At 72.0% G+C, this 57313-nt stretch carries 53 protein-coding genes and 3 pseudogenes (2 of these 56 cut by a window edge); 25 read left to right on the forward strand and 31 right to left on the reverse strand.

Going from position 1 to position 57313, the window contains the following annotated elements:
• On the reverse strand, positions 1 to 1449 hold the 5' portion of the coding sequence (locus LNK82_RS01440) for a cellulase family glycosylhydrolase (RefSeq protein ID WP_230565044.1). It extends 87 nt beyond the left edge of the window; 1449 of the gene's 1536 nt are visible here — the first part of the coding sequence; the start codon lies at positions 1447 to 1449; the stop codon falls past the left edge of the window.
• 160 nt (positions 1450 to 1609) lie between these two features.
• On the reverse strand, positions 1610 to 4078 hold the full coding sequence (locus LNK82_RS01445; RefSeq protein WP_230565045.1) for a glycoside hydrolase family 2 protein: 2469 nt from the start codon (positions 4076 to 4078) through the stop codon (positions 1610 to 1612).
• Positions 4079 to 4307: 229 nt separating this feature from the next.
• On the opposite strand from LNK82_RS01445, the gene LNK82_RS01450 reads away from it, so the two are divergent.
• Entirely contained in the window at positions 4308 to 5993 is a 1686-nt protein-coding gene (locus tag LNK82_RS01450) for an ABC transporter substrate-binding protein (protein WP_230565046.1), read from the forward strand.
• Between the two features lie 6 nt (positions 5994 to 5999).
• Here the strand turns inward: LNK82_RS01450 and LNK82_RS01455 are convergent, their stop codons facing one another.
• The 8 genes from LNK82_RS01455 to LNK82_RS01490 all read right to left on the reverse strand — a co-directional run bounded on the left by LNK82_RS01455 (position 6000) and on the right by LNK82_RS01490 (position 14273).
• Positions 6000 to 7259, reverse strand: a complete 1260-nt coding sequence (locus LNK82_RS01455) for an ROK family transcriptional regulator (protein WP_230565047.1) — start codon at positions 7257 to 7259, stop codon at positions 6000 to 6002.
• A gap of 36 nt (positions 7260 to 7295) precedes the next feature.
• Complete coding sequence (locus tag LNK82_RS01460) at positions 7296 to 8039, reverse strand: CHAT domain-containing protein (protein ID WP_230565136.1); 744 nt, start codon at positions 8037 to 8039, stop codon at positions 7296 to 7298.
• Positions 8040 to 8346: 307 nt separating this feature from the next.
• Entirely contained in the window at positions 8347 to 8712 is a 366-nt protein-coding gene (locus tag LNK82_RS01465; protein WP_230565048.1) for a GntR family transcriptional regulator, read from the reverse strand.
• On the reverse strand, positions 8709 to 9488 hold the full coding sequence (locus tag LNK82_RS01470) for a hypothetical protein (protein ID WP_230565049.1): 780 nt from the start codon (positions 9486 to 9488) through the stop codon (positions 8709 to 8711). The genes LNK82_RS01465 and LNK82_RS01470 overlap by 4 nt, the downstream gene beginning before the upstream one ends.
• Positions 9489 to 9647: 159 nt before the next feature.
• Entirely contained in the window at positions 9648 to 10637 is a 990-nt protein-coding gene (locus LNK82_RS01475; RefSeq protein ID WP_230565050.1) for an NAD(P)H-dependent flavin oxidoreductase, read from the reverse strand.
• 3 nt (positions 10638 to 10640) lie between these two features.
• A complete protein-coding gene (locus LNK82_RS01480; protein ID WP_230565051.1) occupies positions 10641 to 11783 on the reverse strand; it encodes an acyl-CoA dehydrogenase family protein in 1143 nt (380 codons plus the stop codon).
• Positions 11784 to 11803: 20 nt separating this feature from the next.
• Complete coding sequence (locus tag LNK82_RS01485) at positions 11804 to 12424, reverse strand: TetR/AcrR family transcriptional regulator (RefSeq protein WP_230565052.1); 621 nt, start codon at positions 12422 to 12424, stop codon at positions 11804 to 11806.
• A gap of 40 nt (positions 12425 to 12464) precedes the next feature.
• Positions 12465 to 14273, reverse strand: a complete 1809-nt coding sequence (locus LNK82_RS01490) for an AMP-dependent synthetase/ligase (RefSeq protein WP_230565053.1) — start codon at positions 14271 to 14273, stop codon at positions 12465 to 12467.
• 203 nt (positions 14274 to 14476) lie between these two features.
• Between LNK82_RS01490 and LNK82_RS01495 the strand changes: the two genes are divergently transcribed.
• Positions 14477 to 15685 (forward strand): acetyl-CoA C-acetyltransferase, encoded by a 1209-nt coding sequence (locus tag LNK82_RS01495; protein ID WP_230565054.1) that lies wholly within the window; start codon positions 14477 to 14479, stop codon positions 15683 to 15685.
• A 30-nt stretch (positions 15686 to 15715) separates the two neighbouring features.
• The gene (locus tag LNK82_RS01500) at positions 15716 to 17881 is read left to right on the forward strand and encodes a 3-hydroxyacyl-CoA dehydrogenase NAD-binding domain-containing protein (protein ID WP_230565055.1); all 2166 of its coding nucleotides are present in this window, start codon (positions 15716 to 15718) and stop codon (positions 17879 to 17881) included.
• Here the strand turns inward: LNK82_RS01500 and LNK82_RS01505 are convergent.
• A complete protein-coding gene (locus tag LNK82_RS01505; protein ID WP_230565056.1) occupies positions 17872 to 18531 on the reverse strand; it encodes a TetR/AcrR family transcriptional regulator in 660 nt (219 codons plus the stop codon). The two genes, LNK82_RS01500 and LNK82_RS01505, sit on opposite strands and share 10 nt — an antisense overlap.
• Before the next feature lie 149 nt (positions 18532 to 18680).
• Here LNK82_RS01505 and LNK82_RS01510 point away from each other — a divergent pair, with 149 nt between their 5' ends.
• The 4 genes from LNK82_RS01510 to LNK82_RS01525 are packed head-to-tail and all read left to right on the forward strand — an operon-like array spanning position 18681 to position 24029.
• Positions 18681 to 19910 carry an oxygenase MpaB family protein gene (locus LNK82_RS01510; protein WP_230565057.1) on the forward strand — a complete coding sequence of 410 codons (1230 nt, stop codon included), beginning with the start codon at positions 18681 to 18683 and terminating at the stop codon, positions 19908 to 19910.
• 60 nt (positions 19911 to 19970) lie between these two features.
• Entirely contained in the window at positions 19971 to 21194 is a 1224-nt protein-coding gene (locus tag LNK82_RS01515; protein WP_230565058.1) for an oxygenase MpaB family protein, read from the forward strand.
• A gap of 29 nt (positions 21195 to 21223) precedes the next feature.
• Positions 21224 to 23542: a molybdopterin cofactor-binding domain-containing protein gene (locus LNK82_RS01520; protein ID WP_230565059.1), complete on the forward strand. Its 2319-nt coding sequence runs from the start codon at positions 21224 to 21226 to the stop codon at positions 23540 to 23542.
• Between the two features lie 10 nt (positions 23543 to 23552).
• Positions 23553 to 24029: a (2Fe-2S)-binding protein gene (locus LNK82_RS01525; protein ID WP_230565060.1), complete on the forward strand. Its 477-nt coding sequence runs from the start codon at positions 23553 to 23555 to the stop codon at positions 24027 to 24029.
• Positions 24030 to 24056: 27 nt separating this feature from the next.
• Here LNK82_RS01525 and LNK82_RS01530 read toward each other — a convergent pair whose 3' ends face one another.
• Positions 24057 to 24581 (reverse strand): GNAT family N-acetyltransferase, encoded by a 525-nt coding sequence (locus LNK82_RS01530; protein WP_230565061.1) that lies wholly within the window; start codon positions 24579 to 24581, stop codon positions 24057 to 24059.
• Positions 24582 to 24602: 21 nt separating this feature from the next.
• On the opposite strand from LNK82_RS01530, the gene LNK82_RS01535 reads away from it, so the two are divergent.
• Positions 24603 to 25190 (forward strand): helix-turn-helix domain-containing protein, encoded by a 588-nt coding sequence (locus tag LNK82_RS01535; RefSeq protein WP_230565062.1) that lies wholly within the window; start codon positions 24603 to 24605, stop codon positions 25188 to 25190.
• A gap of 120 nt (positions 25191 to 25310) precedes the next feature.
• On the opposite strand, the gene LNK82_RS01540 is transcribed toward LNK82_RS01535, so the two are convergent.
• Together LNK82_RS01540 and LNK82_RS01545 are read right to left on the reverse strand one after the other, a co-directional pair.
• Positions 25311 to 25676, reverse strand: coding sequence for a hypothetical protein (locus tag LNK82_RS01540; protein ID WP_230565063.1), 366 nt, complete (start codon positions 25674 to 25676; stop codon positions 25311 to 25313).
• An 89-nt stretch (positions 25677 to 25765) separates the two neighbouring features.
• Complete coding sequence (locus LNK82_RS01545; protein WP_230565064.1) at positions 25766 to 28705, reverse strand: AfsR/SARP family transcriptional regulator; 2940 nt, start codon at positions 28703 to 28705, stop codon at positions 25766 to 25768.
• Positions 28706 to 28859: 154 nt separating this feature from the next.
• Between LNK82_RS01545 and LNK82_RS01550 the strand changes: the two genes are divergently transcribed.
• On the forward strand, positions 28860 to 29408 hold the full coding sequence (locus LNK82_RS01550) for a hypothetical protein (protein ID WP_230565065.1): 549 nt from the start codon (positions 28860 to 28862) through the stop codon (positions 29406 to 29408).
• Between the two features lie 244 nt (positions 29409 to 29652).
• On the opposite strand, the pseudogene LNK82_RS48190 reads toward LNK82_RS01550, so the two are convergent.
• Positions 29653 to 30203: pseudogene (locus tag LNK82_RS48190) on the reverse strand (superoxide dismutase); the annotation flags it as partial.
• A gap of 197 nt (positions 30204 to 30400) precedes the next feature.
• Here LNK82_RS48190 and LNK82_RS01565 point away from each other — a divergent pair.
• The 3 genes and pseudogenes from LNK82_RS01565 to LNK82_RS01575 all read left to right on the forward strand — a co-directional run bounded on the left by LNK82_RS01565 (position 30401) and on the right by LNK82_RS01575 (position 32106).
• Entirely contained in the window at positions 30401 to 31174 is a 774-nt protein-coding gene (locus LNK82_RS01565) for a (2Fe-2S)-binding protein (RefSeq protein WP_230565067.1), read from the forward strand.
• A gap of 442 nt (positions 31175 to 31616) precedes the next feature.
• Positions 31617 to 31910: pseudogene (locus tag LNK82_RS48195) on the forward strand (class I SAM-dependent methyltransferase); the annotation flags it as partial.
• Between the two features lie 28 nt (positions 31911 to 31938).
• Positions 31939 to 32106, forward strand: coding sequence for a hypothetical protein (locus LNK82_RS01575; RefSeq protein WP_230565069.1), 168 nt, complete (start codon positions 31939 to 31941; stop codon positions 32104 to 32106).
• Here LNK82_RS01575 and LNK82_RS01580 read toward each other — a convergent pair.
• Positions 32084 to 33295: a cytochrome P450 gene (locus LNK82_RS01580; protein WP_230565070.1), complete on the reverse strand. Its 1212-nt coding sequence runs from the start codon at positions 33293 to 33295 to the stop codon at positions 32084 to 32086. The two genes, LNK82_RS01575 and LNK82_RS01580, sit on opposite strands and share 23 nt — an antisense overlap.
• Before the next feature lie 175 nt (positions 33296 to 33470).
• Between LNK82_RS01580 and LNK82_RS01585 the strand changes: the two genes are divergently transcribed.
• A complete protein-coding gene (locus LNK82_RS01585) occupies positions 33471 to 34208 on the forward strand; it encodes a class I SAM-dependent methyltransferase (RefSeq protein WP_230565071.1) in 738 nt (245 codons plus the stop codon).
• A 68-nt stretch (positions 34209 to 34276) separates the two neighbouring features.
• Here LNK82_RS01585 and LNK82_RS01590 read toward each other — a convergent pair whose 3' ends face one another.
• From LNK82_RS01590 to LNK82_RS01600, 3 genes are all read right to left on the reverse strand, one after another.
• On the reverse strand, positions 34277 to 35476 hold the full coding sequence (locus LNK82_RS01590; RefSeq protein ID WP_230565072.1) for an ABC transporter substrate-binding protein: 1200 nt from the start codon (positions 35474 to 35476) through the stop codon (positions 34277 to 34279).
• A gap of 63 nt (positions 35477 to 35539) precedes the next feature.
• On the reverse strand, positions 35540 to 36586 hold the full coding sequence (locus LNK82_RS01595; RefSeq protein WP_230565073.1) for an ABC transporter ATP-binding protein: 1047 nt from the start codon (positions 36584 to 36586) through the stop codon (positions 35540 to 35542).
• Positions 36583 to 37695, reverse strand: coding sequence for a FecCD family ABC transporter permease (locus tag LNK82_RS01600; RefSeq protein WP_230565074.1), 1113 nt, complete (start codon positions 37693 to 37695; stop codon positions 36583 to 36585). The genes LNK82_RS01595 and LNK82_RS01600 overlap by 4 nt, the downstream gene beginning before the upstream one ends.
• A 184-nt stretch (positions 37696 to 37879) precedes the next feature.
• On the opposite strand from LNK82_RS01600, the gene LNK82_RS01605 reads away from it, so the two are divergent.
• On the forward strand, positions 37880 to 38632 hold the full coding sequence (locus tag LNK82_RS01605; RefSeq protein ID WP_230565075.1) for a class I SAM-dependent DNA methyltransferase: 753 nt from the start codon (positions 37880 to 37882) through the stop codon (positions 38630 to 38632).
• 13 nt (positions 38633 to 38645) lie between these two features.
• On the opposite strand, the gene LNK82_RS01610 is transcribed toward LNK82_RS01605, so the two are convergent.
• Positions 38646 to 39902 (reverse strand): MFS transporter, encoded by a 1257-nt coding sequence (locus LNK82_RS01610; RefSeq protein WP_230565076.1) that lies wholly within the window; start codon positions 39900 to 39902, stop codon positions 38646 to 38648.
• A gap of 223 nt (positions 39903 to 40125) precedes the next feature.
• Between LNK82_RS01610 and LNK82_RS01615 the strand changes: the two genes are divergently transcribed.
• Both LNK82_RS01615 and LNK82_RS01620 read left to right on the forward strand, forming a co-directional pair.
• A complete protein-coding gene (locus LNK82_RS01615) occupies positions 40126 to 41205 on the forward strand; it encodes a cysteine synthase family protein (RefSeq protein ID WP_230565077.1) in 1080 nt (359 codons plus the stop codon).
• The gene (locus LNK82_RS01620; protein ID WP_230565078.1) at positions 41202 to 42407 is read left to right on the forward strand and encodes an ATP-grasp domain-containing protein; all 1206 of its coding nucleotides are present in this window, start codon (positions 41202 to 41204) and stop codon (positions 42405 to 42407) included. Before LNK82_RS01615 ends, LNK82_RS01620 begins: the two co-directional genes overlap by 4 nt.
• Before the next feature lie 19 nt (positions 42408 to 42426).
• Here LNK82_RS01620 and LNK82_RS01625 read toward each other — a convergent pair whose 3' ends face one another.
• The 3 genes from LNK82_RS01625 to LNK82_RS01635 all read right to left on the reverse strand — a co-directional run bounded on the left by LNK82_RS01625 (position 42427) and on the right by LNK82_RS01635 (position 45092).
• Positions 42427 to 43200 (reverse strand): DJ-1/PfpI family protein, encoded by a 774-nt coding sequence (locus LNK82_RS01625; protein ID WP_230565079.1) that lies wholly within the window; start codon positions 43198 to 43200, stop codon positions 42427 to 42429.
• A complete protein-coding gene (locus LNK82_RS01630; protein WP_230565080.1) occupies positions 43197 to 44201 on the reverse strand; it encodes a GlxA family transcriptional regulator in 1005 nt (334 codons plus the stop codon). The genes LNK82_RS01625 and LNK82_RS01630 overlap by 4 nt, the downstream gene beginning before the upstream one ends.
• Before the next feature lie 165 nt (positions 44202 to 44366).
• Positions 44367 to 45092, reverse strand: a complete 726-nt coding sequence (locus LNK82_RS01635; protein WP_230565081.1) for a zf-HC2 domain-containing protein — start codon at positions 45090 to 45092, stop codon at positions 44367 to 44369.
• 60 nt (positions 45093 to 45152) lie between these two features.
• Here LNK82_RS01635 and sigC point away from each other — a divergent pair, with 60 nt between their 5' ends.
• Positions 45153 to 45707 (forward strand): RNA polymerase sigma factor SigC, encoded by a 555-nt coding sequence (sigC, locus tag LNK82_RS01640; RefSeq protein WP_372470389.1) that lies wholly within the window; start codon positions 45153 to 45155, stop codon positions 45705 to 45707.
• A gap of 36 nt (positions 45708 to 45743) precedes the next feature.
• Positions 45744 to 45995: a hypothetical protein gene (locus tag LNK82_RS01645; protein ID WP_230565083.1), complete on the forward strand. Its 252-nt coding sequence runs from the start codon at positions 45744 to 45746 to the stop codon at positions 45993 to 45995.
• Between the two features lie 27 nt (positions 45996 to 46022).
• Here LNK82_RS01645 and LNK82_RS01650 read toward each other — a convergent pair whose 3' ends face one another.
• From LNK82_RS01650 to LNK82_RS01660, 3 genes are all read right to left on the reverse strand, one after another.
• The gene (locus tag LNK82_RS01650) at positions 46023 to 46433 is read right to left on the reverse strand and encodes a PepSY domain-containing protein (RefSeq protein ID WP_372470381.1); all 411 of its coding nucleotides are present in this window, start codon (positions 46431 to 46433) and stop codon (positions 46023 to 46025) included.
• Positions 46430 to 46663: a hypothetical protein gene (locus LNK82_RS01655; RefSeq protein WP_230565139.1), complete on the reverse strand. Its 234-nt coding sequence runs from the start codon at positions 46661 to 46663 to the stop codon at positions 46430 to 46432. Before LNK82_RS01655 ends, LNK82_RS01650 begins: the two co-directional genes overlap by 4 nt.
• Before the next feature lie 130 nt (positions 46664 to 46793).
• The gene (locus tag LNK82_RS01660) at positions 46794 to 47129 is read right to left on the reverse strand and encodes a phosphotransferase-like protein (protein ID WP_230565085.1); all 336 of its coding nucleotides are present in this window, start codon (positions 47127 to 47129) and stop codon (positions 46794 to 46796) included.
• A gap of 157 nt (positions 47130 to 47286) precedes the next feature.
• Between LNK82_RS01660 and LNK82_RS01665 the strand changes: the two genes are divergently transcribed.
• Genes LNK82_RS01665 through LNK82_RS01675 form a run of 3 tightly spaced genes read left to right on the forward strand, consistent with a single transcriptional unit; the run spans position 47287 to position 49972 of the window.
• On the forward strand, positions 47287 to 47838 hold the full coding sequence (locus LNK82_RS01665; RefSeq protein ID WP_230565086.1) for an EF-hand domain-containing protein: 552 nt from the start codon (positions 47287 to 47289) through the stop codon (positions 47836 to 47838).
• Positions 47835 to 48416, forward strand: coding sequence for a DUF6875 domain-containing protein (locus tag LNK82_RS01670; RefSeq protein ID WP_230565087.1), 582 nt, complete (start codon positions 47835 to 47837; stop codon positions 48414 to 48416). The genes LNK82_RS01665 and LNK82_RS01670 overlap by 4 nt, the downstream gene beginning before the upstream one ends.
• A gap of 35 nt (positions 48417 to 48451) precedes the next feature.
• Positions 48452 to 49972, forward strand: a complete 1521-nt coding sequence (locus tag LNK82_RS01675; protein ID WP_230565088.1) for a pyridoxal phosphate-dependent decarboxylase family protein — start codon at positions 48452 to 48454, stop codon at positions 49970 to 49972.
• Here the strand turns inward: LNK82_RS01675 and LNK82_RS01680 are convergent.
• The 4 genes and pseudogenes from LNK82_RS01680 to LNK82_RS01695 all read right to left on the reverse strand — a co-directional run.
• Positions 49889 to 50752, reverse strand: coding sequence for an aldo/keto reductase (locus LNK82_RS01680; RefSeq protein WP_230565089.1), 864 nt, complete (start codon positions 50750 to 50752; stop codon positions 49889 to 49891). The genes LNK82_RS01675 and LNK82_RS01680 overlap by 84 nt on opposite strands.
• A 22-nt stretch (positions 50753 to 50774) precedes the next feature.
• Entirely contained in the window at positions 50775 to 51116 is a 342-nt protein-coding gene (locus LNK82_RS01685; protein WP_230565090.1) for a hypothetical protein, read from the reverse strand.
• Positions 51113 to 52555, reverse strand: coding sequence for a D-glycero-beta-D-manno-heptose 1-phosphate adenylyltransferase (rfaE2, locus tag LNK82_RS01690; RefSeq protein WP_230565137.1), 1443 nt, complete (start codon positions 52553 to 52555; stop codon positions 51113 to 51115). Before rfaE2 ends, LNK82_RS01685 begins: the two co-directional genes overlap by 4 nt.
• Positions 52547 to 53134 (reverse strand): annotated as a pseudogene (locus LNK82_RS01695) (D-sedoheptulose-7-phosphate isomerase); the annotation flags it as partial. The pseudogene LNK82_RS01695 and the gene rfaE2, both read right to left, overlap by 9 nt.
• A 76-nt stretch (positions 53135 to 53210) precedes the next feature.
• Between LNK82_RS01695 and LNK82_RS01700 the strand changes: the two are divergent.
• Positions 53211 to 53744, forward strand: a complete 534-nt coding sequence (locus LNK82_RS01700) for a D-glycero-alpha-D-manno-heptose-1,7-bisphosphate 7-phosphatase (protein WP_230565091.1) — start codon at positions 53211 to 53213, stop codon at positions 53742 to 53744.
• Positions 53745 to 53754: 10 nt separating this feature from the next.
• Here LNK82_RS01700 and LNK82_RS01705 read toward each other — a convergent pair whose 3' ends face one another.
• Positions 53755 to 54594 carry a phytanoyl-CoA dioxygenase family protein gene (locus LNK82_RS01705; protein WP_230565092.1) on the reverse strand — a complete coding sequence of 280 codons (840 nt, stop codon included), beginning with the start codon at positions 54592 to 54594 and terminating at the stop codon, positions 53755 to 53757.
• Positions 54595 to 54797: 203 nt separating this feature from the next.
• On the opposite strand from LNK82_RS01705, the gene LNK82_RS01710 reads away from it, so the two are divergent.
• The 3 genes in view from LNK82_RS01710 to LNK82_RS01720 are tightly spaced (at most 56 nt apart) and all read left to right on the forward strand, a layout consistent with a single transcriptional unit that may run on beyond the window.
• A complete protein-coding gene (locus LNK82_RS01710) occupies positions 54798 to 55832 on the forward strand; it encodes an ABC transporter ATP-binding protein (RefSeq protein WP_230565093.1) in 1035 nt (344 codons plus the stop codon).
• A gap of 56 nt (positions 55833 to 55888) precedes the next feature.
• Positions 55889 to 56638, forward strand: coding sequence for an ABC transporter permease (locus LNK82_RS01715; RefSeq protein ID WP_230565094.1), 750 nt, complete (start codon positions 55889 to 55891; stop codon positions 56636 to 56638).
• A 1-nt stretch (position 56639) separates the two neighbouring features.
• Positions 56640 to 57313 carry the 5' portion of an ABC transporter permease gene (locus LNK82_RS01720; RefSeq protein ID WP_230565095.1) on the forward strand. 166 nt of this gene lie beyond the right edge of the window, so the window shows 674 of its 840 coding nt (coding positions 1-674); it begins with the start codon at positions 56640 to 56642; its stop codon lies beyond the right edge, outside the window.

Genomic DNA, 57313 nt, shown 5'->3' on the forward strand with positions numbered 1-57313 from the left:
ACCCGTGCTGCAACCCCACGGGTTCCAGGTCCACGCGAGGTAGCTGATCCGGTGCGCGTCGGCCCAGTCGACCAGCCCCTGCATGTAGTCGAAGCCGCAGTTGTCCTGACCGAACTCGCCGAGCACGATCGGGACCTGCTGGGCGATCGGTGCGATCTGGCTGTCCCAGCAGGACACGGTGGCGCAGGCGTTGAAGCTGTAGGCGTGCCAGGACGCGGCGATGTTGTTCAACGGGTCGATCGGCTTGTGCGCCAACCACTCCCGCATGTCGTTGGCCCACTCCAGGCCGCCGAGCATCACGACGTTGGTCGCGCCCGTGGCCCGCACCGCGTCGACCAGGTCCTGCATGCCGGCGACCTCGTACGGAATACCGGTGCAGGTCCCGCCGTCCCGCCAGCACTGCCAGCCCAGGGTCTTGTTCCACTCGGCCGGCATGTCCGGGTACGGCTCGTTGAACAGGTCGAACACGACCGCGTCGTTGCCCTTGAACGCGTTCGCCACACCGGTCCAGAACTGCGGGGCGTACCGGGCGTCCGGCATCGGCTTCTGGCACACCGCGTGCTCGTCCTTGCAGTGCCAGTCCGGCCCGTTCGTGTAGGCGCCCCAGGTCCAGTGCAGGTCCAGGATCACGTTGATGCCGTTGCGCACCAGCAGGTCCACGTAGTCCTTCACGGCCTGCTGGTACGCGGGCCCGCCGGGCGAGCCGTGCACGCCCAGCCAGCACTCCTCGTTCAACGGGATCCGCACCGCGTGGATGTTCCAGGTCTTCATCGCGTCCACCGACGCCTGGTCCACCGGACCGCCGTCCCACATGCCCTTGCCCTGCACGCAGGCGAACTCACCACTGGAACGACTCACCCCCAGCAACCGGCGCGGCTTGCCGTCGGAGGTGACCAGCTTGTTGCCCGACACGCGCAGCTTCGGCGCCGGACCGCCGACCGGCGGAGTGGTGGTCGTGGTCGTGGTGGTCGTGGTGGTCGTGGTGGTCGTGGTCGTCGTCGTCGGGTCGACGCCGGTGCACGCGGCGCCGTTGACGGCGAAGTCCGTCGGCTTGGCGTTGCTCCCGCTGTAGGAGAAGTTCGCCCCGGCGCTGACGCTGCCCTTCGCGGGGATGGTCGCGTTCCAGCTCAGGTTGGTCACGGTGACCTGCTTGCCCGACTGCGACCATACGCCGTTCCAGCCGTGTTGCAGGCTCTGGTTGCCCGCGTAGCTGTAGGTCAGCGTCCAGCCGGTGACCGCCGACGAGCCGACGTTGGAAACCGTCACCTTGGCGCCGAACCCGCTACCCCAATCGTTGGTCGTGTAGTCGACCCGGCACGCGAACGCCGCCGCCGCGCTCGCGTCACTTGCCCACGACCCGCCCGCCGCCGCCACCAGGGCCGTGCCCGCGATGGAGACCACGGCTCCCAATGCCGCGATCACGGTGCGGCGTTTTCCGACTGTTCTCATCCTCAGCACTCCTTTGTGCGGGCGACTCTCGATCCGCCGCCACATCTGGCTCCACCCTGTCCTGGGAGCGTTCCCAGAGAAAAACTCGGATCACCCTGCCGGCTGCGCGATCACCAAGAGCTCGAACAGGTCGACAGAATCCGGAGATGTGAACCGATCGCTATATCGGCGATCGACTCCGCGAGCCGATAACACCCGACACGGACGCGTTGGCGCAGCGGAGCACCCGCGGGTGCAGCAAAGCGGTCGGGTCGTGCAGCCTCTCCGACGTGCGCACGATGAAGTGGTGCGCTTCGCCGGCGGTCAGCGAGACGAGCATGTCGTCCACGACCGCGTCGGCGGCCACCTTGTCGGCCAGCAGGGCGATGTCGCGGACGTACGACGTGGCTCGCACGTCGACGCGGTACCCACCGGCAACGAGTGTGACGGTAGCCGTGAACGGTGCCGGGTCGTAGCGGAGGTCGAGGTCTTCGCCGAACAGGTGGTGAGCGCGGACACCACCGGCGATCGCGACCAGCACTTCGCTCTTCGGGTCGGTGGGCGCGAGGAGGTCGTCGGGCAAGTCCAGCGACGCGGTCGACCGAGGCGCCACCCTCAGCCGCAGCTCGGCGGTGGCCGACACCGCGCCGGCAAAGTCCTGTCGGGTCACGCGCACCGCACCCGCCCAGGGCTCGTCGTGGTCGTTGATCGCGACCAGGGTGGGCCTTCCCTCGCGGGGCTGGACGGTCAGCAGGCGTGGTGCGAACGCGTGCCGTAGGGCGTAGTAGAGGGGTTTGGGGCGCTCGTCGCTGTCGATGGCGGCCCATGAGGTGACCGGCCAGCAGTCGTTGAGCTGCCAGACGAGGGCTCCCGCGGTCCGAGGCCACCAGGAGCGGTAGTGCTCGATGCCGAAGGCCACCGCGCGGGCCTGGTTCAGCTGGGTCGCCCAGTGCCACTGCTCGAAGTCGGCGGGAACCGGCAGGTGGGGCGCGAGGCCGCGCTCCAGTTTGCCGTTGCCGTCTTCGGCTTTCTGGTGGACCAGGAACGAGGGCGAGGTGGGTGTCAACGGGTCGTCGTGCACCCATCGGGTGAGGGTGGCCCAGGTGGGTGGTCCCTGGAAGCCGAACTCGGCGCAGAACCGCAGGACGTGGTCGCGGTAGTGCGTGTAATCCAGGGCGTTCCAGACGCCCCAGACGTGGCTGCTGCCGTGGTTGGGATCGTCGGGCGACACGCCGTCGGGGCCGTGCGGGCTGCCCGGCGCGTAGGGGCGGGTGGGGTCGAGTTCCGCGACGATGCCGGGCAACAGGTCGGTGTAGTAGCCGATGCCCCAGCTCCGCCCTTCGAGGCCGTCCTTCCACCCCCAGTCCGTGTAGGCGGGGAGGGTTTCGTTGTTGCCGTTCCACAGCACGAGTGACGGGCGGGAGACCAGGCGGGTGACGTTCTCCCGGGCCTCGGCCTCGACCTCCCCGCGCAGCGGCTCCTCCTCGGCGTAGAAGGCGCAGGCGAACGGGAAGTCCTGCCACACCATCACGCCGCGTTCGTCGCAGGCGTCGTAGAAATCGTCGGTCTCGTAGATGCCGCCGCCCCACACCCGCAGCATGTTCATGTTGGCGTCGACGGCCTGGTCGATCCGGCGGGCGAGCCGCTCGGGGGTGACCCGGGTGAGGAAGTGGTCGTCCGGGATCCAGTTGGCGCCCTTGGCGAAGACCCGCTTGCCGTTGATGACGAAGGTGAACGGGGTGCCGTGCTCGTCCGGTTCGGTGTGGACGGTGACGGTGCGGAACCCGATCCGGCGGCGCACGGAGTCCACCGGCCGCCCATCGGCCACCAGCTCGACGGTCAGGTCGTAGAGCGGGTGGTCACCGTGCCCGACCGGCCACCACAACCGCGCGTCCGGCACGAGCACGGTGACGTGCGCGTCGTCGCCGGTGACCACCACCCGTTCCGCGCGGTCGCCGACGGTGGCCACCACGGTGTAGTCGCGATCCGCGGCGCGGTCCAGCGCCAGGTGCACGTCGACGCGGCCGGTGCCGTCCGCGTCCACGGTGACGAGGGGGCGCACCGCGGTCAGTCGGGCGGTGTCCCAGCGTTCCAGCCGCACGGGTTTCCACAGGCCCGCGGTCTGCAGGTCGGGTCCCCAGTCCCAGCCGAAGGAGCACGCCATCTTGCGGATCGCGTTGTACGGGTGCGGGTAGGCCCGCTGGCGCCAACCGAGTTCGACCTCCGCCTGCTCGGCGTGGGCGAGCGCGGACCGCAGCGTCACCGTCAGGTCGTTGTCGCCGTCGCGCAGGGATCGCCCGACGTCGAAGCGGTAGCCGCGGTGCATGTTGGCGGTGTGGCCGAGCACGTCGCCGTTCAACTCGACGGTGGCGACGGTGTCGATGCCGTCGAAGACCAGGTCCACCCGCTCACCGGCACGCGGCGCCTCCGCCCGGAACGTCGTCGAGTACCGCCAGTCGACGCGGTGCATCCAGGTCAGCGCGGCCTCGTTGCCGTCCAGGTACGGGTCCGGGATGAGGTTCGCGGCCATCAGGTCGAGATGGGTGCTGCCCGGGACCCGGGCGGGCACGTCGTGGTCGACGAGAGCCCCCGGCACCGGGCCTCCCACCGCGCGCACGCACCAGCCGTCGTGCAGGTCCGAGCGCGTCATGGTGGCCCGCCTTCCGTTGGTCGACGTCGACACAGGAGGTCGGAGTGATAGTTACTCAGGCAGGCGAAGTAAGTCAACAGCGGCAGGCTCACCCCTGCGGACGCCTGTTGAGACGGTACGAGCGGATGCGTGCGTTTCGCCTATTGACGGCTTACTTAGGCAACTTAATATTGGCTGCCGCAGACTCGTGTCATGACATGACCGCGAGCAGCACGTCAAGGAGGACGTCGTGACGGTGCCGAGGAGTCCTCACGCGGGTGCGCGCGCCGCGATCGCCCTGCTCGCCGCCGCGGTGATGGCAGCGGCTTGCGGATCGTCGGACACGCCCGCCGGGTCGGACAGCTCCACCCTGGTGGCGTACACCGGTCAGTCAGGCGACTACCAGATCAACTTCAACCCGTACGCGCCGACCAACATCGGCGGGACCGGGACGATCTTCCAGACCCTGTTCTTCTACAACATCGTCGGCGACGCCGAACCGACGCCGAGGCTGGCTACCGACTTCACCTGGAACGCCGACGGCACGCAACTCTCCATCACCCTCCGGGACGGCGTGAACTGGTCCGACGGCACCGAGTTCACCGCCGCCGACGTCGTGTTCACGCTCGACATGATCAGCAGGAACAAGGGCATGAACAGCACCGGCTACGCCGGTCGCGCCGAGGCCGTCGACGACACGCACGTGGTCATCACCTTCGACCGGCCGTCGTTCGCGGACGGACCGTCGATCCTCGGCAAGACGTACGTGGTGCCCGCGCACAAGTGGAAGGACATCGCCGATCCGGCGGTCACCCCGATGGCGGACCCGATCGGCACCGGCCCGTACCTGCTGGAGGAGTTCAAGCCACAGGCGTACACGCTCAAGGCCAACCCCACCTACTGGGGAGGCGAGCCCGCCGTCAAGAAGATCCGCTACCTCGCCCTGTCCGGCAACCAGGCCGGCGCCGCCGCGCTCAAGGCCGGGCAGGTCGACTGGCAGACCGGACCCGTGCCCGACCTGAAGGACGTCGAGCGGAACTACCCCGGCTACCGCTCCGTCATCACCCCCGTGAACCAGATCGCGCTGGTCACGTGCGGCAACACCACCCTGGGCTGCCAGGGTCCCCAGACCGACCCGGCCGTGCGGCAGGCGATCTACCACGCCATCGACCGGACCCAGCTCAACGCGCTGGCGTTCGAGAACACCGGCAGCGACATCTCACCGAGCTTCCTGCTACCCGACCGGGACAGCGCCCTCATCTCCGACCGGCTGCACGACCGGACCGCCCCGATGCGACCCGACCAGGGCAAGGCCCAGCAGCTCCTGGAGAACGCGGGTTACGCCAAGGGCTCCGACGGCATCTACGCCAGGAACGGCGAGCCGGTGTCGCTGACGCTGAGCACCGTCGCCGGCTGGACCGACTACATCACGGCGGCCGACACCATGGGACAGCAACTGCGGCGAGCCGGCATCGAGGTCACCGTGCAGCAGGTGTCCTGGAACGAGTTCGTCGACGCACGGGACCGCGGCACCTACCAGTTGATCATCGACTCGCTCTACCAAGGCCCGGCACCGGACCCCTTCTACCTCTACAACTACTTCTACAGCACCGCGCAGACCGCCGCGGTCGGCGCCAAACCCGGCCCGAACGTCAGCCGGTTCTCCGACCCGCAGGTCGACCAGGCCCTCGACGCGCTCAAGCTCGTCAACCCCACCGACACCGCCGCGCGGCAGCCTCACCTGGAGACGATCCAGACCCGCATCGAGCAGGCGATGCCCTACATCCCGGTCCTCACCCAGGGCACGATCAGCATCTACCGCGACGCCAAGTTCACCGGCTGGCCCACGAACAGCGACCTGTACGCCTTCCCCGCGGTCTGGGCCCACCCCGACCACGCGGAGATCATCCTGCGTCTCAAGCCCACCGGCCGGTGAACCCGGTCAGGGCGACCCGGCCGCCCCGGCGGCTACCAGGCGGGCGTCCTCCTCGGAGCGGCCGATGCCGAGGGTCAGCTCGCTCTGCAGGACGAGGACCGCCCCGCCGATCGCCGCGGCGTCGGCCCCGTTGACCGACGGCACCACCCGAACCGGGTGCGCCCGCCGGGCGAACAACCGCCGGTCCAGCTCCTGCTGGATGACCGCCTGGTAGATCGATCCGGCCACCGCGAAGCTCTGCCCGGCCAGCACGATCGCGTCCAGGTCGAACAGGACCGCCACGGTGACCGCGGCGTGACCGAGGTAGCGCGCCGACCGCTCGACGAGTTCACGCGCCTCGGGATCGCCGGCGTTGGCCGCCGCCGCGATCCGCGCGAACTCGGTCAGAAAGTCGTCGGCCGCCGGGTCGAGCGCCAGCCGGCGGGCGAGCTCCGGTATCGCCAACGCCCGCCGGACCAGGGCCGACGGGCCGGCGTAGTTCTCCAGGCATCCCACGTTGCCGCACGGGCACTCCTCACCGTGGACGTCGATCGAGATGTGGCCGATCTCCGCGGTGTTCGACGAGCTGCCCCGGTACACCTCACCGGCGACCACCACCCCGCCGCCGATCCCGGTGGCCATGTAGATGCAGCCGTACGTGCTCCGCGGGTCCACCGCGCCCATCCAGTACTCGCCGATCGCGGCCGCCGCGGCGTCGTTGTCGAGCAGCACGGGCAGGCCGAGGCTCTCCGCGAGGCGCGATGCGACGGGGTAGTCGCACCACTCCTCGGTGGGCTGCGGCGTCAACAGCACACCCGCACCGCGGTCCTGCGGCCCGTAGCTGACCAGGCCCACTCCGAGCACCTTCGCGCGGTCGACGGCCGCCGTCGTCAGCAAGGCGTCCACCTGCGAGGCCACGATGGGCAGCGCCCGCTCCGGCGGCATCGACGCCACACCTTGGAACGAGGTGCGGGCCACCGGCCTGCCGGCCAGGTCGACGACCACGATGACGCACGTGTTGCGCTCCAGCTGGACCCCGACGCTGTAGCGGGCCGGCGGGTTGAGTTGGACCAGCGTGCGCGGCTTGCCGCCCGTCGGCGCACCACGACCGGCCTCGACGACCAGCCCGTCACCCAACAGCTCGCGCACGACCTCGGAGATCGTCGCGCCGGTGAGACCGGTCGCCGTCGCGAGCTCCACCCGGCTGATCGAGCGCGCCGCCCTGATCACGTCCAGGACCATGCCGCGCGTCTTCGACCGGCTTGCCCAGATCGGGCTTCTCGCCACGGTTCCCTCCTCCGTCGCAGCCTTCACCAGGCTACTTTACTGACCGCACTCGTCGACCACTCGCGGTAACCCCATGCCGACATCACCGCCACGATCAGCGCGTTCCACTAACCTAACCACGTTAAGAAAGGGCCGAGGTCCGAGCCGCTCAGGGGCCCACGTGGAGGTACGGGACCAGGCCGAAGGCATCGTGTCCCAACCGTGGTCACGGAGGTGCTCGACTGCTTCGTGCAACGCGGACGCCGTGTGGCCGTGGGTGTCGAGGCGCTGGTGGAGGCCGCGGGCGACCAGGGTGGCGGTGGAGTCGTAGATCGGCCACAGGGTGGCTACGACGTTGCGGTACCCGGCCAAGTGGAAGGCGGCGCCCAGGTGCAGGGACTCGTCGGGGAGGTCGCCGCCGGTCGCGGTGTCGCAGGCCGACAGGTAGGCCAGTTCGCCGCGGCGGCGCAGGCGTGACACGTCGGTGACCGTGAGGCGCTGGTCGTGCAGCAGGAGGCCCGAGGCCGGGGGCTGCCGGGTGTCCGCGGCGCCGTGGCAGGCGAGGTGCACGTGGCTGTGTCGTGGCAGGTCAGCGAGCACCCGACCGCGGGTCGCGTCGGTGGAGCGATGGACGGTGGACCGGCCGGGTGCCAGGTCGGCGAGGGCGGCGACCTCGGGGTCGACGTCCAGCGGGGCGCCGTTGGGCGCGTCGGAGCGTGGGCGTGTATGAGGACACCGTGCGGTCCGGGACGGACTCGGTCGTGCCCGGGAGGCCGGCGGCGTGCAGCGGCAGCGGGTCATGGCACCGGTCGGGCACCACCACGGGCGGGGCACCGGGCCGAGGTGGTCGAGCACGGGTCGGGCCACGACTCGCCAGAGCCAGGTGAGAACGTCGTTCAGGACGGTGTTGTGCTCGACGACGCCGAGGACGACCTCGGCCGGAACCGGAGACCGTGTTCGAGTGCCCGGCCACGTCGTCCCCGTCCGCCACCACGACCTCCGCCGCCTCACCGAAGGCGACCACGGTAGCCGCACCCGCGGTGCGACCACCTCCCGGCCGCGCACCACGGATCACCGCGGTTCGGTGGAGGAGGACCGAAGCGGTGGTTCACGGTGTCGCCGCACGGCCCAGTGCCGCCTCGACGATCCGGATCGCCTCGGTGGGATCGATGCCGGTGCTGGCGATGATCGCCGCGTAGTCGAGGGCGGCGCGGCGGGCCTGCTCGAGTGCTCGGTCGCCGGCGGCCGAGACGTACGAGCCGGCCCGCCCGCGCGTCTCGATCAACCCGGCCTCCTCCAGCTCCCGGTACGCCCGACCGACGGTGTTCACGGCGAGGCCGAGGTCGGCCGCGAGCCGGCGGATCGTCGGGAGTCTCGTGCCCACGGCGAGCGACCGGTCCTGGATCTGCCTCGCGAGCTGGGCTCGGAGCTGCTCGTACGGCGGCGTCGGCGAGGCCGCGTCGATGACGATCACCGGGTGGCCATGGCTCGCCGTGCCGCCGCCCCGACACCCGCGGACCGGACCTGGATCAGCGAGAACACGACAGCGCCCGCCACGAGGAGCGCCACCGAGACCACGTTCCACCAGCCGAGCGAGTCCCCGTACAGGAAGATGACCGGCAGCAACCACACCAGGCTGGGTGTGACGAGGGCGCGGGCGTCCTCGACCCGCATGACGACATCGGCCGTGAGCGACGCCTCGTCCTCCGCCACGGCCGGGCTCGCCAGCACCTGGCGCAGCTGCATGACGACGCCGATGCCGGCGCCCACGAGGCCGATCAGCACGATGACCGCCCCGGACCGCAAACCGGGGTCCGGAACCGGCAGCACGCTCACAGTGAGCAGCAAGGCGCCGGCGAAACTCGCGACCGTGAAGACGGCGTGCGGCCGGCCCAGCACCGCCCGCCACCCGAGCTGGACCGGGTGGGCCACCCGCCGGGGCAGTCGTGCGCCGGCCCGCCGGTCGACCCGCCGCACCCACCAGCCGAGCAGCCACTGCGCCACCAGCAACCCCACCACCAACGCCGTCAGCACCAGCAGCGGCAGCCGGGAGGACGTGACGTCGGCGGGCAGCGTCACCGCGTGCGTCAGTGCCGCACCGATCATGAACGCGGCCAGCAGGAGGCTGTTGACGACGTTGGCACGCCGTCGCACCGCCAACCGTGCCGCGAGCAGCGGGGTCGGCTCGGCGTCGACCAAGCCGTGCCGGGCCAGCCACCGCCCGGCCTCCGTGTGTTCTCCCTGGCGCATGCCGCCACCTCCGAATGTCACAAGCTTTGTCTCAACAAGATGAGTCACAGCATGCGACAATGTCAACCCCCGGTTCGAGCGGGAGGGCCGCGACCCGCACGACGTCGTCACCGCTCGGCCAGATGGCCGGATGTCCTGGGGACGGGGCGTTCCCGAGCCTCACGCCGAGGCCGGCTCCTCGTGCCGGAAACCGGCCAACCGCTCGGAGATCAGGGCTTCGGCCTCCGCCACCGTGCGCTCCACGACCTCGCGCACGGTCGGGATGTCGTCGATCAGGCCTTGGGCCAGGCCGGCGCTCCAGATGCCTGCCTCCAGGTCGCCGTCCTCGAAGACCTTGCGCCCCCGGGCGCCGGCGACCAGGTCCCGCACGTCCGGGAACCCTCCCCCGCCGTCGAGCACCTCCACGACCTTCCGGCTGACGCCGTTGCTCGCCACCCGCGCGGTGTTGCGCAAGGGCCGGAAGATCAGCTCGGTGTCGAGTTCGCTGTTGGCGACGATCTGCTCCTTGACACGCCGGTGCACCGGGGACTCCTCCGTGCACAGGAACCTCGTGCCCATCGAGATGCCTTCCGCGCCCAACGCGAGCGCCGCGACCAGCCCGCGCCCGTCGGTGAAACCGCCGGAGGCGATCACCGGGATCGACAACCTCCGGGTCACCGCGGGGATCAGGACCAGGCCCGGCACGTCGTCCTCGCCGGGGTGGCCGGCGCACTCGAACCCGTCGATGCTCACCGCGTCGACGCCGATCCCCTCGGCCTTGACGGCGTGCCGGACGCTGGTGCACTTGTGCAGCACTTTCACACCGTGGGCGTGGAAGTCCGGCAGGTGGTCGCTCGGGTTGGAGCCCGCCGTCTCCACGATCCCCACCCCGGACTCGACGATGGCCCGCCGGTACTCGTCGTACGGTGGCGGGGTGATCGACGGCAGGATGGTCAGGTTCACGCCGAACGGCTGGTCGGTCATCTCCCGGCACCGGGCTATCTCGGCCACCAGGGCCTCCGGTGTCGGCTGGGTGAGCGCCGTGAGGAAGCCCAGCGCGCCCGCCTCGGCCACGGCGGCGACCAACTCCGCCCGGCCGACCCACTGCATACCGCCCTGGACGACGGGGTGCCGCACCCCGAACGTCTCGCAGAACCGCGTCCTCAACATCGGCTACAGCCCGTAGGTCTTGCCGATGATGTCGCGCTGGATCTCGCTCGTGCCGCCGTACACAGTGGACACGACGGCCGCGCGCAGCAGCGCTTCCATGCCGTACTCGGTGGCGTAGCCGTAGCCGCCCATCATCTGCATGCCCTCCAGGGTCACGTGCTTGGCCAGTTCCGTGCACTTGAGCTTGGCCATCGACGCCTCGCGGGCGAACACCCGGCCGGGCTCGGCGTCGATCGCCGCCGCGGTGTCGTCCAGCAGCAGCCGGGCGCACTCCAGTTCGGTGGCCATGTCGGCGACGCGGTGCTTGAGCGCCTGGAACGACCCGATCGGCCGGCCGAACTGCTCACGCTGCCTGACGTACGCCAGCGTGTCGTCGAACGCGCGTCGGGCGATGCCCAGCATCAGCGCGGCGAGGATCATCCGTTCCAGGTTCAGCCCCGCCATCAGCTGGGTCCACGCCTGGCCGGGCACGCCGACGACCGCCGAGTCCGGCACGAAGCAGTCGGTGAAGTAGAGGTCGTTGACCTCCCGTCCGCCCATCGTGTCGATGCCCTTGATCGCCAGGCCGTCGGCGTCGGTGGGCACCATGAACTGGGTGAGCCCCTGGTGCTTGGACTCCTCCTGCGAAGTGCGGGCGATGAGCAGGACGTGGTCGGCGAAGTGCGCGTTGGAGCACCACGTCTTCTGCCCGTCGACCAGGTAGCCGCCGTCGACGCGGCGGGCGCGGCACGTCAGCGCGCCCACGTCGGAGCCCGCGCCCGGCTCGGACATCGAGATGGCCTCGACCCGGCCCTTGACCACGCCGTCGAGCACGACCCGCTTCTGCTCCTCGGTGCCGAACTCCGCGTACGCCGCCGCGGCGATGATCGTGGTGCCGAAACCGCTGATCGGCGCGAGGCCGTAGGAGGTCTCCTCCAGGAACAGGCACAGGTCCGCCATGCCCCGGCCCGCGCCGCCGTACTCATCGGGCACGGCGATCCCCAGCCACCCCAGCTCCGCCATCTTCTCGTAGAGCTTCTGGTTGTGCGGCTCCTCGCCGTGGGCGGTCAGCTTGTCGCGCTGCTCCTTGGTGCCGCACTCGCGGCGGCAGAAGTCGGCGATGGCCTCGACCAGGTCGCGGCGCTCGTCGGTCAGGACTCGGGGCATGACGTGCACTCCTCTTCGGGCTAGTCGTCCCGCACAGCGGGGAAGACCGTGTCCACCAGGTGGAGCACGGTGCGGGTCAGGATCACGTGCAGGTCGCCGCGGCTGAGCGTGCCGCGCACCAGCCACTCCCGGGACGCCGCCTTGAGCATCCCGCTGTGGGCGCGGATGATCGCCCGCAGCTTGTCGCGCCCTTCGGTGACGTCGGCCAGCAGCGCGGCTTCGAGCACGCGGTCGGTGGCGATCTCGTCGGCCTCCAGCATGATCTGCTCGATCTCCGGGTCGTTGCCCAGCGTTTCCAGGCCGATCGCGGACAGCCACATCTCCTTGTTGCGCTCGACCACTTCGAGCCACCGGTCGACGCAGATCGACAGCCGCTCCTCGGCCGTGGTGGGCGGCAACCGCTCCGAGACCGACGCGGGCACGACCATCATCTGCCGCACCACCTCCAGGTAGAGGTGCCGCTTGCTGGTGAAGTAGTGGTTGATCAACGCACGGGCCACGCCCGCCTCCGCCGCGATGTCCGAGGTGGACACCTGGGCGTAGCCGTTGGCCCCGAAGAGCGTGCGCGCCGCGCTGAGGATCTCGGCCCGCCGGGCGTCCGGCTCCATCCTGCGTCGCTGTGCCTGGCGCTGACCGCTCATGCCGTCGTCCCTCTCGTAGTGCCGCCGTTCGCTGCCGGACCTATGTGTACATCGACTCGATCGTCGTCGCGTGCACCTCGTCGATGACCTTGCGCCGCAGGCTCAGCTTGGGCGTCAGCTCGCCCGTGGCCGGGGTCCACGGACCGGCGATGACCTGGTACTTCTTCACCTGCTCGGCGCGGGACAGCACCGCGTTGGCCTCGGCGACCGCCTGGTTCAGCGACGCGAGCACCTCGGGGTGGCACGCCAGCCCGGCGAGGTCGGCGGCGATCCCGTTCGCCCGGGCCCACAGCGGTGCCGCCTCGTCGTCCAGCACCAGCAGCGCGGTGACGTACGGTCGCCGGTCGCCGATCACGACGGCCTGGGCGACCAGCGGGTGCGCCCGCAGCAGGGACTCGATCCTCGTCGGGGCGATGTTCTTGCCGCCGTCGGTGATGATGAGCTCCTTCTTGCGGTCGGTGATGGAGACGATGCCCCGCTCGTCGACCACGCCGACGTCACCGGTGGCGAACCAGCCGTCCGCGTCCGTCGCGGGGTCGATGCCGCCGTCGGCCCGCAGGTACCCGGCGCAGACCACGGGACCGCGCACGAACAGCTCCCCGTCGTCGGCGACCTTGACGTCGATGCCCGGCCCCGGACGTCCCACCGCACCCAGGGCGAACACGTCCGGCGTGCTGACCGTCGCCGCGCCGGTGGTCTCGCTCAGGCCCCACACCTCGTACACCGGCAGTCCGAGGCCGGCCAGGAACTCCAGGACCGCGGTGGGTATCGGCGCGGCGCCGCTGAACGCCCGGTGGCACTCGTCCAGCCCGACAGCGGCGCGGATCGGCCGCAGCACCTCCGCGTCCAGCCTGCCCAGCCGGGTCGCGAGCGCGTCCGGGACCTCCTTGCCCGCCGACCGCAGGTGGAACGCCTCCAGCGCGGCCGACCGCGCCCGCGCCAGCACCGCGGCCTGCTCCTCCGACAGCGCGCCGAGCCTGGCCCGCAGGCCGGCGGCGAGCTTCTCCCACACCCTGGGCACGCCGAAGAAGCCGTGCGGGCGCACCGCGAGCAACGTGGGCAGCAGCTGCGCCGGGTCCGGGCAGATCGTCACGTGGCCCGCGTCGCAGATCGGCAGGTAGATCCCGAGCACCCGCTCGGCGATGTGCGCCATCGGCAGGTACGCGACCGTCCGCGGGTGCTCCGGCGTGGCGACCAGGTGGTCCTGCATCAGGGACTCGTAGACCACGTTGCGGTGGGACAGCACCACACCCTTGGGCTCGCCGGTGGTGCCCGAGGTGTAGACGACGGCCAACGGTTGGTTCGCCGTGACCGCGTCGGTGAGCGCTTCGAACGCCGGGCCTTCCGTCGGCGGCTCGCCGGACAGGTCGGAGTAGCGCACGAAGCGCCAGTCGCCGCTCGGGGCGAGGTCCGGGTCGAGGACCACGACGGCGCGCAGGTTCGGCAGGTCGTCCAGGACGGGACGCCAGCGCCGCAGCTGCTCCTCGCCCTCCAACACGAGGACGGTGGCCCCGCTGTGCGTTGCCACGTAACGGATCTGCTCGGTGCTCAACGTGTCGTAGGTGGAGCACGGCAGGGCGCCGAGGTGGACCGCGGCCAGGTCGACGACCCAGTGCTCGCGCCGCTTGGACATCGCGATGAGCATCCGGTCGCCCCGGCCAAGGCCCAGCGCGCCGAGGCCGCGGGTGAGCACGGCGACCTCGGCGCGCAGCCGTGCCCACGTCAGCACCTCCGCGTCCGGCCCGATGCCGGTGGTGAGGGCGGGCCGGTCGCCGAAGTCCCGGGCGTTGCGGCGCAACAACCCGGTGATCGTCAGCCCTTCGACGGTCAGCTGCTCTGCTGCGGTCACGGCCGGCTCCCTCCATCGCGAACCCTGTGCGTCCCTTCGAGCGGTCCCACAGTGGACCGCTTGTTGACGCGATGTCAATAGACCGATCGGACACCACCACAGGGACACCGATTCAGAAGAGATAACCCTTGTGCAGCAGCGAATCGCTGCTAAGTTCGCCGTTGTTGACACTCTGCCAACAACGCGATCCGAAGGGCGGGACTGTGCCCGAGGCATTCATCTACGACGCGATCCGCACCCCGCGCGGCCGCGGCCGCAACGGCGCGCTGCACCACGTCAAGCCGGTGTCGCTGGTGACCGGGTTGATCGACGAGCTGCGCCGACGCCACCCCGACCTGGACACCGGCCTGCTGGACGACGTCGTGCTCGGCGTGGTCTCCCCCGTCGGCGACCAGGGCATGAACCTCGCCAAGACCGCGGCGCTCGTGGCCCGGCTGCCCGACCACGTCGCGGGCGTCCAGCTCAACCGGTTCTGCGCCTCCGGGCTGGAGGCGGTGAACGTCGCCGCGCAGAAGGTCCGCTCCGGCTGGGAGGACCTGGTGCTCGCCGGGGGCGTGGAGTCGATGTCGCGGGTGCCGATGGGCAGCGACGGCGGGCCGATGGCCACCGACCCTGAGACGGCTTACGACACGCACTTCGTGCCCCAGGGCATCAGCGCGGACCTGATCGCGACCATCGAGGGCTTCTCGCGGGAGGACGTCGACGCCTACGCCGAGCGGTCGCAGCAACTGGCCGCGGCGGCGTGGTCGGGCGGCCACTTCACGAAGTCCGTGGTCCCGGTCCGGGATCGCAACGGGGTCGTGGTGCTCGACCACGACGAGCACATGCGCCCGCGGACGACGGTGGAGGGCCTCGCCGCGCTCAAGCCGTCGTTCGCGGCGATCGGCGATGCCGGCGGCTTCGACGCGGTGGCGCTGCAGAAGTACCACTGGGTCGAGCGCGTCGAGCACGTCCACACGCCCGGCAACTCCTCCGGCGTGGTGGACGGCGCGGCGCTGGTCCTCGTCGGCTCGGAGCGCGCGGGCGTCGAACTCGGCCTCACGCCCCGTGCGCGCGTGGTGGCCACGGCGGTCAGCGGCGCCGACCCGACGATCATGCTGACCGGACCCGCCCCGGCGACCAGGAAGGCCCTCGACCTGGCCGGGCTCACCGTGGCCGACATCGACCTGTTCGAGATCAACGAGGCGTTCGCCTCGGTGGTGCTCAGGTACGTCAAGGACCTCGACCTGCCCTGGGAGAAGGTCAACGTCAACGGTGGTGCGATCGCCATGGGGCACCCGCTCGGCGCGACCGGCGCGATGCTCGTCGGCACCGTCGTGGACGAGCTGGAACGCCGGTCGCTGCGGCGGGCCGTGGTCAGCCTGTGCGCGGGCGGCGGCATCGGCATCGCCACCGTGATCGAACGCTTCTGACGACGACACCCGGAAGGAACGGCGCAACCGATGCCGGAGAACACCATGATCCGCTGGGAGCGGGGCTCCGACGGTGTCGTCGTGCTGACCCTGGACGACCCGGACCAGCCGGTCAACACGATGAACACGACTTACGTGGACTCGATGGAGGCCACCGTCGCCCGGTTGGAGGTCGAGCGGGACGGCATCGTCGGCGTCGTGCTCACCTCCGCGAAGAAGAGCTTCTTCGCCGGCGGCGACCTCCGCTTCATGAACAAGGCGCGACCGGAGGACGCGGCCCGGATCAGCGAGCTGTGCCGCACGCTGAAGTCCCAGCTGCGCAGGCTGGAGACGCTGGGCAAACCGGTCGCCGCGGCGGTGAACGGCTCGGCGCTCGGCGGCGGCTACGAGATCGCGCTCGCCTGCCACCACCGCGTCGCGCTGGACACGCCGGACAGCCGCATCGGCCTGCCCGAGGTGACCTTGGGCCTGCTGCCCGGCTGCGGCGGGGTCAGCCGGACGGTCCGCCTGCTCGGGTTGCAGGCCGCGTTGACCGACGTCCTGCTCCAGGGACGGCAGTACCGGCCCGCCGACGCGCTCGCCAAGGGCCTGGTGCACGACCTGGCCCAGTCCCCCGAGGAGCTGCTGGACAAGGCCAGGCGGTGGGTCCTGGCCAACCCGGACGCGGCGCAGCCGTGGGACGTCGCGGGGTACCGGATGCCGGGTGGCGCGCCGTCGAACCCGAAGGTGGCGGCGACGCTGCCAGCGTTCGCGGCGAACCTGCGCAAGCAGCTCAGGGGCTCGCCCGCCCCGGCGCCGCGCAACATCCTCGCCGCCGCCGTGGAGAGCGCGCAGCTCGACTTCGACCGCGGGCAGGAGGTGGAGACCGGCTACCTGGTCGAGCTGATGACGGGCCAGGTCGCGAAGAACATGATGCAGGCGTTCTTCTACGACGTGCAGCACATCAACTCCGGCGGCAGCCGACCGCTCGGCCACCCGCGGAGCACGGCGAAGAAGGTGGGTGTGCTGGGCGCGGGCATGATGGGCGCGGGCATCGCGTACTCCTGCGCCCGGCGCGGGCTGGAGGTCGTGCTCAAGGACGTCTCACCGGAGGCCGCCGAGAAGGGCCGCAAGCACTCCGAGGGACTGCTCGCCGAGGCCGTGGCACGGGGCCGGACGTCCCGGGAGGACGCCGACGCGGTCCTCGCCCGGATTACGCCGACCGCCGACCCGGCCGACCTCGCCGGCTGCGACGTGGTGGTCGAGGCGGTGTTCGAGGACCCGGCGCTCAAGCGCCAGGTGCTCGCCGAGGTGGAGCGGGTCGTCGCGCCGGACGCGCTGCTGGGCTCGAACACGTCCACGCTGCCGATCACCGGCCTCGCCGAGGGCGTCACGCGCCCGGCGGACTTCATCGGCCTGCACTTCTTCTCGCCGGTCGACAAGATGCCGCTGCTGGAGATCGTCACCGGCGCGCGGACCGGCGAGGGCGCGGTGGCCAGGGCGGTCGACTTCGCCCGGCAGATCGGCAAGACGCCCATCGTGGTCAACGACGGCCGCGGGTTCTTCACCAGCCGGGTGATCGGCAGGTTCATCGACGAGGCCGTCGCGATGGTCGGCGAAGGGCTGCACCCCGCGTCCATCGAGCAGGCGGGCTCCCAGGCGGGCTACCCCGCGCCGCCGTTGCGGTTGCTCGACGAGCTGACCCTCACCCTGCCCCGCAAGATCCGGGAGGAGACCAAGGCGGCCGTGCAGGCCGAAGGCGGGCAGTGGGAGGCGCACGGCGCGGAAGCGGTCGTGGACCGCATGATCGACGAGTTCGGGCGCGGCGGGCGGGCCGCGGGCGCCGGGTTCTACGACTACGCCGACGGCAGGCGCACCGGGCTGTGGCCCGGCCTGCGCGAGCACTTCACGGTGCCCGGACGCGAGATCCCGTTCGAGGACATGCAGGAGCGGATGCTCTTCGCCGAGGCCATCGACGCGATCCGGTGCCTGGACGAAGGCGTGCTGCGGTCGGTGCCGGACGCCAACGTCGGCTCGATCCTGGGCATCGGCTTCCCCGCGTGGACCGGCGGCGTGCTGCAGTACGTCAACGGCTACCCGGGCGGGCTACCGGGCTTCGTGGCCCGCGCCCGTGCGCTCGCCGCGGCCTACGGCAACCGGTTCTCCCCGCCCGCGTCGCTCGTCGACCGGGCCGGGCGCGGCGAGCGCTACGAGTGAGCGGCGGGCGGTGGCCCGAGCATCGGCACCAGGAACCGCCGGGCCACCGCCCGCAGCTGCTCGTCGTCGTCGAGGTCGACCACCCGGCTGGGGATCACCAGGAAGGAGGCGGAGATCCGGACCATCATCTCGGCGACCAGGTCCACGTCCACCTGGGCGGAGACGGTGCCCGCCTGCTGCTCGCGGCGCAGCCTGCCCGCGACGAACTCGCGCACGGCCGCCAGCGTGCGGCCGTCGTCGCCGATCATCGACGGCACGACCGCGTCCGGTTCGGCGGCCATCAGACCGCCGATGAGGGGGTTGTCGCGGATGGCGCGCAGCGAGCTGACGAATCCCACGACCACGCGGTCGGCGACGGTCTCGGCGTCCTTGACGTCGAGGATGAACTGGTCGAAGTACCGCCGGAACTCGCGCCGCACGACGTGCTCCACCAGCACGTCCTTGGAGGCGAACCGCCGGTAGACGGTGATCCGGGACAGGCCCGCGAGCTTGCCGACGTCCGCCATCGTGGACCGCTTGATGCCCATGCGGCAGAACTGCTCGTAGCCCGCGTCGAGCAGGCGCGTGGTGATCTCGTCGTCCTCTTCGGCGCCCTCGACCGCCTCGGTGAACGCCAGTTCCAGCAGCGACCGGCGGTCGGGGCGGCTCATGGGGCCGGACAGTACAGGTTCCACGGATTTCCCTCCGCTTGATCGGTGCGGGCCTGGCGATCAAGTGCCGAGTGTGCTCACATTGATACACAGATACTCATCGTGTTTCAGCGTATCAACGATCTGGACTCGCAGAGGGGTTCGACCCGATGAACGAGCTCAACAGGCGCAGGATGTTGATCACGGGCGGGACGCTGGGAGCGCTCGGGGCGCTGAGCGCGGCGTCCCCCGCGTTCGCCAAGGCCTTGTGGACGTGGTCGCCGAGCGGTTCGGTGGCGGGCTCCGGCGCGGGCACCGACCCCAACTGGGTGTGGGACGAGGAGGCCGACGCGCTGCTGGCCGCCGTCATCGACCGGGGCGACGTGCCGCGCGTCAACACCCTGCTGCGCACCTGGACCCGCAACGACCAGCCGCTGCCCGACGGCCTGCCCGCCGACCTCCACGACTTCGTGCAGCGCGCCCGCCGGCTGCCCGCGTGGGCCGACCAGCGCAAGCTCGACACCGCGGCGCGGTTCAACGTGGCCCGTGGCTTCTACCTCAACCTGCTCAACGGCGTGGGCGGCGGCATGCTCAGCACCGCCATCCCCCGCGAGGCGCGCGCCGTCTACTACTCCAAGGGCGGCGCGGACATGGAAGACCGCGTCGCCAAGACCAGCAAGCTGGGTTTCGCCGTCGGCGACCTGAACGCCTACCAGCCCACCGGCGCCATGGTGGTGGAGTCGGTGAAGACCCGCCTGGTGCACGCGGCCGTGCGCCACCTGCTGCCGCAGTCGCCGGGCTGGTCGCAGACCAGCGGCGGCCAGCGGATCCCGATCAGCCTGGCCGACATGCTCGTCACCTGGCACACGCTGCCGACCTTCGCGATGCGCCGGATGCTGGAGTGGGACGTCCGGATCACCGCCACCGAGTCCGAGGCGTACCTGCACGTGTGGCAGGTGACCGCGCACCTGCTCGGCATCCGCGACGAGTACATCCCGGCCACCTGGGACGCCGCCAACGCGCAGAGCGCGCAGCTGCTCGACCCCGTCCTCGGCCCCACGCCCGAAGGCGTCGAGCTGACCGACATCCTGCTGGGCCAACTCGCGGAGCAGACCAGCCCGGCGAGCGTCAGCCGGCCGATGGTCAACGCGCTGGCCCGGTACCTGGTGGGCGACCGGATCGCCGACTGGGACGGCATCCCGCGCGAGCCGTTCTGGGACGCGACGGTGCGCGCCGCGTGGCCGAAGCTGGTGGCGTTCCGGGAACTGCTGCTCCCGCTGCCGCTCGTGCCGCAACTCGCCTGGACCCTCGACGAGGCGGCGCGCCGCTACATCATGTTCTACCTCACCAAGGGTCGGGGCGTGCAGATCGAGATCCCCGACACCAACCGGCCGTCCTGACCCGGCCGCACGTCGCACGCGCTTAGCCATGACCGGTGGACTCAAGGAGGAGTTCAGGACATGAACGAGCTCAACAGGCGCAAGATCCTCATCGCAGGCGGCACGTTGGGCGCGTTGGGGGCGCTGGGCATCGCGCCGCCGGCCTCGGCTCGTCCACTGTGGACGTGGTCGCCGAGCGGCTCGGTGGCCGGCTCCGGCGCGGGCACCGATCCCCATTGGGTGTGGGACGAGGAGGTCGACGCGGTGATGGCCGCCGTCCTCGACCGGGGCGACGTGCCGCGCGTCAACGCGCTGCTGAAGACGTGGACCCGCAACGACCAGCCGCTGCCCGACGGCCTGCCCGCCGACCTGCGGGACATCATGACCCGCATCCGCCGGCTGCCCGCGTGGGCCGACCCGCGCAAGCTCGACACCGCCGCGCAGTTCACCGTGACCAAGGGCATCTACGTCGGCGCCCTGTACGGGCTGGGCAGCGGCCTGATGAGCACCGCCATCCCCCGCGAGGCGCGTGCCGTGTACTACTCCAAGGGCGGCGCGGACATGAAGGACCGCATCGCCAAGACCGCGAAGCTCGGCTACGACGTCGGCGACCTCGACGCCTACCAGCCGCGCGGCGAGATGATCGTGACCACGGTCAAGACCCGCTTGGTGCACGCGGCCGTGCGGCACCTGCTACCCCAGTCGCCCGGCTGGAAGGGCACCAGCGGCGGCCAGACGATCCCGATCAGCCTGGCCGACGTGCTGGTCACGTGGCACAGCTTGCCCACGTTCGTGATGCGCAAGATGCTCGAGTGGAAGGTCCGGATCACGCCCGCGGAGTCGGCGGCCTACCTGCACGTGTGGCAGGTGACCGCGCACATGCTCGGTGTCCGCGACGAGTACATCCCGGCCACCTGGGACGCCGCCAACGCCCAGTCCAAGCTGCTCCTCGACCCGGTCCTCGGACCCACGCCCGAGGGCAAGGCGCTCACCCAGGTGCTGCTCGACATCGTCGCCGAGCTGGACGGCGGCCTGACCCGGCCGCTGGTCAGCGCCTTCGCCCGGTACACGTTGGGCGACCGGATCGGCGACTGGATCGGGTTGTCCGAGGAACCGTTCTGGGAGCCCGTGATCAGCAAGGCCTGGCCGCTGCTGGTGGCGTTCCGGGAGAACCTGATCCCGCTGCCGCTCGTACCGGAAGCCGCGTGGACCATCGAGGAGGTCATCCGCAAGATCGTGCTGTTGTTCCTGTCCGAGGGCCGGGGCATCGACATCGAGATCCCGGACGCGAACCGCCCCGCCTGAACCGGCACGATCCACGTGAAGGGCTTCCCATGACCGGCACTGATCAGGCCCGATCGGGCTCGGGCGGGCGCGGGATCGGACGACGCCGGTTCCTCGGGTTCGTCCTCGCGGCGCCGACGCTGGTGGCCGCCGCCGAGCTCGCCCCGGCGGCCGGGGCGGCCCCCGAGGCACCAGGGCCCGGCCTCGCGTCGGCCGACCTCGCGGAGCTGGTGGACCTCAACGACGTGATGACGGCCGCGGCACTGCCGACCTCGGGCCTGATCACGGTCGAGGTCCACGGCGACGGCACCGTGTCGTTCGCGCTGCCGCGGGCCGAGGTCGGCCAGGGCATCACCACGTCGACGGCCATGCTGATCGCCGAGGAGCTGGACGTGCCGCTGGAGCGGGTGCGGGTCACGTTGGCCGACGCACGGCCCGAACTGGTGTTCAACCAGCTCACCGGGGCGTCGAACACGACCATCGCGACGTTCCTGCCGGTCCGGGTCGCCGCCGCCACCGCGCGGCGGCGCCTGTTGGAGGCCGCGGCGGTCGAACTCGGCGCGCCGCCCGCCGACCTGACCGCGGACGCCGGGGTGATCACCTCACCGACCGGACGGCGCATCCCCATCGGCGACCTCGCCGCACGGGCCGCGAGCACCCGCGACCTCCGCCTGGCCGTGGAGCTCAAGCCCCGCGAGCGGTTCCAGGTCATCGGCACGCCGCGCAACCGGGTCGACGCGCTCGCCGCCGTCACCGGGCGCAAGAAGTTCGCGATGGACCTCGACGTCCCGGACGCGAAGCCGACGATGCTGTGCCGCCCGCCGACCATCAACGGCAAGGTCGGCTCGGTGCTCAACCTCGCCGTGGTCCGCGCCATGCCGGGCGTGACCGACGTCGTGGTGGTCTCCACCGGGGTGGCGGTGCGCGCGCGGACCTTCGGCCAGTGCATCGACGCCGTGCGGGCCCTGAGGGTGTCGTGGAAACCCGGCACCGCGGAGGGCAAGTCGGACCAGTCCGTGCTGGACGCCCTGCGGGCCGCCGAGCCGCCGATGGGCCTGCCGTCGCCGACGCCCACCGTGGAGGACCGGTTCACCTTCCACTTCCGCGGCAACAGCGCGCTGGAACCCAACTGCGCCATCGCCGACGTGCGGCCCGACCGCGCCGAGGTCTGGTCCTCGCTCAAGTCGCCGATCGTGGCCAAGCAGGCCATCGCGGTCAAGCTGGGGTTGCCGCCGCACGCGGTGACCGTGCACGTCACCGAGGGCGGCGGTTCGTTCGGGCGCAAGCTGTTCTTCGACGCCGCACTGGAGGCCGTCGAGGTGTCCCGGAAGGTCGGCAAGCCCGTCAAGCTCATGTGGCACCGCGCCGACGACGCCCGGCAGGGCCGCACGCACCCGATGGCCACCTCCCGCGTCCGCGTCTCCTACCTCGGCGACACGGTGCTCGGCTACGCGCAGCGGCACACCAGCGTCGCCACCGACCTCGGCCACGGGCTCGGCGAGCTGTTCACCGCGATGGCCGCGCGACTGCCGGTGGGCGACATCGGGTTCTCACAGACGTTCTTCCACCTGTCCCAGACCACGCCGTACGACTTCGGCGTCACCACCCGGCTGCTCAACGAGACCGACAAGGGCTTCAACACCGGCAGCATGCGCAACGTCTACTCCCCCGACGTCACCTGCGCCCGTGAGCTGATCGTGGACCGGCTCGCCGCGCGGATGGGCAAGGACCCGTTCCGGTTCCGCCGGGAGTTCCTGCGGGACGACCGCGCCCGCGCGGCCTTGGAGAAGGTCGCCGAGGTCGGCGGCTGGGGCCGCGCCATGCCCGCCGGCACCGCGCAGGGCGTCGCCGTCCACTCCGAGTACCACTCGGCCAGCGCGGCGCTGGTGGAGATCGACTGCCGTCCCGAGACCACCGATCGGCCCATCCGCGACGGTGTGGCCGGTCCGCGCGTGACCAGGGTCGTGTTCGCGGTGGACGTCGGCCTGGCCGTCAACCCGCGCGGGCTGGAGGCGCAGGTGATGGGCTGCGTCATGGACGGGATCGCGCTGGCCCTGACCTCCAGCCTCCACCTGCGCGACGGCCACTTCCTGGAGGCCAGCTGGGACAACTACTTCTACACCCGGCAGTGGAACACCCCGCCCCGGCTGGACGTCATCGTCATGCCGACCACCACCGGGGAACCCGGCGGCGCGGGCGAGCTCGGCGTCGCCGCGTCGATGGCCGCGGTCGCCTGCGCCTACGGCCGTGCCACCGGGACCACGCCCACGACGTTCCCGATCAACCACGGCACGCTGTCCTTCACCCCCAAACCGACCGTGCCGCCCATCCCCCAGTCCCCCACCGACGGCCTGGACCACGCCTTTTAGGAGGACACCCGTGCCCGAGCACACCTTCCGCCTCAACGGTGAGCAGGTCACCGTGACCGCGGACGACGACCTGCGACTGCTCTGGGTGCTGCGCGACCTGCTCGGCGTCACCGGGCCGAAGTACGGCTGCGGCATCAACGCCTGCAAGGCGTGCACGAGCCACCTCAACGGCCGCGCGGTGAACCCGTGCGCCATCCCCGTCAAGAACCTGGAGCCGACCGACGAGGTCACCACGATCGAAGGCCTGGCGGACACGGTGGACGCGGACCTGCACCCCATGCAGCAGGCGTGGCTGGACCTGGACGTGGCGCAGTGCGGCTACTGCCAACCCGGCCAGATCATGACCGCCGTCGCGCTGGTCCGCCGGGCCGCCGAGGAAGGCCGGGCGATCACCGACGCCGACCTCGACGGCATCCGCAACATCTGCCGCTGCGGCACGTACCCCCGCATCCGTGCGGCGATCAAGGCGGGCGCCGAGCGCAGGTGAGTCGAGCGGTGCCCTCGCACGCGCGTGTCAGTCCGGGGTGGGCGGCGTGACCGTGAGGTCCAGGGTCATGAACACGCTCGTCGGATCCGGGCCGTAGTCGGCGAACGGCGGGCACGACACGAAGCCGTGCCGGGCGTAGAGGCGGCGGGCCGGGGCGAAGAAGTCCTGGCTGCCCGTCTCCAGGCTGACCCTGCGGTAGCCGCGCCGCCGGGACTCCTCGACCAGGAAGGCGAGCATGCGCGCGGCCACGCCGCGACCACGGGCCTCCGGCCGGGTCCGCATCGCCTTGATCTCGCCCTCGGACGGGGAGAGCTCCTTCAGCGCGGCGCAGCCGAGCAGGACCCCTTCGCCCCACGACGTCCAGAACGACACGCCGGGCTCGCGCAACCCCGCGTGGTCCAGGGCGTACACGCTCTCGGCGGGCGAGGTCGCGTACATGTCGGCGAGGTGCTCGGTGATCAGGTCCCGGACCGGCCGGCGGGTGAGGTCGTCGGGTTCGATCGTCAACGCGAGCACGGCCGGCGTTCCCGGCACCGCATCCTGGTGTCCCATATCCGGGATAGTATCCCCGATATGGGACACCACGAAGGTGGCGCCGGCCACGACGACCGGCTGGAGCTGCGCCTGGCCGCCCGGCTCGCCGAGCTGCGCACCGAACGGGCGTGGTCGCTCGAGGACCTGGCCCAACGCGCCGGGATCAGCCGATCGACGTTGTCCCGGCTGGAACGCGCGGAGATCAGCCCCACGACGGCGCTGCTGGCCAAGCTGTGCGCGACCTACGAGCTGACGATGTCACGGCTGCTGGCCGAGGTGGAACCGGCGGTGTCGCCGCTGGTGCGCGCCGACCGCCAGGCCGTGTGGCGGGACGACGGCGCCGGGATCACCCGCAGGTCCGTGTCGCCCCCGTCGGGCGGACTGCGCGGCGAGGTCATCGAGGTCACCCTGCGCCCCGGCGCGGACATCGCCTACGACGGCTCGCCCGTGCCGGGCCTGGAACACCACGCCTGGGTGCTGCAAGGCGCGCTGGAAGTCACCGTCGACGGCACGGCGCACGAGGCCGGGACCGGGGACTGCCTGCGCTTCCGGCTCTGGGGCAGCTCACGGTGGCGCTGCCCCGGCCCCGACCCCGCCCGCTACGTGCTGGCGATCGTCCTGCCCTGATCGGACGACGACCGAGGACTCTGCCGGCGCCGCGGAACCCGACCCGTCCCTGTTGCGAGCCCGGCCGGCCACGGTGAGCACGGGTGCGCGTGGCCGGGCAGCCGCACGCACCCGGTCGCGCTACAGAGGTGTGATCACCACGCTCGTCGGGCTGGAGCACATGAACTCGACGCTCGTGAACCAGCTCGGCGGGGTCCAGATGTCGCCGCTGGTGGTGAAGCTGCCTTCCCAGTACGGCGGGACGCCGCCGGAGAACCAGCGCCACTTCACGTGCACGCCGTCGGCGACCCGGTAGCGGTAGTTGGCCACCCACATCGGGGTGATGTACCAGTGGACCTGCGTCCACGCGCCGGGCACGCAGGTGGACATGGCCGACACGGTGTCCGAGGCCGGGCTCGCCGCGGCCGCCGCGGGTGGGGCGGAGAGGGCGAACAGCGCGGCCAACGCGGCGAGCGCCACGCGCACGGGGGTGCGGAACCTGATCACGGTCGTTCCTTTCGACTCGGCTCACGGCCGGGTGTTCGGCCGTCGCCGACCACCATCCGCACCGGTGTCAGGGGAGGGTCAAAGCGCGGTCAACGCGCCGGGTGGCGGGTGACGCCCAGGACTTCCCGCGGGAGCACGCCGATCTCGCGCATCGCCTCGGCGTAGCGTTCGAACGCCCGCGAAGCCTCGCCGTGCCTGCCCGCCTCGGACAGGTTGGCCACGAGGTCGCGGTGGGACTGCTCGTCGAACGGGTCGACGGACAGGATGCGCAGCAGGTAGTGCACGACGTCGTCGACTTCTCCCGCGCGCTGGGCCAGGTCGACCAGGGTCCGCAGGATCCGCAGGTGCGCGGCCCTGGCCTCCTCGCGGAGGGGGCGTGCCCAGTCCGTGTACGGGTCGTCGGCGAAGACCTCGCCGGTGTAGGCGCGGTCGGCGGCGGTCAGCACCGCCCAGGCGTCGGCGAACTCGCCCCGTTCCCGCAGCCGCACCCCGTACTGGGCTTGGGCGAACAGGTCTTCGACATCGACGTCGAGCACGCCGAGGTCGACGGCGATGTCCTGCTGGCTGGACAGCACGAAGTGGTCCGCCGGCCCCAGCCGGTCAGGGTCGAGTACCGTGCGCAGGGTCGACAGCGCCACCGCCAGCCGGTGCGCCACCTTCTGCCGCTCGGCGGGCGCGGTCCGCCCCCACAGCAGGTCGGCCAGTTCCTCGCGGGGCACGGGAGCGCCGCGCCGGGCGACGAGCACGCGGAGCAGGTCACGGGCCTTGCGGGATTGCCAGGCGCGCGCGGGCAGCCGGCGGCCGTCGACCAGCACGGTGAACCCGCCGAGCACCCGGATCTCCACCCGTCCCGGCGCTCCCGGCCGGGTGGGCGGCATGTCCGCCACGCCCGCGGCGGCGAGCCTGGACCCGGCGAGCCTGCCGTTGAGCCGCAGGTCGCCGTGGTCACCCGCGATGCGGCCGAGCGCGACCCGGATTCGATCGGCCTCCAGCACCGCTCGCGACTCGGTCCAGATCGACAACGCCTCGCGCAGCAGTTCCCTGGCCGCGGCCGGGTCGTCGGTCGCGGCGGCCTCGACCTCCAACGCCCGCGCCAGCCCACCTCGATCGCGGTGCACGGCGGCGACCTCGGCGGCGGCCCGCGCGTCCCTGCGCACGTCGTCGCTCGCCCCGCGCTGCCACGCGACCCACGCGCGGGCGACCAGGGCGGTCGTGACCCAGCGGCCGTGGGCGTGCTCGACGGCGCGGTCGGCGAGCACGGCGGCTTCCTCCTGGTCCGTCGCGGCGGCCACCCGGGCCAGGCCGCACAGCGCGGGGACCATGCTCTGCCGGTGGTGCCCATCCCGCACGGCCGCGCGCAGGGCCTCGGTGTAGGCGGCTTTCGCCTGGGCGGGCTGCCCGCGCAGGCGGTGGACGTCGCCGAGCCCGGTCAGCGGGTAGGCGACCTTCATCGAGTGCATTCGCTCGTAGACCCGGACGGCTTCGTGGTAGCAGGCGAGTGCCTCGTCGAGCCTCCCGAGGCTGTGCAGCAACGAGCCCTGATTCGCCAGGGCGAGGGCGAGCGAGCTGTCGTAGCCCGCGGACCGGGCGAGGTCCACGGCGGGGTGCAGGACCGCGAGGGCCTCGATCAACCTGCCCTCCTGTTCCAGCCCGGCTGCCAGGTTCACCCGGATGCGCAACACCTGGGCGGTGTCGCCCGCCCCCTCGGCGAACTCCAGCGCCCGGCTGTAGTGCGCGCGCAACCCGACCGGATCACCGGTGAGATCCGCGCACAGTGCCAGCGCGACGTGAGCGGCGGCGAGCGCGCGCTGGTCGCCGGTGGCGCGTGCGGCTTCGACTGCCTTGCCGGCGAACGCGGTGCACTCGGCTTCGTCACCCGCGAGCCAGTGCGCGGCCGATGTCCAAGCCAACAACAGAGCGGTGTCCGGGTCGGAGTCGCCGCCGCTTCGGCCGCGGCGCAGCACGGCCAGCGCGTCGTTCGGGTCGCCCCACAGGTAGAGCGCGGCCCCGTATCGCCAAGCCAGGCCCGCCGGCAAGGAATCGGCGCCGCCGGTGAGCCGGGCGTAGGCGGCGATAGCGGCCCGGGTCCGGCCGGTGGCTTGCAGGGCGTCGGCGTGGATGAGGTCGATCGCGGGGTCCCGCAGCACGTCCGGCAGGACCGCCGCGGCCGCCACGATCCCACTACCCGCGCCGGTGGCCAGGAGGTCGGCGCCGTGGTCGCGCAGCAGGTCCGCGCACCGGGTCCGGTCGCCCGCGGCCGTCGCCAGGCGGAGTGCGTCGACCAGGCGGTCGTGGTCGCGGTGCCAGTCCGCGACGAGCGCGACGAACGCCGCACGTCGCGTCGGGGGCACCGGGTGTCGGGCCGCGGCGATCGCGGCGATCAGCGGAACGGCCCGGTGCCGGCCGTTCTCGGGTAACAGCAAGCCGAGCCGGGCGAGCAGACCGATCTGCGCGCCGAGCCTGCCTTCCCCGATGTCCGCCGTCAGCTCGGCGGAGACGGTGCCGACGACCGGTAGCTGGGCGAGCAACTCCAGCGCGTCCGGGGTGAGGTCGTCGAGCACCTCGGCGCACACGTAGTCGTGCAGGGGGTTGTCCGGCTGGGACAGCAGCTCCGTGGACGGCTCGGAGACTCCCGCGGAAACCACGTGGGCAGCCGCGAGGTGGACCAGGGCGGGCCAGCCCGCGGTCAGCGCGTGCACCGACGCGGCGGTGTCTTGGTTGTCGACGCCGTACTGCCCGGCGAGCAGCACGGCGACCTGCCGCGGCGACAGGGCGAGCTGCCGAGGTCCGATCTCGATCGGCGCGCCGAGGTCGTAGCGCAGCAATGCGGCGACCGGGATCGGGCGGCGGGAGAGCAGCACGAGTCGGTCGGGCCTGCGCTGCGGGCTCGGCAGGTGATCGGCGCTCACGTCGTCGACGACGAGCGCCTGCTCCCCGGTGTCGCGCAGCCACTGCCGCACCGCGGTGGTCTTGCCGTACCCGGCGGCGGCGACCACGACGCTCAGGCGTCCACGCAGCAGGTCGTGCACTCGACCCTCCGGGAGTCCGACTTTGACACCACTTTGACAGCCCTCCCGATACTCGCGATCGCACGCCTGACGGCGCTACCCAGTTGGGCTGGTCGGGTGATCCGGCATCGCACGGCAACGAAACCGGAGGTGGATGATGAGGAACCGTCATGGTGTGCGGGCCGTCCTCGCGGCCGGGCTCGCCCTGGCCGCGTCACTCGCGCCGAACCCGGCCGCCGCGGCGGCGCACGGCTGCCAGGGGTGGATGATGTACATGGTCAACTCGGACTTCGAGGCATCAGCCGACGGTTCGGCCGTCCCGGCGTGGTGCACCGGCGAAGGACCGGATGCCAAGGGCGTCGACCGGGGGGTCGGGTGGTCGTACGCGGGCGCCAACAACGCCTACATCGAGGCGACCACCACGTCGCGGTGGAACGCCCTCACCCAGCACATCGTCGTCCCCCGCGACGACACCATCGAGCTGGCCGCCTACGTGCGCACCTCGTCGAGCGTCACCGCCGGCTACTTCGGTGTGCGGCACAAGGCGACGGGCGCGGTGCACCGAGAGGTGCGGTTCGGTCCGCTGAACGTCGGCTACCAGCGGCTGTCAGTCCGGTTCCCGTCGGAGGCGGGCAACGACTACACCGCCTTCGTCGGCTACTGGTCGCCGGGCGGCTTCTCCTGGCTCGTCGTCGACGAGGTCACGACCCGACTGGTGCGGTGAGGTCGGGCGCGCTACGGGTTGCCACTACCGAGGGTGACTTCAAGGACGTGCTCGTTGCAGTTGCCGGGGATGCTGTCCTCGTCACCCTCGTTGCTCGTCGTCAGCCACAGGTCGCCGTCGGCGGTCGGTTCGACGGTCCGCAGGCGGCCGTGGGCGCCTTCGAGGTGCCGCTGGGGGTTGGTGAGGGTGTCGCCGGCGATCTGGAAGCGGTACAGGCGGGTGCCGCGCAGGCAGGCCACGTAGGGCGGGTCACGTCGGTCCAGTTCACCAGCGACCACAGCTTCTGCACGTAGTCCGGCCGGACGTTGCGGTACTGCAGGTAGTAGGCGTGCTCCCACGCGTCGAACACCAGCACCGGGGTCGTGTTCATGCCGACGTCGCCGTGGTGGTCGTACACCTGCTCGACGACCAGGCGCTGCGACAGCGGCTCCCGGGCGAGCACGCCCCAGCCCGACCCCTGCACCAGCGTGGTCACGGCCGTGAGCTGCTTGGCGAACGCGTCGAACGAGCCGAAGTGCTCGGCGATGGCCGCGGCCAGCTCGCCGTCGGGCCGGTCGCCGCCGTCCGGGCTCAGGTTGTCCCAGAACATCGTGTGCAGCACGTGCCCCGACAGGTTGAACGCGAAGGTCTTCTCCAGGCCGACGATGCCGGAGAAGTCCTCCTTCTCCCTGGTCTCGCGAGCCGTTCGAGGGTGTCGTTCGCACCCTTGACGTAGGCCGCGTGGTGCTTGCCGTGGTGCAGCTCCCGGAACGGGCCGATGAGGCAACCGCCCGGCTCCCGCACCAGGTGCGGCAGTCCCCTGCGTGAAACAGCCGTCTCAGCACGGGAACCCGTATCGGGTCCGGCACGACCACTTGTGCAAGGGCCCTTCCACGTTGAGCCCGATCGCAGGACAGCGGTGGGGACCGGGGCACGAGGAACCCGGTTTCCACCGCACCCGCCGCCGGTCCACGTCACCACCCACTCCCGGAGGGACCTGTGAGGCCAAAGCCATGACCGGCCCTGGACCGGCCACTACCGGGATCCGGCTCGCCGACGCACGCCGGACCGACCTTCCCGACGCCGCGGCCGGGTCGCGTGCGGTCCGGCGCGCCGACCCGGCCGAGGTCGCCGCCGCGCTGGCCTCGACGGCGGCGACCAGCCCGTACTTCACCGTGGACGAGGACCGCACCGGCGGGCTGCTGCGCTCGTTGCCCGAGGATCCGGACGCGTTGGCCGAGGCCGTGAGCCAGGTCGGTGCGCACTTCGGGATGGCCGAAGCGCGTGTGGCCGCCTCCACCCTGCAGTTCCTGGTGGCGGCCGGGCTGTGGTCGGTCGCCCTCGGCGCGCTGGCCGGCGGCGGTGTCGTCCCCGACCTGGACCGGTTGCGGTACCGCATCGGCGAGGACGCCTCCGTGCGGCTGTCCCTGCCCGAGCCGGGCGGCTGGACCACCACCGGCGACCCCACCCCGCTGCTGCTGCGCGCTGTCGTCGAGGAGCACTTGAAGCCGTTCCACGCCGGGTTGCGCTCGGTCGTCAAGGTCGCCAACGGTCTGCTGTGGGGCAATGCCGCCGCAGCCCTGCGCAGCGCCCTGCGGTCGCTGCCCGCGGACCTCGGCGACCTCGGCGACCGGCTGCTGACCGCACCGGCGCTGCGCGACGCGCTGTCCCCCGACGGCACCCGCCGCAGCTGCTGCCTGTTCTACCGCACGCCCACCGGCCACACGTGCCGCACGTGCCCGCTGGTCGGGGCCGCGGTCACCAGGCAGCAGGGGAACCACGCGTGACAGGTGCCGCATCGGGCACCTGGCGGGCGAGCCGGCTCCCGGCGGAGGATGTCGGGGTGCGCGCCCACGGTTGACCGCCGAGGATCACTAGTTGCTCGACGTCGCGGTGCGGAGGTTCCGCGATGTCGTGCTCGAGGACCACGCGCCGTTCCTGGAAGACCCGGCGACGGTCGCGTTCGCGGCCTTGGAGGACGGCGAGGTGGGCGTGGGGCTGCAGGCAGCGCCACGTCTGCGGCTACTCGCAGGTGCAGCTGTACGAGATCGGCGTCGCCGAGGCGGCGCGCAGGCGTGGGATCGGACGCGCCCTGCCGACGGCGTTCCGCGAGCACGCGATCGGGCTACTGGTGCCCACCGTGCGACCGACAGCCCTTACAACGCCCACACCGACCGGCCGGCTGGGCTCGCCTTGGCAGGCGACGTCTCGGGGTTGAGGGTCCTCGACGTGGGCTGCGGCGCAGGGCACTACATCGCCGAGTTGCGCGCGCGGGGAGCGGGCGAGGTCGTCGGGGTCGAGGGAAGTGGGACGCTGCTCGATCACGCGCGCGAGCGGATCGGGGACGACCCGGCGGTGACGTTGCGCCGCCACGACTTGGAAGAGCCGCCGGCTTTCCTCGCCGACGACTCGTTCGACGTCGTGGTGATGGCGCTGGTGCACCACCACGTCGAAGCCCGTCGGCAGCTGCTCGCCGAAGTGCACCGCGTGCTCCGACCGGGCGGTGTCCTGCTGGTGTCCACGACCCACCCCGACCATCAGCTATCGCCGCATGACGCTCCAGACCTTCCTCAACGAACTCCTCGACGCCGGCTTCGCGTTGGAGCGCGTCGTCGAGCCGCAGGCCGCCGAGGAAGCCCGGCGCATCGACGAGCGGCGGTTCCTCAAGACGCGGCAGATGCCGTTCTTTATCGCCGTCAGGATGCGGAAGACCAGGTGACCGGGAGCCGGTCCAGGCCGCGTGCCATCCGACCGCGCCGCCAGGACAGCTCCTCCACGCCGACCGCGAGGCGCAGGTCCGGGAAGCGGCGCAGCAGGGAGCCGATGGCGACGCGCAGCTCCGCCTTCGCCAGTTGCGCGGCGACGCAGTAGTGCAGGCCGAACCCGAACGCCAGGTGCGGGTTCGGCTTTCGGGTCACGTCGAGTTCGTCAGGGCGCTCGAAGACGCGCTCGTCGCGGTTGGCGGCGTCGGGGTGCACCATCACCGCGTCACCGGCCCGCACGAGCACGCCGCCCAGTTCGACGTCCTCCAACGCGATCCGGGTGAACCCCGCCGAGGTCACCAGGGGGTTGAAGCGCAGCAGCTCGTCCACCGCCCGGTCGATCAGCGACGGGTCGGCGCGCAGCGCGGCGAGCTGGTCGGGGTGGGTGAGCAGGGTGTGGATGCCGTTGCCGAGCTCGCTGGTCGTGGTCTCCAGGCCCGCGTAGAGCAAGGTCACGCCCAGCACCACGAGCTCGTTCTCGCTGAGGCGGTCTTCGGTGTCCCGCGCCTCGACCAGGGCACCGAGCAGGTCGTCGCCCGGTTCGCGGCGGCGGGCGGCGACCAGGCCGGCCACGTAGTCCTTCAAACTGGCGAACGCGTCGTGGATCTCCTCGCTGGAGAACGCGGTGGTGGCCAGGGCGACGTCGATCCAGCCGGCGAACCGGTCGCGGTCGGCGACCGGGACGCCCAGCATCTGGCAGATCACCGCCACCGGCACCGGCACCGCGAAGCCGGTGATCAGGTCGGCGGGAGGTCCCTGCTCCTCGATCCGGTCGAGCAGCTCGTCGGTGACGTGCTGGGCGTGCTCCGCCAGGCGCTCGATCCGGCGAGGGCTGAACGCGGCGGCGACCAGGCGGCGCAGCCGGGTGTGCTCGGGCGGGTCCACCGTGTGCAACGTCGCGTCGGTGTGCCTGCGGGGCGAGGCGCGGGGCACGTCCCGGTCCAGCAGCGCCGCCCGGCTGAACCGCGGATCGCCGAGCACCGTGCGGACGTCGGCGTGCCGCACGGCCAGCCAGGCGTCGCCGCCGTAGGGCAGCGAGATCCGGCTGAGCGGTTCGCGCTGCCGCAGGTGGGCGTACTCCGGCTCCAGCACCAGTGCGGTCGGCTCGCGGAACGGGTACGCGCGGGCTGCCTGCGTGGGTCGCATCGATCTCCCCGGTTCCGAAGGCCGAGTCGTCACGACCAGTGGTCGGCCCGGCGGGCGAGGAAGTTCCCGCGAAGTCGACCGGGGTTCGCCCGTGCCGGGAACCAGCGGGCGTTCCCCGACGACCCTAAGACTGGAGCGGTGCGATTCCACCCGAGGACGACGTGGCTGGAGCGGCATGGACTGGTACGAGGACGACGATCTCTGGACGGGCTTCGCCGAGGTGATGTTCCCGCCGCACCGGGCGGCGGAGGCTGAACGCCTGGTGACCACCTCGCCGTTGCTCGAGGTCGCCCCCGGCGACCGGGTGCTCGACCTCGCCTGCGGACCGGCGACCCACGTCGTGCCGCTGGCCCGCCGCGGAGCGGTGGTCACCGGGGTCGACCTGAGCGAGGCGATGCTGGCGCGGGCGCACGAGGTGTGCGAGCGGGCAGGTGTGCGGGCGCGGCTGGTGCGGGCGGACATGCGCGAGCACGTCGAGCCGGACGCCTACGACCTGGTGATCAACATGTACACGTCGTTCGGCTACTTCACCGACCCGGGCGAGAACCTGGCGGTGCTGCGCAACGCCCACGCCAACCTCGTCGCCGGTGGGCGGCTGCTGGTCGACGTCCTGGGCAAGGAGGTGTTCGCCGGCTGGGTCGGCCGCCCGCAGGCGGTGGACGTGGACGGCGGCACGGTGTTCATGCGCGACACCGTGCTGGAGGACTGGACGCGCCTGCGCAGCGACTGGACCTGGGTGCGCGGGAACGAGGTGCGGCGCACGTCGCTCTACTCCACCCTCTACAGCGCCGCCGAGCTGCGGGCCCTGTTCGAGGAGGCCGGGTTCACCGATGTCGAGTGCTTCGGCGACTTCGACTGCTCCCCCTACGACAACCACGCACGCCGGCTGATCGTCCGGGGCGTCCGCGCCTGAGAAGACGAGTCGAGGGCCGCCGGGCCCGGGCGCCCGGCGGCCTCGACTCCTCAGGTGGGGCGGGGGGATCAGGTGGCCTTGGCACCGGGGAACAGGTCCGGCGCCAGGCCGGTGGCGAAGTCGCGGATGAGCACGTCGACGTCGAGGTAGGTCTTGGCGCGGCACTCCTCGAAGTTCTCGTCGACGCCGGCGATGAAGTTGTTCTCCCGGAAGGGCCGGAACTGGTTCGTGCGCGGGTCGGCGGTCAGCGTGTCGCGGGTCATCTTCACGGGGTCGTAGACGATGAAGAAGTCGGCGTCGGCGGCGGTGCCCACGGCCTTCTCGAAGTCGTACGGCTGACCGTTCGGGGCGGGGTTGTCGGGTGCGAAGACGTTGTCCACCCCGAGTTGGGCGAGCAGGCGGCCGACGAGTGTTTCGGCGCCGTGGCCGTGGAGGAACTCGCAGCCGCGCTCCGGGGCGATGCAGAGGTAGCCGACCTCGCGGTTGTCGATCTTGCCGGACACGGTGGCGACGACCTCGTCGTACTTGGCCTTGATGGTGTCGAACTCGGTGTTGGCGGCGGCTTCGGCGTTGTAGAAGGCCGCCACCATCTTGATCCACTCGGCGGAGGCCAGGGCGTGGCGCTCCAGCCGGTTGGACACGCTCACGCCGGGCATGCCGGCGGCGCGGGCGTTGCTGATGTCGTCGAAGCCCTTGCCGAACCCGGACATGAAGATGGCCTGGTTCTTCAGGCCCAGCACGGCTTCCTTGTTCAGGTCGGTGTACTCGCCGATCGACATCGGCTTGCCCGCGGCCTCGGCCACGCCGGCGTACCACTTGTCCTTCTCGGCGTTGCCCAGCAGCTGGCCGCTCAAGCCGGTGATGGTCTGGTTCTTGCCCAGGCGGTCGACCATGGCGAGCGCGTTGAACGAGGTGACCGACACGTTGGTGACGGGGACCTGGACGACCAGTGCACCCGCCAAGTCGCCGGTGGCCTCCGGTTGGGGTGTCCCGCACTGGTAGAGCACGTACTTCAGCTCGGGGCCGTCGGCGTTCTCGGTGTCGGTGAGCGTGATGGTCTTGTAGGAGTTGTGGTAGCTGATCTGCCACAGCTCGGATTCGGTGACGGTGCTCTTGTCGGGGAAGTAGTCCCGGCCCTCGGCGTAGTCGGTGACGCAGCCCTCCGCGCCTGCCTGGCCGCCCGACGCGCCGGGGCTCGATCCCCCGCAGCCGGCCAGTGCGAGGGGCAGCGCGAGCAGCGCGACGGCCGAGCGGATGAGTGTGTTCACGGTGGTGCTCTCCTGCGTGTGCGTGGGTTCCGGTTGCGGGACGGGGCGTCGGCGGGGTGGGCGCTACCCGGTCCGCGCGTCTTCGGGCAGCGACGCGGCTCGGCCGCGCAGGTGGGTGACCAGGGCGTCGAAGCCGACGCCCGGCGCGCCGTCGACGTTCCAGCGGCACGGTGTGCCGTGCTCGATGCTCAGGATGTGGTCGGCGTCCTCGGAGGTGGGTTCCCACCCGGCGCGGCGCACGGCGTGCTCGGCCCACTGCCGCAGCCGACCGTCGGCGACCACCCGCACGGTGGCCCCCGGTTCGGTGACGTCGGCGACGACGATGGTGGCCGCGGCGTCGTCGAAGGACATGTTCTCGCCGGTGAACGTGCGGGTCACCGCGTCGCCGTAGGCGAGGTCCTCGGGCGCGCCGGCGGTGACCGTGCCGTCGCCGCCGACCAACCACACCTGGTCGGCGCGGCGCAGCGCGAACCCCAGGTCGTGGGTGGACAGCACGATCGCCGCACCGGTCGTGGCGGCGAGCCGGGTCAGCATCGCCGCGAACTCGATGCGGCGCGCCACGTCCAGGAACGCGGTGGGCTCGTCCAGCACCAGCACGGCGGGCTCCTGGGCCAGGGCACGGGCCACCATGACCCGCTGGCGCTCACCGTCGGACAGGTCGGTCAGCGGGCGGTCGCGCAGGTCGGCCACCCCGGCGTCGGCCAGCGCCCGGTCCACCGCGGCGCGGTCCCGGTCCTTCTCCCGGCCGATCCAGGACCGGTACGGCATCCGGCCCAGCGCCACCACCGCTTCGACGCTCATCTGCCCCACGTCGACCGGTTCGGTCAGCGTGACGGCCAACCGCCGCGCCCGCTGTCGCGGTGAGAGGGTCGCGAGGTCGCGGCCGTCGAGCAGCACGTGGCCGGCCAGTGGCGGCTGCGCGCCGACCAACGTGCGCAGCAGGGTCGACTTCCCCGCGCCGTTGGGGCCGATCAACGCGATCAGCTCACCGGGCCGAGCGGCCAGGTGCACGTCCCGGAGCACGGTAACGGCGGGATGACGGCGACGCCGCCGATAACCGGCCGCGAGCGCCACCGCCTGCAAGGCGGGTCGGGGGTTCTCGGTCGTCACGCCTGCCTCCTCGCCCGGCCCGACAGCAGCACCCACAGGATCACCGGCGCGCCGACGAACGCGGTCACCGAGTTCAGCGGCAGCGAGGTCCGGGTCAACCCGTTGCCCCCCGCCACGTACTCGGCGACCAGCACGATCACCGCCCCGATCAACGCGCTCGCGGGCAGCACGAGCCGGTGGTCCGAGGTGCGCAGCAACCCCCGTGCCAGGTGCGGAGCCGCCAGGCCGACGAACCCGATGGCGCCGCAGTAGGCCGTGGTGATCCCCGACAGCACCGCCACGCTCGCCAACGACAGGAAGTGCACCCGCCGCACGTTGATCCCGAGGCTGCCCGCGTAGCGGTCGCCGAGCAGCAGGGCGTTGAGCGGCTGGGCCAGGAACACCGACAGCACCAGCACCACGGCGCACGACACGGCGATGACCTGCAACTCGTTCCACGTCACGTTGCGCACCGAGCCGCGGGTGAACGTGGCCAGCGCCTGCAACCGGTCCGGGTCGGTGTAGTAGACCAGCATGTCCACCACGGCGCCCGCCAGGTAACCCAGCATCACGCCGACGACCAGCACCACCACCGGGTCTCCGACGCGGCGCGCGATGCCCAGGGCGATCAGGAGCACCCCGGCGGCCCCGGCGACCGCGGCACCGGTGACGCCGAGCTGGCTGACCAGCCCCAGACCCGACAACCACCCCACGCCGCTGGTGCCCAGGATGACGACCGACGCGCCCAGGATCGCGCCCGAGCTGACGCCGAGCACGAACGGGTCCGCCAACGGGTTGCGGAACAGCGTCTGCATCTGCGCCCCGCCCACCGCCAACGCGGCACCGGCCAGCAACCCGGCCACCACCTTCGGCAACCGCGCGTCCAGCACGATCGTGCGGTTGACCGCGGACTCCGCGTCCTGGCCCGTCAGGACGCGCAGGACCTCGCCGATCGGGATGGCGATCGAACCCTGCGCGATCAGGACCACCACCGCGCCCAGCAGCAGGAGGACCAGCAGCCCGAACAGCCCCGCCACGTACCCGACTCGCCGACGCGCCCCGGTACCGCGTGGCAGTGCGGTGACCCCGCTGTCGACCACGTCCTCGACACCCGTGCCACTACTCGACACCGCGCACCCTGTTCCTCCCGCTCGGGCCGCTGACGAACCGGCCACCACCTCAGAAGTCGTACCGCACCGCCCTCCGGTTCCCGGGCACCACGCGAACGCGGAGGCGGTGACGATTCCGCGGTAGCCGGGAACTCCGGTGGTCGGCCGGCCGACCTGCTGGAGGTCGACCTGGGGAGGACATCGCATGCGGGACTTCGGGCCGGAGACCTACGGTGAGCTCAACGCCGACGTCTACGACGAGTGGCACGCCGCGCACGACCCCACCGACGCGGTGCGCGGCCTGGCCGAGCTCATCGGGGAAGGTCCGGCCGGGCCGGTGTTCGAGCTCGCGGTGGGCACCGGGAGGGTGACGATCCCCCTGGCTTCGCTGGGCGTCGACCTGAGAGGCGTGGACGCCTCGGAGGCGATGGTGGCCCGCCTGCGCGCCAAACCCGGCGGCGACCGCATCCCCGTCGTCATCGGCGACATGGCCGATGTGGACGACGGCACCGACGACCTGTTCGCCATGGTGTTCGTCGTGTTCTCCACCTTCTTCTTCCTCCAGGACCAGGAAGAACAGGTGCGCTGCTTCGCCAACGCCGCGCAGCGCCTGCTGCCCGGGGGCCGGTTCGTGCTGGAGTGCCCGATGCCCGACGTCGCCCGCTACCAGCGCAACCAGACGCTGGAGACCCACCAGGTCGGGCTCGACCGGGTGCGGCTGGCCGCCGTCCGCCACGATCCGGTCGAACAGCGCTTCGAGGGCCACCACGTGCTGATCACCGAGCGCGGGATCAAGCTGGCGCCGGCGTTCATGCGCTACGCCTGGCCGGCCGAACTCGACCTCATGGCCCGCCTGGCCGGGCTGCGGCGCGTGCATCGGTGGGGTGGCTGGCGCCGTGAGCCGTTCCGCGCCGAGGGCGACTACATCACCGTGTACGAGAAGCCCACGAATTCGTGATCCCGCAGGCGCATCACCCGGTCCTGGACAACCGGCGGGCCACCACCAGCACCAGCGGCGGCAGCAACAGGCACTGCGCGGCCACCGCCAACCAGAACCCCGGCAGCAGCTCCGCCCGCTCGAACAGCCCGTACACCGCACCGCCGACCACACCGCTGAGCAACGAACCCACGCCGACGGCCAACCGCTGCTGCCCGAACGTCACCGTGGCCGACCGCGTCGACCCCGCCAACGCCTCCAGGTCGTTCTTGAGGAACAGCACCGCGGTGCCCACCGCCATCGCCGCCACGCCCGCGGCGAGACCGACCACCCGGCCACCGGCGAACGCCACCATGCCCAAGGCCATGCAGCAGGAGCCGACCGCCACCGCCGACGGGTAGCCGACGCGACCGACCCGCCGTGCCACCAACGGCTGCACCGCCACCACCGCGAGCGAGTACCCCATCATGACCACCCCGTAGACGGCCGTGGGCACGCGGTCCTCCGCGAAGGGCGACAGGTATTGGTAGAACTGCATGTACAGGTAGTGGGTCAGCACCGTCACCGCGAACGGCAACCCGGCCAAGCCCTTCAGCACCCGCCGGAACGGCTCGACCCGCGCCGGGGACGCCGCCGCGCTCTCCGGGCGCAGGAAGAAGTGACCGACCGCCAGCACGGCGTACAGCGCCGTCGTCATCGCGAACAACCGCCCCGGGTCGTGCAGGAACACCGCGCCCACAACCGGTCCGAGCGCGATGCCGAGGTTGCCCGCCGCGTTGCCCGCCGACAGCGCCTTGGGGCGCTGCTCGGCCGTCGCCGAGTGCACCAGGTAGCCGCGGTAGGCCGGCGAGTACAGCGCACCCGCGCCACAGCCCAGGAACAGCGCGAGCACCGTCAACGCCGGGTCTTCCGCGCCGACCAGGTACGTCACCGCACCCAGGCCGTACACGGAGGTGGCCAGCAGCAGGCACCGCTTCAACCCGATCCGCTCGGCGAACGCCGCGGTCAACGGCGCACTCGCGAACTGCACCAGCGTGGCCACCCCGAGCACCACGCCGACCTGCGCCATCCCGACACCCAGCCGGTCGCGCAGCAGGACGGCCAGGTACGGGTAGACCGCGAACGTGCCGATGTTGACCAGGCACCCGCCCACCAGCAACGCGCGCTGGGCTCCGGTGAGACCCCTGCCGGCAGAACGCCTCCTGGTTCCCGTACCGCGCGACGCACCCGTGCCCATCGACCACCCCAGCTCGCGCTCGACTCCCCGGCACAGCACTGGTCGTCGCACCACCCCGGGAAGTTCCCTCGTACCCGCACCCGATTCCACCACCGCGGGAACCGACGAAGCCTCACCGACGACCAGTAGGACTGGAGCGGTCCTCGCGCGCCTCCGTCCGCACCGACGCCGCTCGACGACACGACCACACCCGAAAGGGCTCGACCATGATCCTGACACGCACGACGGCGACACCGGGCACGCCCCGCGGCCCGCGCTCGATCGGGAGGTGAGGACCGTGCTCGACCACAACGCCCTGGCCCCGCCGGTCCACGAGCACATCACCGACGCCATCAAGACGCCCTCGCTGATCCGGCTCGCGCCGAACACCGTGCTGGTCCGCTTCGAGACCCTGAAGGTCTACGCCGCACTCGGCGCGGTGCGGCACCTGGTCGACACCGGGGCGCTCCGCCCGGGACAGACGGTCGTGGACAGCTCCAGCGGCATCTACGCCCTCGCCCTGGCGATGGCCTGCCACCGCTACGGCCTGCGCTGCCACATCGTCGCCTCCACCACCGTCAACGACACCATGCGCGCGCAGCTGGAGATCCTCGGCGTGACCGTGGACCAGATGCCGCTCTCCGACGACTTGAGGCTGGACCAGAACCGCCGGGTCGCCCGCGTGCGCGAACTGCTGGCGCTGCACCCCGACATGCACTGGATGCGCCAGTACCACGACCCCGTGCACCAGCTCGGTTACGCCGAGCTGGCCGACCTGCTGCTGCGCGCGTTACCCGGCGAACCGCTCACCGTGGTGGGCAGCGTCGGCACGGGCGCGTCCAGCGGCGGGCTGACCCGGGCGCTGCGCGAGCACGACCCGCTCACCCGGCTGGTCGGCGTGCAGCCGTTCGGCAGCGTGACCTTCGGCAGCGAGCGGTTCACCGACCCCGACGCCATCATCGCCGGCATCGGCAGCGCCATCCACTTCGACAACGTCCACCACCAGCTCTACGACCGCATCCACTGGCTCGACTTCCAGCACGCCATGGCCGCCACCATCGACCTCATGCGCGAGCACGCCGTCTTCGCGGGCCTGTCCACCGGCGCGGCCCACCTGGCGGCGAAGTGGGAGGCCGAGCGCGACCCCCTGCGCACGCACGTCGTCATCGGCGCGGACACCGGCCACCGCTACACCGAACGCGTCTTCACCCGCCACCGCGAAGCCCTCGACCCCGCGCTGCTCGACCCGGTCGAGATCGGCTCGCTGGACGAGCTGACCCCGCCGTGGGCCGCGATCGACTGGGCACGACGCCCGCACGGACCGGCCGTCCTCACCCAGGAACGTCCTCACGAACGCAGGAAGGACCCCGTGCCGTGACCATCGTGCTGCTGGAAGCCCTCACCTTCGGCCTCGGCCGCCTCGCCGACGCGGCCCGCGCCGAGGGCCACGACCTCGTCCTGCTCACCGGCGACCGCTCGATCTACACCCACGAGCTGTCCCGCTGCGGCGAGCGGGTCCGCGTGGTGGACATCGACACCACCGACGTGGCGGCGTGCGAGCGGGCGCTGAGAGGCGTTCCCGACCTGGCCGGGCTGATCAGCTCCACCGACACCTGGGCGCTGCCCGGCGCGGACCTGGCCGCCCGGCTGGGTTTGCCCGGTCCCGCCCCCGACGCGGTGCGCGTGCTGCGGGACAAGGCCGCCGTCCGGGCCAGGCTCCACGAGCACGGCCTGAGCCGCAGCGGCCCGCTCGACCCGAACTCCGCCGAGGCGTTCCCGTTGGTGCTCAAGGACTCCGCGGGCACGTCCTCCCGCGCGGTGTGGCTGGCGCGCTCCCCCGCCGAACGCGACGCCGCCCTGGTACAAGCCGCTGTCACCCCGCTCAAGGGCCGCCTGATCGCGGAACCCTACTTCGAAGGCCCCCTCTACAGCGCCGAAACCGTCACCTGGCAGGGCGAGACCCGACTGCTCGGCTTGCTCAGCCGGGTCATGTCCCCCGAACCGCTGCGCCGGGAGGAGGCTTCCGGGTTCCCGGTCGCCTTCCCGGACACCGACCACGCCGCACTGGCCGACTGGATCAGCCGGGTGCTGCGAGCCGCGGGGCACCAGCGCGGCTTCGCGCACACCGAGTTCGTGCTCACCGCGACCGGTCCCGAGGTCGTCGAGATCAACGCCCGCATCGGCGGCGCCCTCGTCGGCGAGGCCCTGTGCCGGGCCCTGGGCGTCAACGCCTACGACTCGATGGTCCAGATCGCCCTCGACCGGCGACCCGGCCTGCTCGACGGCGCTGCGGTCGGGGGCACCGCGACCGGATTCGTGGTGGTCTACCCGCGCGAAGCCGGCGTGCTGGAAGGCTGGACCGGCCTCGACCGGCTGCCCCACCTGCCCGGGAATCCGGAGTGGTACCCGACCGCGAGCCCCGGCGACGTGCTGGAGCACCTGGCCGACCAGCGCTCCGGCACCGGCATCGTCCTCGCCGAGGGCCCCACCGCCGAACTCGCCCTGCACCGCGCCCAAGCCGCCGCGGGCGGCATCATCCCGGTGGTCCGGGTCGGCCACCGCGTCGACGCGGCGGTGTGACGGGTCGCCTGCCCCGGGGTCACACCTGCGATTCGGCGAGCAGCCGCAGGGCCAGCGCCTTGAGCTCCGCGTCGGCGTGCGCGGCGTTGCCCGAGTCGAACGGAGGTCGCGGGTCGTACTCCGCGGCCAGCTGGATCGCCCGCGCCGTGGACTCCCCCGCCATCAGCGACACCAGGTGCAGCGCCATGTCGATGCCCGCCGAGACACCGGCCGCGGTGATGATCTTGCCGGAGCGCACGTAGCGCTCGGGCCGGTAGGTCACGTCGAACGCGGTGCTCAGGTAGTCGGCCGAGGCCCAGTACGTGGTGGCCTCACGGCCGTCCAGCAACCCGGCTGCGGCGAGGACCAGCGAGCCGGTGCACACCGACGTGGTCCAGCGGCTGCGCCGGTGGACCCGGCGGATCCAGTCCAGCAGCGCCTGGTTGCCCATGGCCCCGACCGTGCCCCGCTCGCCCGCGCCCGGGACCAGGACGACGTCCAGGTCGTCCACCTCGGCGATCGACCGGTCGGCCACGAGCGCCACGTCCCCGGTGTCGGTGCGCACCGGCCCGCGCCGCTCGGCGACCATGGTCACCGTGGCGCCGGGCAACCGGGCCAGGACCTCGGCCGGGCCGGCGGGGTCCAGCAGGCTGAAGCCGTCGTAGAGCAGGATCCCGATCCTCGGCCCCGCGCCGGGTGGACGCCCGGCCGGCGAGGTGTCGGCCTGCGCGGTCGGGGCGTGCGCGGTGGCGGCGAGCGCGGCGGTGGCCGCACCCGCCCGGAGCAGTGCCCTGCGGGTCGTCTTTCGCGTCATGGCACCGGAGTGTCGCCTCCGGCGGCGACCCGTGCCCGCGGCATGTCCGGCATCTTGCGGATCGTGTCCGCGCTCGCGCCGTAGTGGTCCCGCAGCGCCTGCCGCAGCGTCTGCGCCGACCCGAACCCGCAGCGGCGGGCGACCGCGTCCAACGCCAGCCCGCTGGAGCGCACCAGGTGCACCGCCGCCTCGGCGCGCGCGGACCGCACGGCTCGGGCCGGGGTCGTGCCGAGGTGGGTGGCGAACAGCCGGGCCAGGTGCCGCGTGCTCACGCCCGCGCGGGCCGCGAGCGCCACGGGCGTCAGGTCTTCGGCCAGGTGGCCCGCGATGTAGCCGGTGAGGTCCCGGACCAGCCGGTCGCCCGGCGGCGGGGCTGCCAGGAACGTGCTGATCTGCGCCTGGTCGGCGGGCCGGTGCAGGTAGGTGACCAGTTCGCGGGCCACGGCGCGGGCCAGGGTCGACCCGTGGTCGTCCTCGATGAGCGACAACGTCAGGTCTAGCGCGCTGGTCACGCCGGCGGAGGTGTAGACGTTGCCGTCACGGATGTAGAGCGGTCCGACGTCCACCGCGACCGACGGGTGCCGGGCGGCGAGCCGGTCGCCGTAGCCCCAGTGCGTGGTGACCCGGCGGCCGTCGAGCAACCCGGCGGCGGCCAGCACGTCCGTGCCGGTGCACACCGACGCGACCCGCCTGCTGCGCGCGGCCAACCGCCGCACCTGCGCCACCAGCCGCTCGTCGGCCGCCGCCCGTTCGGACCCGGCGCCGCCCACGACGAGCAGCGTGTCCAGGCGTCCGGTCACCGCTTCCAGCCCGCGCCCGGCGCCCAGCGTGATGCCGACGGAGCTACGGGCCGCCCTCCGGCCGAGCGTGCCCAGCTCCACGTCGTAGGGCGGGCTCGCGCCGTAGCGGTTGGCGATGTCCAGGGCCCCGGCGGGGCAGGCGATGTCGAGGATCTGCGCGTCGTCGTAGGCCACGACGAGGACGCGCCGCCGATCGTCCACCGGTCTCGTCGCCGGGCCGTCCGAGCGGTGCCGGGGACCGACCGCGGGGTCGGGGCGACCTTGGGACACTGGACTCCAGGAGGTTCACCGCGGTGCGTCGCCCGTGGTCGGTCGAGGTGTGACGCCGGGACGGTGGGTCTGGACCGTCCCGGCGTGTCCGTGGGATCAGGCGGCTCGTCGGTGGGCGGTGGGTCGGAGGTGGCGCGGTCGTCCGCGACGTCCGCCCGGCTGCGGCGCGACGTCGTCCCCGTCGGAGTCGTCGGCGTGACCGCGGTCGTGGTCGTGCTTGGCGGGGGTCCCCGGCGTCGGCTGCCCGCGGTGGGCGCGGGCGACGAGGTAGAGCAGGAGCAGGCCGGCGAGCAGGGGCAGGTGCGAGACCACCCGGGTGGCGGTCGCGGTGCCGGTGAGCAGGTCGTTGACGGAGAACGCGACCAGCACGGCGACGAACCCGCCCAGGGTGGGCAGCAGACCGGAGGCCCGGTGCGCGTTCACGGCGGCCACCAGCAGGCCGATGCCCAACGCGAGGTTCCACGCCGCGCCCTCGTTGAACAGGTGCGTGGAGAACCCGTGTCCGGGATGCCCGCCGGTGGCCCCGGCGAGCAGCTGGGCGAGGGCGAGCCATAGTTGGACGATGGCGACCGCGGCCAGGGCGAGGCGCGGGGTCAGGGCGGTGTGACGGGGTGGGGCGGCGGCCAGCACGGCGTCGACCAGGTCCGGTTCCGGCCCGACGGGCCGGACGCGGATGGTCCTGGTCAGCGCCTGTGCGCTCGCCTGCCAGCGGGTGCAGGCGGTGCACTGTGCCAGATGCGCGTCCGTCTCGGCGGCGGCTACGGGCTCGGCTTCCCCGTCCAGGCGGGCCGAGAGCGCTTCACGGCAGGATTGGCAGTCCACACACCAATTGTCGCTCCATTCGGCTCACGAGTTCCCGACATCTTGTGGATACGATCCGGAATCGTGAAAGCATCCGACGACGAGGTGACGCGTTGGGCGCTCGACGCGCGTTCCGGTGACCGCGACGCCCTGGAGCGCTTCGTCCGCGCCACCCAGCGCGACGTGTGGCGCTTCGTCGCCCACTTGGCCGACATCGGGCTCGCCGACGACCTCGCGCAGGAGACCTACGCCCGCGCCCTGCCGAGCCTGCGCCGTTTCGCCGGCCGCTCGTCGGCCCGCACCTGGCTGCTGGTCATCGCCCGCCGCGTGGTCGTCGACCACATCCGCATGGCGCAGTCCCGCCCCCGCCTGTCGCCGGGCGCGGACTGGGCCCGGGAGGCCGACCGCAAGGCGGTCCACAGCGGCTTCGAGGACGCGGTGGAGCTCAACGTGCTGCTCGACGCGCTGGACCCCGACCGCCGCGAAGCCCTGGTGCTCACCCAGGTGCTGGGCCTGCCCTACGCCGAGGCCGCCGAGATCGCCGGCTGCCCGATCGGCACCATCCGCTCCCGCGTCGCCCGCGCCCGCGAGGACCTGCTGCGCGCCGCCGGCGACGAGGCCACCGAAGTGGGCTGAGTACACCTGCCGCTCGCCAAAGGAGAGCCGCTCGTGATGGCAATCGTCGCCGGGGTGCTCGCGGTGGCCTTGGTCGCGGGATGCGGCCTGGTGATCGGCATGGGCGGTGTCGGCGACCGGGTGGCGCGGCTGTCCCCCTTGGCGAAGCTCGGCCTGTACGGGGCCGTCCTGGTACTGGTGGCAGCCACCGCGTGGACGCTCGGCTCCGCGGTCGGGCCGATCCACGACCAGCCCTCGTCACCGATCGAGGGCACCGATCACCGCGACGGCGGCGACCACGGCGGCTGACCGCCGCGGTCCTCCTCGTGCTGCGGCTCAGCCCGCCGATCCGGCCGCCGCGTCGGTCCTGGCGCGACCGCGTCGGCGAGCCAGGCCGATCAGCGCGTCGAGGACGAGGAACGCCAGCAGGCTCAGGCCCAGCAGCGGGATCGCCCAGCCGATGGCGATCAGCACGAGCGGCGCGGGGATGACGAACCACAGCGGGAGGTGCTGCCACGTGCCGCGCTCGGGTGCGGCGCCCAGTGGCGCCCGGCGGTCGGCGCGGGTGGGGCGGCGCTGCCACCACATGCGGTAGCCCAGCACGACCAGCGCCAGGATGCCTGCGGCGAGCAGCGCCAACGCGATCTGGTTGACCAGGCCGAACAGCACGCCCATGTGCGCCTGGATGCCCAACGTCGACAGCTTCGCCAACACCGGCCGGTCGGCGAAGTCCGCCCGCGCGGTCACCGTCGCGTTCCCGGGGTCGACCGCGACCTTGTCCGGCAGCTGACCACCTGGTTCGGGGCCACGCCGGTCACCGCGTGGCTGGACAACCTGCACGCGAACCTGCACCTCGGCGAGCCGTCGACCCGCACGGTGTACGGGTCGACGTACACCGTCTGCGCGTACTCCCCCGCCGAGTCCGGCAAGGAGAACACCACCCGCGTCGTCGCGGTCAGGTCGTCGGAGAGCTGCACGCTCGTCACCAAGCGGACACGGGGCACCTCTGGTGGGGACGAAGGGAACACCTGCCCACTAGTCGCGCGGCAACGCCGTGCAGTTCCCGCAGATTCGCGGGGACCCGCGCGCCGTGCGCTCAGCTGGGTCCTACCGGATGGGTTGCCCGCGCAGCACGGCTCTGGCCAGTTCGGCCGGCGTTCCCGTGGTGCTGTCGACGGTCGTGTCGCAAGTGGTGCTGTGGTCGTGGACCAGCAGCACCTCCAGGCCCGACAGCGCGTCCACGTCGTCGCCGGTGCGGTCGTACCAGAAGCCGTCCCGGCTGAGCGGACCGTCGCGTCCGCCGCCCCGGTTCGCCGGCACCAGGCTGAACAACGTGTCGCTACCCCAGTAGACGAACGGAGTGTCGCTCTCGTCCTGAACAGCCCGGGCCAGGGTGGTCTTGCCCGCACTCGACGTCCCGTGTTCGCCCACGCTCGGCGTCACCGAGCACAACCAGGCGACCCATGGGGTGATTTCACTTCACCTGATCGAGTACAAGCACGGGTGGAGGTGGGTAGTGAGGTCTGCCCTGCGGTGAGCATGGGACACCGGGCGTCGATCGAAGCACCCCGGCCGGTTCGACTTCGAGGAGATGTTGTCCGTGACCACCACGCAGAGCGCCTACTCCGCCAAGATGGCGGCCCGCTTCGCCACCTTCGACCGCGACCGGGACGGGGTGGTCGACGTCGTCGACTTCGAGGCGATGGCGCGCGCGATCACCGTCTCGTGTGGACGAGACCCCGAGTCGCCCGAGGGGATCCGGTTGCTCGACGGCGCGCGGACCTTCTTCTCCGGTCTGCTGGAGGTCGCGGACACCGACGGGGACGGCGGGATCACCGAGTCGGAGTTCGTGGACGCCGCCCAGGTGCGCCTGCGCCACAACCCGGAGGGGTTCGAGCTGATCGCACGTCCGTGGGCGGAGGCCGTCGTGGACGTCGCGGACGTCGACGGCGACGGTGTGGTCGACCTCGTCGAGTGGGCGCGGGTGCTGCGGGCCATGGGTGCCACCCAGCGGGGTGCGGAGGAGCAGGCGGCGCGGATCGACATTGATGGCGACGGCCGGGTCAGCGTGGACGAGGTGCTGGCCAGCGCGGTGGCGTTCTACACCGCTGACGACGCCGACGACGCCGGTCACGTGTTCGACCAGGCGTGAGAGCGGTTCGCTCGACGGTGTTCGCCACCCCCGTGCCGTGGAGTGGGCGGAACGGGGTGTCCGCCGCGGTCGACCGGTGGGTGCGGGACTACTTGTGCCGCACCCACCCGCGACTGGGCCGTTCGGGACCGGTGTGCCCCTACGTCCCCCACTCCTTGGCCGCGCAGGCGTTGTCGGTGGCCGTGGTCACCGGTCGACCGGACCACACCGGCGAGGTGGTCGGTCTCATGGACCGCTACCGGGACTGGTTCACCGCGCGGACCGATCCCGCCGACATCCACCAGGCACTGCTGGTCCTGTTCCCCGCGATCGGTCCCGGCGATGTCGCCTGGGCCGTGGACGAGGCACAGCGGATCTCGAAGACCGCGTTCGTCCGCGCCGGGTTGATGATCGGCCAGTTCCACGACGGCCCACCGGCGGCCGGTGGCATCCGCAACCCGGCGTTCCGCCCGTTGTACGCCCCGGTCCCGTTGCTGGCGGTGCGCCGCATGGTCCCCTCCGACCTGCCGTTCCTGGCCGACGACACCGAGCACCTGACCGCCTACCGCGCCCTGTTCCCCCACGGAGCCCGCACCTGATGCCACCACCCGACCGGCCAGGACCGACCGGCCACATGAGCGCCGAGGAGTTCCGCCGCCACGGCTACGCGGTCGTCGACTGGCTGGCCCGCTACTGGACCGACCTCGACCAACGCCCCGTCACACCGGACGTGGCACCGGGACAGGTCGCGGCGTCGCTGCCGGAACGCGCACCGGAGCACGGCGAACCGTTCGAGGACCTGCTCGCCGACGTCGACCGGCTCATCACACCGGGCCTGGCTCACTGGCAGCACCCCATGTTCCTCGGCCACTTCCCCATGACCAACTCCGGCCCGTCCGTGCTGGGCGAACTGCTCACCGCGGGGCTCAACCCGCAGGCGATGCTGTGGTCGGCCAATCCGGCGCTGACCGAGCTGGAGGGGGTGGTGTGCGACTGGCTGGCCGACCTGCTGGGCCTGCCCGCCTCCTTCCGCGGCAACGGCGTGCTCCAGGACACCGCGTCGGCCGGCGTTCTCGTGGCGCTGACCGCGGCCCTGTGGCGACGCGGCGGCGAGGACTGGCGACGCCACGGCGCGGGCACCCGGTACACGGTCTACACCTCCACCGAGGGCAACTGCTCCATCGCCAAGGCCGTCCGCGTGGCCGGCCTTGGCGAGGACCGGCTCCGACTGGTCGACGTCGACCACCACGCCCCGGCGATGCGGGTGGATCACCTGCGCGCCCTGGTCGAGGCCGACATCGCCGCCGGGAACGTGCCGGTCATGGTCGCGGCCACCGTCGGCACCACCTCCACCACCGCCGTCGACCCGGTGGCCGAGATCGGCGAGCTGTGCCGCGAGCACGGCATCTGGCTGCACGTCGACGCCGCCTACGCCGGTGTCGCGGCGGTCTGCCCCGAGATGCGGTGGATCCACCACGGCGTGGAGCTGGCGGACAGCTACTGCGTCAACCCGCACAAGTGGCTGCTCACCGGCTTGGACTGCGGCGCCATGTGGGTCACCGACCAACGAGCCCTCACCGCCGCCATGACCACCACACCCGCCTACCTGAGCGGCAGCACCGCCCCGCACCCCGCCGCGGTGGACCTGCGCGACCGGCAGCTCCCGCTCGGGCACCGCTCGCGGGCGCTGAAACTGTGGTTCGTGCTGCGCTGGTACGGCGCCGAAGGGCTGCGCGCCCACATCCGCGAGGGCATCGCTCTGGCCCGCGACTTCGCCGCGAAGGTCCGCGCGGACGACCGGTTCGAGATCGTCGCACCCCACCCGTTCGGGCTGGTGTGCTTCCGGCTGCACGCCGACGACGCCACCAACGCCGAACTGCTGCGCCGCCTCACCACCTCCGGCGAACTGCTCCTGAGCCACACCGACGTCCACGGGCGGCACACCCTGCGCCTGGCCACCGGCGGCACCGCCACCACCTCCGCCCACCTGGACCTGGCGTGGCGGAAGATCACGGACATCGCCGCCGACCTGCTCGCGGTCGCCCCCGACGCGGAGGCTCCACGGCCCGGGTCAGCCGTCGGCCAACCAAGCGCAGGTCTCCGGGTCCAGGAAGACCTCTGCGGCGTCGAGGGAGGCGTCCACTTCGGCCAGTGAGCGTGCACCGACGACCGCCGTCGCCGACGTGGCGTTCAGCAGCCAGGCCAAGGCGATCGTCTCCGGCGGCAGTCCGTGCTCCCCGCCCAGTTGTCGGCAGCGCTCCCGCCGCTCCGCGTTGACGTCGGTGGCGAACGGGTCGGTGGCGTCCGCCGACACCGGCTCGGGACGACCGGCGAAGTAGCCACGTGCCTGTGCCGCCCACGCGATGAGCCAGGGGTTGTGCTCGGCCAGGACGTCGCGCACGTCGGCCACACTCCTGGTCTCCGGCCACAGTGGACGGACAGGCTCCGCCAGGCTGCACTGGTAGCTGACGACCGGGTCGCAGCCGTGCGCCCGCAGGACGGGGATCAACTCGGCCAGGCGCGGAGCCGACCAGTTCGAGACCCCGACCCGCTCGCACGCGCCCCGAGCCACGAAGCCCGCCAACACCTCGGCCAGCTCCGCGACCGGGCGGGCGGGATCGTCGCGGTGCAGCAGCACCACGTCCACGCACTCCAGCCCGAGCCGCCGCCGGGACTCGTCCAGCTCCGCGGTCAGCCGGGCGGCGCCGAGGTCGAGATGACCGTCGTCGTCCGGGTGCCCGATCTTGGTCTCCAAGGTCAGCACGCCGGGGTTGGCGCGCAACCAGGAACCGATCGTCCGCTCGGACCGACCGTCCGCGTAGCTGTGCGCGGTGTCGACCCAGCGCCCGCCGCGCTCGGCGAACCGGTCCAGCCGCGCCCGTGAGAGGCCGGCGTCCTCCTCCCCGAATCGGCCGCCCAACGCGATTCTCGACACCGCGGGCCCCGCCGAGGCGGGTTCACCTCGCGGAGGGTTGTGCGTCGCGGTCACCGCGTCTCCTCTCGTCATCGGCTTCCACCACGGCCATCCCGGCGGCCACCACCGCCGCCCTGGCCATCCCAAGCGCCTCCCGAAGAACCTCTTCGCGGGCGTGGCCGGCGTCGTGCACCAGCGCTACCAGCCCGCACGCGGCGGTCTCCAGGCTCGCCCGGACGACCTCGGCGATGGTGCCCCGGTCCGCCCGCAGCTGCGACAGCTCCGCGTGCAGGCGCAGCACCTCCTCGACGTGGCGGCCGACGGGCGTGCGGTCCAGTCCGGCCAGGGCCGAGCGGACCCGCGTGGGGAGGATGTCGGACGTCATCGCGTCTCCAGCGACGGGTTCGGGTCCGTGCCCGCCGCACTGCGGATGAGCGAGGTGGTCGAGCGCCCGGTCACGTACGGGACGGTGACCACCTGACCGCCGTGGCGCTCGACCACCACCGCCTCCGGCAGTTCGTGGATGGCGTAGTCGCCGCCTTTGACGAAGACATCCGGCCTCAGTCGCTCCAGGGCCTGCTCCGGGGTGTCCTCGTCGAACACGAGAACGGCGTCGACGCTGCGCAGCGCGCTCAGCATCGCGGCCCGCTCGGATGCGGGGACGATCGGCCTGTTCGGTCCCTTGAGCCGCGCGACCGAGGCGTCACCGTTGAGGCACACGATGAGGCAGTCACCGAGCCTGCGCGCCTCGGCGAGCATCGACACGTGCCCGACGTGCAGGATGTCGAAGCACCCACCCGTCGCCACGACGCGCCCGCCGCGCGCCCGCACGCGCTCGGCCAAGGCGATGGGGGCCTCCGGCTCGTGAGCGGGTGCGACCGCGTCCTCCGCGAGTGCCGACACGCCACCCGCGGCGACGAAGGCGGTCGCCACGGCCACCGCCTTCGGCACGGCCACCGAGGGCAGTTCCCCGCGCGCGAGACCACCGGCCACGGCGGCGGCGAACCGGTCCCCGGCGCCGACGGTGTCCTCGGACGTGGCCGGTTCCGCGGTGATCACCAGAGGGGCCCGGTCGGTGTTCTCGACCAACAGCGCCCCAAGAGCACCACGCGTCACGACGATCCGGGGCACGCCCCAGGCTTCGAGCAACGCACGCCCGTTCGCCGTGTCCTCGTCCAACCCGGTCGCCCCGGCACCGGGGTTCGGGTTGGCGGACAGGACCGCGGCCTCCGTGCGGTTCGGCGTCACCAGGCACGTCCCGGCCACCGGAGGCGCGCCCGCGCGGTGGGGGTCCCACACGGTCGGCACGGACCTGGCCACCTCGGCGATCGCGCGGCGGATGGCGGGCACGCCGGCCACACCACGTCCGTAGTCCGACACCAGGATCGCCGAGGCGTCCCGCAGCGTCCGCGCCAGGTCGGCTGGTGGGGCGCCGACGGCGCCGGGGTTCCGATCGGTCTCGTCCAGCATCAGCATCGTGCGTCCGCCACTGCGGACCCGCGCTTTCACCGGGGTGCGGCCACGCAGGCCGAGGTCGACGATCTCGATGCCCTCGGCGCTCAGCGACTCGCGCAGCCGGGCGCCGTCCAGGTCGTCGGCCAGCGCGGTCACCAGGACCACGTCGTCGCCCGCACGGGCGGCGAGCACCGCGGCCAGGGCGGCGCCACCCGGTCGGGTCGTGGTGGTGATCGAGTCGACCACCGGGACCGGTGCTTCCGGCGACATCCGGCTCACCGCGCCGTTCAGGTCGCGGTCCAGGAGGGCGTCGCCCACGACCACCAGCCGGCGCCGCCCCGGGGGCGCGAGGGCTGCCGGGGCACGCACACCGAGCGCGGCGTCGAGCGACGCGCAGAGCACGTGGATGCCGACCAGGTGGCACTCCTGCACGGTGGCGACCGCATCGGTGTCGACCGGCACGGCGTCGTCGCACAGCTCCGCCAGGGGGTTCGGCGCACGTCCGGTCAGCGCCCACGTCGTCATCCCGATCTCCGCCGCCGCCTCGGCCGCGCGCAGCAGGTTCGCGCTGCGACCGGAGGTCGACAGGCACAGCAGCACGTCGCCCGCTCGGCCGTGGGCGCGGACCTGCCTGGCGAAGACCTCCTCGTAGCCGTAGTCGTTGCTGACCGCGGTCACGGTGGACGTGTCGGCGTGCAGGGCGATGGCGGGCAACGCGCGCCGCTCGTGCTGGTAGCGGCCGACCAGCTCGGCGGTCAGGTGCTGCGCCTCCGCGGCGGAACCGCCGTTGCCCGCCACCAGGACGCGTCCACCGGCGGAGAACAGCGCGGCGAGCGCCTCGCCCCAGACTCGGATCCGGCCGGTGTCCAACCGCGAGGCGGCCTCGACCAGACGACCGATGTGACTCGTGTCGAACCCGGCGTCGTCGTGGTGTTCGTCGGTGCCCATACCAGTAACCTCCATCTGCGACTGCGCTGAACCGGAACGACCGCGGCGGGCCCTGCCGTGACGCGAGGGAGATCGCATGTGGCTGATCCGCGGTTCCCGTGGCGCCCGCCCCCTCCGGCCGGCCGGCGGCGGGTGGCCGGGAGCGGTGCTGTTCGACCGTGACGGGACGCTGGTGCACGACGTGCCGTACAACGGCGATCCGGACCTCGTCGTCCCCGTTCCCGGCGCCAGGTGGGCGGTGGACGCGCTGCGCGCCGAGGGCGTGGCGCTGGGCGTGGTCACCAACCAGTCCGGTGTCGGGCGCGGCCTGCTCGACCGGCGCGCGGTCCTCGCCGTCGCCGATCGCATCGAGCGGCTGCTCGGACCGTTCGACGTCTGGGCCGTGTGCCCGCACGCGCCCGCCGATGGGTGCCGGTGCCGCAAACCCGCGCCCGGGCTCGTCGAGGGCGCCGCCGCCGAGCTCGGGGTGGACCCGGCCCGGGCGGTGGTGGTGGGAGACCGCGCCTCCGACGTCGAGGCGGCCGAGGCGGCCGGCGCCACCGGGCTGCTCGTCCGACCCGGCGGACCCGACCTCCGCGCCGTCGTGGCCGGGCTCGTCGGTCGCCGGTGACGGCCGGGGATCAGGTGTCGAACAGGCCGTCCGCGTTCGTCGGCCCGGTCCGTCGACCCGTGCCCATCCACTCCACCGGCAGCCCGTCGACGGTGCCGAGCCCCTCCCAGATGTCGTAGCCCAGCAACCGGCGCATGGTCGGCGACAGTCCACTGCGGACCTCCGGGCGCAGGGAGCGGAAGAAGTTCTCCTGCTGTCGGATGAACGGCGAGCAGTAGTGGGCGAAGATGCCGCGGCGGATCGTGTCGGGCGTGGTGTTCACCCCGGCGCGGTGCCACACCCGGCCGTCGAGCACGAGCAGGCTGCCGGCCGTCGCGGTGATCGAGACGGTGGTCGCGGCGGTGACCTCCTCCTTGGTGGGCGCCCGGCCCGCCAGGTGGCTGCCGGGCAGGATCACGGTGCCGCCGTTGGCCTCGGTGAAGTCGTCGAGGAGCCAGCACGCCTGGGTGCCCATCGCGTACGACCACGGCTCGGGGATGTACTGCTGGTCGGCGTGCACCGACTGGGCCGTGTTCCCGGGCAGGGTCACGTGCGCGGTGATGCTCGACAGCAGGTGGTGCGGTCCGAGCAGCTGCTCCGTGAGGGCGAGTGCGGTGGGGTGTTCGGCCAGGGCGACGAACTCGGGGCCGTGGTTCAACAGCGCGGTGATGCGGTAGTTGCCCCGTGAGTACCACGGGTTGCCCGCCGCCCGGTCCCTCGCCTCGACCTCGGCGAAGCCGGCGCGCAGCGCGGTGAGTTCGGCACGCCCGAGCACGTCGGCGACCACGCAGTAGCCGGACTCGGCCAGGTCGCTGCTCGCCGTGCCCAGGTCGGTGGTCGGAGTCGGCGGAACCGCGGTGTAGTGCTCCATTCCTGCTCTCCGGGGGTAGTGCGGATGACGTCGAAGATGCGGCCGCGTCACGACGCTATTGCCGGGTCGCCGGTCGGGGCAATGTTCGACCCGGTCCGTCTCCGCTCGACGTGACCGACGCGCCGCGGGTGCGGTAGACACGGATCCCGGTGGTGGACCCACGTCGATCGTCCCGCGCAACGCCGATCCACTTGGAGTTCGCAGTGAGCCCGATCCCCGCAGGCAGTTCCGATCCCGTCGTCGAGGCACGAGACCTCAGCCGCGCCTACCGCGTGGTGCGGCGGGATCCCGGTGTGGCCGGCGCGCTGCGTTCGCTCGTGCGTCCGCGTCGGGAGGAGCGGACGGCCGTGGACCGGGTCAGCTTCGCCATCGAGCGCGGCGAGCTGGTCGGTCTGCTCGGCCCGAACGGCGCGGGCAAGTCGACCCTCATCAAGATGATGACCGGGATCCTCGTGCCGAGCTCCGGATCGCTGGTGGTCAACGGCCGGGTTCCGCACCGCGACCGCATCCGCCACGCCGCGGGCATCGGGGTCGTGTTCGGGCAGCGGACCCAGCTGTGGTGGGACCTGCCGGTTCGTGACTCGTTCGACGTGCTGCACGACATCCACCGCATCCCTGGGGAGGTCTTCCGGCGCAGGCTCGCCGAGTTCGACGACCTGCTCGCGCTGTCGACGTTCTGGGACACCCCGGCGCGCCACCTGTCGCTGGGCCAGCGGGTGCGCTCCGACCTCGCCGCGGCGCTGCTGCACGCACCGCCGATCGTCTTCCTCGACGAGCCGACCATCGGCATGGACGTGGTGGTCAAGGAACAGGTGCGCGGCTTCCTGAACCACGTCGTGCGAGAGCTGGGCCGGACCGTGGTGCTGACCACCCACGACATGGGCGACGTCCAGCGGTTGTGCCGGCGACTGCTGTTGATCAACGGCGGCAGGCTCGTCTTCGACGGTGGCGTCGAGGAGCTCGAGCGGCGCACCGGCGCGACGCGCGACCTCTGCGTGGTCTTCACCCGCCCCACCCGCGCTCCCGCGCTGCCCGGTTGCGCCCTGGTCGAGCAGAGCGGGGCCGAGGCTCGCTACCGACTGGCCGGCGACGCCGAGCCGGAGCGGGTGCTCAGGGTGCTCACCGCGGCCGCGCCGGTCGCCGACTGCTCGTTCCGCAAGCGCAGCCTCGAAGAGCTGATGCGCGATGTGTACCAGGGAACATCGGAGCTGGTCGCGGCGGACCGGCGGGCATCGTGACGGCGGGCGGCTTTCGAACCGGGAGTCCGTGGCGGCTGCTCAGGCTGGGACCGGCGGTGGAGCTCGCCGACCGCGGCAGGCTCTACGCGACCGCGTTCGGCATCACGGTGCAGATCTTCCTGTACTGGGTGCTGTGGACGACTCTCTACGGCACAGGGTCCGGGATCCAGGGCGGAATGACGCTGGAGCAGGCGGTGTCGTACTCCGCGCTCGGCGTGCTGATCAGCCGAACCCGCGTGCTGACCAGGGATTCCGTCTACCGCGCGGTCACCGACGGCGCGATCGTGTACTGGTTCACCCGTCCGATGGCTCCCGGCCGGTACTTCTTCCTGCGCTCGGCGGGAGAAGCCCTCTACGGCAGCGCCCTCGCGCTCGTCGGCGCGGTGGCGTGCGGGTTCCTGGGCCTGGTCACCGCGCCGTCATCGCCCGCGGTGCTCGTGGTCACGCTGATCAGCCTGGTGCTCGGCCAGGTCGTGCAGTACTACCTGACCCTCCTCGTCGAGGTGTCGTGCTTCTGGTTCACCACGAACCGCGGGCTCAGGAGCCTCAACACCTTCGTGCAGGACCTCTGCTCGGGCGCCATCGTGCCCATCTGGTTCTTCCCGCCCTGGTTCATCGGCGTCAACCAGCTGCTCCCGTTCCAGGCCACGCTCAACCTGCCCGTCTCGGTCCACATCGGACGCATCACGCCCGCGGAGACCACGACGATCCTGCTGGTCCAGGCGGGGTGGGGCGTGCTGCTGGCACTGCTGTCGCGGGTGCTGTGGCACGCGGCGTCCCGACGGCTCGTCATCTCGGGAGGCTGACGTGGTCGACGACGTGTGGACGCCCGCCCCACCGACCCCGCGCAACCCCCTCAGGTTGATCTCGCGGCTGACCCGGGCCAACCTGCGCGTGCGGCTGCGCTTCCGGATGGACCTGTTGCTGTCCTTCCTCTACGCCGCGCTGTTCCAGTTGAGCGCGTTGACGTTCGCGGTCGTCGTGTTGCAGCAGTTCAACTCGCTGGGCGGCTGGACGGCGCCGGAGGTGATGCTGGTGGCCGCCCTGCGGGTGCTGAGCCACAGCGTCCACCTCTTCCTGTTCAAGAACCTGTCGCGGGTGCCGGAGATGGTGCGGATCGGCGAGTTCGACGTGGTGCTGCACCGGCCGGTCTCCCCGTTGCTCCAAGTGCTGTTGCGGGAGTTCCACGTCTCCGTGTTCGGCGATCTCGCGGTCGCGATCGTGCTGTTCACCACGGCGCTGCGGTTGCTCGACATCCAGTGGACGGTGCCGCTGCTGCTGTTCCTGGTGGCGGCGGTGATCGGCGCCGCCTTGTTGGAGGGTGCGATCCAGCTCGTCATGGCGTCGTTCGCGTTCCGGACCGAGGCGTCGGACATCCTGATGACCTGGACGGACAACCTGATCACCGCGTTCGCCAACTACCCCATCGGCATCTTCCCGATGCTGCTGCGGCTCGGTTTCATGACGGTCTTCCCGATCGC

It is taken from the genome of Saccharothrix luteola (genome assembly GCF_020859565.1).
In the GTDB taxonomy this organism is placed as follows: Bacteria; Actinomycetota; Actinomycetes; order Mycobacteriales; family Pseudonocardiaceae; genus Actinosynnema; species Actinosynnema luteola.

Bases quoted from the DNA above. Each gene is read 5' to 3' on its own strand.
- LNK82_RS01675 (WP_230565088.1), top strand. From the start codon at position 48,452: ATGAGCGCCGAGGAGTTCCGCCGCCACGGCTACGCGGTCGTCGACTGG.
- LNK82_RS01500 (WP_230565055.1), top strand. From the start codon at position 15,716: ATGCCGGAGAACACCATGATCCGCTGGGAGCGGGGCTCCGACGGTGTC.
- LNK82_RS01445 (WP_230565045.1), bottom strand. From the start codon at position 4,078: ATGACGCGCTCGGACCTGCACGACGGCTGGTGCGTGCGCGCGGTGGGA.
- LNK82_RS01585 (WP_230565071.1), top strand. From the start codon at position 33,471: ATGGACTGGTACGAGGACGACGATCTCTGGACGGGCTTCGCCGAGGTG.
- LNK82_RS01605 (WP_230565075.1), top strand. From the start codon at position 37,880: ATGCGGGACTTCGGGCCGGAGACCTACGGTGAGCTCAACGCCGACGTC.
- LNK82_RS01705 (WP_230565092.1), bottom strand. From the start codon at position 54,594: ATGGAGCACTACACCGCGGTTCCGCCGACTCCGACCACCGACCTGGGC.
- LNK82_RS01520 (WP_230565059.1), top strand. From the start codon at position 21,224: ATGACCGGCACTGATCAGGCCCGATCGGGCTCGGGCGGGCGCGGGATC.
- LNK82_RS01625 (WP_230565079.1), bottom strand. From the start codon at position 43,200: ATGACGCGAAAGACGACCCGCAGGGCACTGCTCCGGGCGGGTGCGGCC.
- LNK82_RS01515 (WP_230565058.1), top strand. From the start codon at position 19,971: ATGAACGAGCTCAACAGGCGCAAGATCCTCATCGCAGGCGGCACGTTG.
- LNK82_RS01580 (WP_230565070.1), bottom strand. From the start codon at position 33,295: ATGCGACCCACGCAGGCAGCCCGCGCGTACCCGTTCCGCGAGCCGACC.
- LNK82_RS01565 (WP_230565067.1), top strand. From the start codon at position 30,401: ATGACCGGCCCTGGACCGGCCACTACCGGGATCCGGCTCGCCGACGCA.
- LNK82_RS01460 (WP_230565136.1), bottom strand. From the start codon at position 8,039: ATGACCCGCTGCCGCTGCACGCCGCCGGCCTCCCGGGCACGACCGAGT.
- LNK82_RS01505 (WP_230565056.1), bottom strand. From the start codon at position 18,531: ATGAGCCGCCCCGACCGCCGGTCGCTGCTGGAACTGGCGTTCACCGAG.
- LNK82_RS01700 (WP_230565091.1), top strand. From the start codon at position 53,211: ATGTGGCTGATCCGCGGTTCCCGTGGCGCCCGCCCCCTCCGGCCGGCC.
- LNK82_RS01470 (WP_230565049.1), bottom strand. From the start codon at position 9,488: ATGCGCCAGGGAGAACACACGGAGGCCGGGCGGTGGCTGGCCCGGCAC.
- LNK82_RS01480 (WP_230565051.1), bottom strand. From the start codon at position 11,783: ATGCCCCGAGTCCTGACCGACGAGCGCCGCGACCTGGTCGAGGCCATC.
- LNK82_RS01485 (WP_230565052.1), bottom strand. From the start codon at position 12,424: ATGAGCGGTCAGCGCCAGGCACAGCGACGCAGGATGGAGCCGGACGCC.
- LNK82_RS01575 (WP_230565069.1), top strand. From the start codon at position 31,939: ATGACGCTCCAGACCTTCCTCAACGAACTCCTCGACGCCGGCTTCGCG.
- LNK82_RS01530 (WP_230565061.1), bottom strand. From the start codon at position 24,581: ATGGGACACCAGGATGCGGTGCCGGGAACGCCGGCCGTGCTCGCGTTG.
- LNK82_RS01645 (WP_230565083.1), top strand. From the start codon at position 45,744: ATGGCAATCGTCGCCGGGGTGCTCGCGGTGGCCTTGGTCGCGGGATGC.
- LNK82_RS01475 (WP_230565050.1), bottom strand. From the start codon at position 10,637: ATGTTGAGGACGCGGTTCTGCGAGACGTTCGGGGTGCGGCACCCCGTC.
- LNK82_RS01510 (WP_230565057.1), top strand. From the start codon at position 18,681: ATGAACGAGCTCAACAGGCGCAGGATGTTGATCACGGGCGGGACGCTG.
- LNK82_RS01685 (WP_230565090.1), bottom strand. From the start codon at position 51,116: ATGACGTCCGACATCCTCCCCACGCGGGTCCGCTCGGCCCTGGCCGGA.
- LNK82_RS01535 (WP_230565062.1), top strand. From the start codon at position 24,603: ATGGGACACCACGAAGGTGGCGCCGGCCACGACGACCGGCTGGAGCTG.